Below are 40,947 nucleotides of genomic sequence, written 5' to 3' on the forward strand. Positions count from 1 at the left end.
CTTTTCAAGCCCCAGGCTAAAAATCCCTGAATGTAAAGCTTTCAGCCCTCATTCTTAACTTTTGTCAGTCAACCAGGGTAGAGTTACGAACACCGTAAGCGTTCCTATTTTAAAAATTGAAGGAAATAAAATAGACAACTGGCTTGATTTTGTAGAAGGCTTTCAAGCCGTTCGTTAGTTTGCCGATGTATTACAGGGTATATTAAAACTAGAAAAAATGAAAATTTATGAAGTTAAGGCTAAAAAAATTTTACTCTATAATAGAGGCTTGTTTTTGACAAGCTTAATCTTGGTAAATCTGGGGTTTACAGCAATATTAAAAGCCGAAGAACTTTTTTCTGTAAAAATAAACTTCACCGATATTTATGGTCAGTTTGCCGAGCTAATTGTTTCCGATACAGATGTAAATGCTCCGATCCAAGAAGGCAGCTTAATGCAAAAAAGAGATATTCATATTGCGAAAATATTTGAAGTCATGCTTTTGCAATGTGGTGAGAGAACAACTTCCCCTAGCTTTTCCGTGACTTGGCGATACAAAGCAGATCAAGGTAAGCTGGATTTAGGCGGTTATATTATTTCTTGTCAAACCGTGAATGATGCTAAAGAGATTTATGGTTTAGGCTTACCTGACGCAACATTAATTACCCGAATGAGAGAATCTGGACAATTGCCAGTTAATCAAATTGTCAATATACCCACTCTCAAATTTGATACTTCCACAAAAATTAATCGATGGTTAAGCTTTACCAATCAATTTGAACCTGTATTAAGACCCACAAATAATTAAAAATCAAACCCATCAATATTTTGGTTAAATATTAGGTTAAAATGAAAAAAATATTAGAACAATTTTTGACTGCGATTAGTGCTATTTTTGGCGCTTTTGTTTTATTGATTGGACTGGGGATGACGATTCAAAGCTTTTCAGCAGGCATTATATTCATGGGAATGGGTCTAATATTTATTCCTCAGTTTAATAAATTTATAGCCCATAAAATAAACTTAAAGCTAAGTTTTAAAATCAAGATAGGATTGTTTATTAGTGGATTAATTACCGCCAGTTTATTCCTGTCACATCAAACACCAGAGCCTTATAAGAATATTAGCTCTACAGGATCTTCTTCACCTAATCCCATCTCATCCAGTCCATCGGAACAGATAGAAGAAAAAGTTATCACGTCCCCAGTGCCTTCTTCTCCGCAAACAGCAGAAATTCTTCCGAGTTCATCTCCAGAACCACAGGCAGTTACTCCCAGTCAATCTTCTGTAAATGAATCGGAGCGGATTAAATTAATTACTGAAATGGCCAAAGATTATTCAGATTGTGGAAAGAAAGTTATGGATTCTGAAGATTTTATTGCCCTAAAAAATCAAATTAATCAAAAATTTTATAATCAAGGTGAATATTTAACCGAGTTTATTGAAGGGGGTGCAGGGATAAGTGATGTCATCGGAGCATCGGAGAGGTTTCTTGAAGGTCTTTCTGCCCAGGAGGTAGAAGCAGATATAGATCCTTACATTTCTAAAACTACAGCAAAATTTTATTTTTTGCCTTCTAATTATGTCAAATTTATAACTGATTTGGCTGAAACAGATTACCTACCTAACTATTTAAAGTTAGTTGAAAGATACTGCTTACCTGAAAATGAAAATTAAATCTCATCGGATTGCTGCTGTTGATTCCCAAGCTAGGTCAACCAAAAAATTCAGGGAGTAAATTCTAGTTCAGTTTTCCATGATTGCAGCTTGAGGTGACTTTTTTGCGGTCCTAGTTTTGGGGGACGTGAAGCAACATAAGCCAGACGATCGCGATTTTATTGGGCAATTTGCAACCCAGTTTGGTACTGGACTTCAACTTCTTTTTTGTGAGCCTCAATATAAGATAAATCTGCTTGAAGTTGTGCTTCAGTTAAAGGTAGCCAATGCCGAATTAGCTTGCTCGGCCATCCGGGAGCATCTCAATTTAGAACAGTTCACCCCCCTCCCCTTAACAAGGGGTGGGGTCAGGTCTTCGTGCCTTTCAGGAGATGCTCCCCTGTAGCTAATTATCCACGCGCCAAATCCGGGACAGATGAGAGCGATCGCGATTGGCGGCATTCCAGTCCAGGGACTGGCGGAAATTCACCACCATTGCGTTCAAATCTTCCATATCAATTAAAAACGCATCGTGCCCGTGGGGAGAGTTCAACCACCCTAGTTGAGCATTCGGAATCAACTGAGCTAACTTCTCCTGTTCTACCGGAGGATAAAGTACATCAGAGTCGATCGCCACCACCAGAGTTGGTTGTTGGATACTCGCCAACACCGAATTATAATCCCCGATTCCGCGAGAGACATCGTGACTATCCATTGCGTAAGTCAGGGTGATGTAACTATTGGCATCAAAGCGATTTACCAGTTTTTGGCCTTGATGGTGGAGATAGTTGACGATTTCCCAATTGCCATCGGCACTTTTGTTGCGCCCGAATTTTTGCTCTAAACTGGCCCAACTGCGATAAGAACACATTGCCATCATCCGCGCCGCGGACAATCCGGCAGCAGGGGGTTGTTCAATGGTGTAATAGCCACCGCGCCAGTAGGGGTCGGCATAAATGGCTTGGCGCTGGGCTTCGCTGAGTCCAATACACCAGGAGGAATGTCTTCCCGAGGCGGCAAAGGTGGCGATCGCCTCCACTTTTTCCGGATACATCACCCCCCATTCCAGGACCTGCATCCCGCCTAATGACCCCCCGATCGCCAGCTTCACTTTGGCGACTTCCAACTCATCCAGCAAGGCTGCCTGGACTCGCACCATATCCCGAATCGTAATCCGAGGGAAATCCGGACCATAGGGACATCCGGTTTCTGGATTGACCGAGGTGGGGCCAGTAGTGCCGTAACAACTGCCCAAGACATTGCTGCAAATAATAAAATCTTTTTCCGTATCCAGGGCTTTTCCGGGGCCAAATAAAGGGTCCCACCACTGATCCGCATCTGCCCATCCGGTTAAGGCATGGCAGATGACCACGGCATTATCTCGTTCTGGATTGAGCTTTCCCCAGGTTCGATAGGCGACTTGAACCCCGATCAAAACCTGTCCAGATTCTAGGATAACGGGTTGTGTAAGCTCACAAAACTGGGTTTCCGGGGAAATATATCGGGTGTCATTCATAATGTTTCATCTGTTGGCGATCGCATCGTAAGTCCTTAACAATCGGCTAAGAAACGCTCGTAGCGTCTGATAACCGTTAGCGGTGGGCATTCGCTGACGGCTTGTTGCTACGTTGTACCCCTCGCCGGTCACCGAGTCCCCTTAATTTTTATTGTTTCTATTGTAATCCAATCTCGTTCTAGCTTCTGTTTTTTAGGTCACGGATTGATTATCCGGTGAGGATTAGTCGGCCAACAGCACCAGGACCAAGGCCTAGTGCCCTGAATGAAGTTCCCAGGGTTAGAGGTGCTTTCACAGAGGCGATCGCCTCTGTGACGCAGCATCCTGGGATTAAACGAGTCACCTGTCACCCAGGGACTGGGTTAATTCCTAAGCTTTTTTAAAAGCTTGGTCGAAATCTGCCTTAATATCCTCAATATGTTCAATTCCCACAGAGACCCGAACCATATCCGGGGTGACCCCAGAGGATTGTTGTTCCGCTTCACTCAATTGTTGGTGAGTCGTTGAGGCGGGATGAATCACCAGAGTTTTGGCATCGCCGACATTGGCTAAATGGCTGGCTAACTGAACATTATTGATAAATTCTCTGCCCGCTTCCATGCCACCTTTAATCCCAAAATTAACCACACAGCCAAACCCATTGGTCAGGTATTTTTTAGCTAACTTGTGATAGGGATTATCCTTGAGTCCAGCATATTTAACCCATTCCACCTTGGGATGCTTCGAGAGCCATTTTGCTAACTCCATTGCATTATCAGCATGACGCTGAACTCGCAGGGAAAGGGTTTCTAACCCCTGCAAGAGTAAGAATGCATTAAATGGACTCATAGCCGGTCCAAAATCGCGCAATCCTTCTACCCGGGCGCGAATGATAAAGGCAATATTTCCAAATGGACTTTTTGGCCCAAAGGTTTCATAGAAATTCATGCCATGATAACCAGGAGACGGTTCAGTGAAAATGGGGAATTTGCCATTTCCCCAGTCAAATTTACCTGAATCGACAATCACCCCACCAATGGATGTCCCATGACCGCCAATCCATTTTGTGGCCGATTCCGTAATGATATCTGCACCATGTTCCAAGGGTTTACATAAGTAACCCCCACAACCAAAGGTATTATCTACAATTAAGGGAATTCCATGTTCATGGGCGATATCGGCAATCGCCGAAAAATCAGGAATATTGCATTTGGGATTCCCGATACTTTCTAAATAAATGGCTTTGGTTTTGTCATCGATCGCCTTTCGGAAATCTTCAGGATTATCTCCATCGACAAATTTAACGTTAATGCCTAACCGGGGCAGAGCTACTTTAAATTGATTGTAGGTTCCGCCATAGACAAAACTGGTGGAAACAATGTTATCTCCCGCTTCACAAATCGTGGCGATCGCCAAAAATTGGGCCGCTTGACCACTGGATGTTGCTAAGGCAGCCACCCCACCTTCCAAGGCAGCAATCCGCTTTTCAAAGGCATCCGTCGTCGGGTTCATAATTCGGGTATAAATATTCCCGAATTCTTTTAGCGCAAACAAATTAGCGCCGTGGTCAGCGTCATTAAAGACATAAGAAGTGGTTTGGTAAATAGGAACAGCACGGGCATTTGTCCCTGGGGCTGGTTCCTGTCCGGCATGAACTTGTAGGGTCTCAAAGCGGTAGTTCGGCGTTTCACTCATAAACTTGAAAAATTCCTCGGATTTCTGGTATTTTTGGCTGATTGGATATACAATTTATCTCGCGCTAGAGAGTCATCCTTGACAAGGATTTTACCCTTCCCTAACCAGCTCAAAACAATGTTACGCAATTATAGGGCTATTTTTTTCGGCTCGGGTGATAATTTTAAAAAACTTAATAAAATCTAAAGGTCCAAGACTCGATAAACAAGGGAGTCTGACCCGGTTTTAGAGGGAATTTTTTAATAACAGAAAGTGCCTCTCATCTGGCAGCAAACGGGAGCATCTCAATTTTGCCTAAAAACCGAGCTGACCTCTCCCCCCAGCAAACCCGGGGCGAAAATTAACAGGCACCAGACCTTGGGGGGACCGGCCCCATCAGTGGACCCTCGGCGGTGATGCCTGAAGGGGTAACTGGAGGGACTTCAATTCAGGAATTAACGGGGGCGAGTGTCGAGTTCTATGCCGTTGTCCTAGATTGAATAGGTCCCTGAAGCGGATAGGTGGGCGTGGGAGCGTTTACCGGACGATGGAGAGTTCATCTACCACTTGCACCCGTCCCCGGCAAAGAGAACGGAGGAGGCGATCGAGACTGAAGCGGTCCTCTTCGCTGAGGGATTCATCTAAAATCGCGGCCATCAGTCCATAGCGATCGGCTTTGGTGATGCAGTGGGTATCTTGGACCGTGGCAAGTAATTCAGGAATGGCACCGGGGAGCAAGTTGAGTGAATACATCAGGGTAGTTTTGAACTCGACATCTTTATAATCCCGTATTTTCTCGTAATTGTCCGTGATTCTACCGAAACCTCCTGCGTGATTCTAACCAGGTTTTGATGTGATCTAACCGGAGTAGTCGTGGTGATGGCGATCGCCCAGAAGAAATCCCGGGAATTCCAGGGACCTTAATCCCCCAAAAGGGACTTAACTGTTCACCATGATAAGCATTTATGCTGGCTTATCAATCATATTGATGATTTTTACTTAACATCCCTTTTCAAAACTTTATATAGCTTAATAAACTAAAAGAGTAGGCAGTAAGTATTTATTACCATCTATGTTAACCATAGACTTTCCCTGGCTAACCACTATAATTCTTTTCCCGCTCCTAGCGGCCCTAGTCATCCCGGCACTCCCCGATCAAGAGGGTAAAACCATCCGCCTCTATACCCTAGGCGTCGGCTTAATCGAACTCGCCCTCACCCTAGTCGCCTTTGGGCAGAACTACGACCTCAACAACCCCGAATTGCAACTCGTCGAAAGCTACCCCTGGATCCCCCAACTGGGTCTCAACTGGACCCTAGCCGTTGACGGCATTTCCATGCCCCTGATTGTCTTAACCGCCTTAGTCACCACCCTCGCCATTGCCGCAGGATGGAACGTCACCAAAAAGCCCCGGTTATTTTACGCCCTGATGTTGGTCTTGTACAGCGCCCAAATCGGCGTCTTTGCCGCTGGGGATATGCTGCTATTCTTCCTGATGTGGGAAATCGAACTCGTGCCGGTTTACCTACTGATTTCGATATGGGGTGGCGAAAAACGCCTCTACGCCGCGACTAAATTCATTTTATATACTGCATTAGCTTCTATCTTTATTTTGGTCGCTGCCTTAGCAATGGCATTCTATGGCGATACCATCACCTTTAATATGGCCGAACTGAGTGCCAAACATTATCCCATTGCCTTAGAATTGCTGCTTTATGCCGGGTTGTTCATCGCCTTTGGCGTCAAACTGCCCATCTTCCCCCTCCATACCTGGCTCCCGGACGCTCACGGAGAAGCCTCCGCCCCAGTTTCCATGATTTTGGCCGGGGTCTTGCTGAAAATGGGCGGCTATGCCTTAATCCGCATGAACCTGGAAATGCTTCCTAACGCCCATCTCTACTTTGCCCCCGTTCTAGCAATCTTGGGGGTCGTGAATATTGTCTATGGTGCATTGAGTGCCTTTGGGCAAGATCACCTCAAACGGCGTTTAGCCTATTCTTCGATTTCCCACATGGGATTTGTCCTGATTGGGATTGCGTCCTTAACGGAACTGGGAATCAGCGGTGCCTTGTTGCAAATGCTGTCCCACGGATTGATTGCCGCCGCTTTATTCTTCCTGGCTGGGGTCACCTACGAGCGGACTCATACCCTGGCAATGGAAAAAATGGGCGGTTTGGCGAAGTTGATGCCCAAAGTATTTGCTCTGTTTACTGCCGGTGCAATGGCATCCTTGGCCCTACCTGGGATGAGCGGATTTGTCAGTGAATTGACCGTGTTTTTAGGACTTTCCACCAGTTACGCCTACAGCACCCCGTTTAAAGTGGTGGTGATTGGGTTAGCGGCGGTGGGTTTAATTGTCACGCCGATTTATTTGCTGTCCATGCTGCGCCAGGTGTTCTATGGCAAAGTTGAGCCGATCGCGAATGTCGAGGCGTGGGAGTTCCTGGATGCGAAACCTCGGGAGATTGCGATCGCCGCTTGTCTGTTGTTGCCGATTATCGGAATTGGGTTATACCCGAAAGCGGCCACTCAAACCTACGATGTGAAAACCACCGAAGTTGCCGCCGAGGTTCGCAATGCCCTGCCTATCTTTGCTCAACAGCAAGATCGGTTGTTCTCCGGTGGGTTTTTCGCTCCCAGTATCCCCCGTGTCGATGCTCAAGTTTTATTTAGCATTACGGATATCGGTAAGGGGGCTTAAGGGGTTCTAGGGCATGGCAATTCATGCCTCTAGGTAACCGCAGGCGATCGCATCTGACGATTATTCTGGGGTTCACCCCTGTTCATAATTGACCAGAAATCCGGTACTCGTAGGGTTTTCCAGCCCTAAGAGTACCGGATTTTGTATGCTACCCCCGGGGAGGGGCAAGGCGATCGGTACCCTGCTATATATTGGATAAAAAACTCGGGTTGTCTGGCTTGTAGAACATCGGTATAGTCGGAAAGGCAAGGGACAAGGGACAAGGGACAAGAGGGACAAAATGCCCAGTTTTTGGCACATAGTGGGTGCAGAACCGGCAGAACAGCGCGGAGTCGGGTCCCCATAGCCGAGGAATTGGGAGGTATGGATTAGATACACCTGAGTAGAAACCGGGTTTTTGGCCTGAATGAGTGGCTTATTCTTAAAGATTGTGTAAAGAGAAGGGGGTAGTGATCCCAAAGCCGGGGTTAAATTTAGCCCGCCTACGAGGAGTGGGTTAGAGGAGATTGTACCCTTCTAGGCGGTTGGATTTCGCATCCAGCCTGGTTAATCGAGGAGTGTGGGAACGAATGTAGCGCTTTTCTCAAGATTGGGATGAATCACATCGGAGAATTTTCCTTCTGAAGTATAGATGACAGGGGGAGAGGTTTATGCTATTCGTGGGCTAAATTGTCCGTAAATCTTCATTTTTAACGCGGCAATTGGCTATTGGAAGTTTTTTTTAGAAAGAATCACCTCAAAACTTCATCCCAATGGCAGATGAGAGCTTTGCAACGGATCGATGAAAATTATAGGGAAGCGATAGAGAACTTCGAGCGTCGAAAGCGGCCCTGAAATGGACTGGCTAGTGTGAGGCCAAATCCGAAACAGAACGCTTAGAGATGCGGAGATTTTTTATCGGGTCGAACTTTAGTAGAATGGCTTGACTCCGAAAGGGAGTGGGATCGCCTGACCCACTAACCCCTGAAGTATCGGAAGACCTGCCTCATTTACCACAGTGCGATCGCACTGATTTTCTGGGTCTGAGTTGAGCAACAGACCCCCGTGAGTATCGCTGCTGATAGGAAGAGGATAAATTTATGAATGATGCTGTAAAAATCTTTTCTCATTATAATACCAAGTCAGGCTCTGTGTCTAGAAAAAGCCGGTGGCCTATTTACTTATTTTTAGGAATTACAACCAATCTATTGGTTTGGGGATTGGCGATCGCCTACATCACCCTCAAAGCCCCAAGCTATACTACCAAATGGTCAGTCACCCTGCCCGGTACAGGTTCTACAAGCCGAGTAGACTTACCCGGCATTGGGATCGCCTCTTCCCAAACCGACTCTCCCTACCGATACGATTCCCACCACGACCCTCGGGAAAATTACAAATATATCGCGGGAAGCGATGAGGTTAGAACCCGTGCAGCCGAACTGCTCAATCTCGACCTGAAAGCCTTCAATGAACCCAAAATCGAGATTATCGGCAACTCCACGCTCATGGAGTTTGAAATGGTCGGCGATACTCCCCAACTGGCTCAACAAAAGGCAACCGCCCTCCACCAAGCCTTCCTCCTTCAGTTAGAGGCACTTAGACAAGAAGAAATTACCGATCATGACCGCAACTTACAACTGTTGCTCAGTCAGTCTCAGCAAAACTTAGAAAAGGCCCAGGCTCGCTTATCCGAGTATCAAGTGACCTCTAGCATCATGTCTTCCGAGCAATTGGTTGACCTCTCAAAAACCATTGAAGCATTACGGAAGCAAAAAGCCGAAGTGGATGCCATGAATCGGCAAAGTAACGCCCGAATGGTCCAAATTGCTCAAAACTTAGACCTCACCCCGGCAGAAGCAAACGAAGCCTTTGCCTTACAATCGGATGGGTTATTTCAAGACTATCTGCTGAAATACCAAACCACCCGAAGTGAGATCATCGCCTTGACCTCGGTTTATACTCCGCGCCATCCCGTCGTTCTGGCAAAACAACAAGAACTGGATGAAGCCCGTGCCGGATTAGCCGAACGGAGTCAGCAAATTGTGGGGCGACCCATTGACCCGGAAATCTGGGAAGAAACCAACTTAAGAAATGGCGACAATGCTTCTAAGCGAGAAGTCTTATTTCAAGAGTTGATTACATTTCAGACAGAAAACGTTGGCTTAGAAGCACAATCGCAAGAGTTAGGGAGGCAGATTACCACCTTAGAAAATCGTTTAAAAACTTTATCAGTCCAGGGATCAGAACTGGAAAATTTACGGAGGGACGTTCAAATCGCCGAAGCGGTATTTTCCTCAACTTTAACCCAGATGGACATGAGTAAGTCTAACATTTTTGCCAGCTATCCGCGCATTCAAATGTTGACGCCACCGGCCTTGCCACAAGAACCCAGTTCTCCGAAAAAAGTCTTAGCCATACTGGGTGCAGGGATGAGTTCAGTCTTTTTTACCGCTGGATTTCTCCTGTTGTGGATGCGGGATGTCAAAAATCAACGGAGGAAGCAAAGTGCAATAATAGTCGAGCCTAAACCCCAACCGATTCCGGTTAACTCGGCGTACCCTCAGCAAAATTCATCAACCGCAGTGTCTAAGCGATGAAGCCAGAAAACCTACCTGAAAAGTTAGTTTGGTATTACATCATCAGCACTTATATCATTTATTTGATGGGTGCCCAGTATGTACTTGCCCCTCTGTTATCTTATGTTCTGCTGTTTTATGTGCTGAAAAAATGGTGGAACCAAACTGAGGAGACACCCCCGGAAGAACGGGTCCGGTTTACCCCTTCTAACTGGCTGTGGATTGTTGCGATGTTCATCATGCACATCGCGTTAGTCATGGGTCATATAGACTTTGGAATGGGATTACCGCAAATCATTCGCTCTACGGTGAATGGATGGCTCAGAAGCTGGGCGCTTTTAGCGCTATTTCCCCTGGCGGCTCACCTAGATATCCGCCCCAAGTTAATTTATCGAGCCATTGCGATTCTCTGTGTTCAAAGTTTAATTTTGATTCCCTTTGGGTATCTTTTTAGCATGGCGGGTCTTCCGAGTGAGCTATATACTTCTCCGTTAAAAGCCTTTGGAGGGAGTTCTTTATATAACGTTAACTTGCTCTATCAATATGATGCTGAAGGGGGTCAAACGCGAATGTTTTTGTTCGCTCCCTGGGCACCGGCTTTGGGAATGATTGGCATCATGTACTTTGGGCTCGTCCAGCAAGATGAAGACAAAAAATGGCGCTGGTGGGGGATGGTGGGGGCGGCAGCAATGGCCGTGACATCGGTTTCTCGGTTAGGAATTATCGCCTTGCCTTTCATTCCGGTGGCGGTGTGGGGGTTGACTAATTTTGTAAGACCTTGGGTCATCTTTGCTTCAGGTTTTGCCAGTTTAGGCTTAGGGCTATTTGCACCGGCCTTGATCGACTTTCTCAACGCCGTCAAAACTCAATTTACTCAAGCCCGGGCTAGTTCTTCCCACGTTCGAGATGTACTCAATGGTATGGCCGTTTATCGCTGGAGAACGGACGCTCCAATTTGGGGGCATGGCATTCTTCAACCGAAAGGACCAGGAGTGGTGGCCGAGATGCCTATTGGCTCTCATCATACTTGGTTTGGGGTGTTGTTTCTGCACGGAATCGTCGGATTTTTTGCCATCGTCATTCCCCTAATTTGGACCTTCATAGAAATGCTGATTAAAGCCCAGCATTCTCAAACAGCTAAGGTGACCTTACATTTTTTAATTGCTCTGTTTCTATTTGCCTTTGCGGAAAATATTCAGGGCTTAGCTTACCTCTATTGGCCCTGTTTAATCATCATGGGAATGGCTTTTAAAGAACAATTAATCGTTGGGAGCGACAGTGATGAAAAAGAAGCGTATCTTATTTCTGATTTCTGATAAAAAGATGGGAGGGGTCATGACAATGGTGGATAGTTTGACTCGTTCCTCTCTATCCAAACAGTTTGACTTTAAGACCGTGTGCTTGGATGCCAATGAAGCCATCAATGAACGGGTAACACCGGATGTTGTGGTGATTAATAAAGCCTGTACCTGGAGGAGAATTCCCAATTTACTTTGGTTAAGTATCCGTAAAAGAAAAACCCAGGTGGTGATTATCGAGCATCATTATACGGCGGGATTTGAAACCCATCAGGTTCCGGAGAAAACGCGCTTCCGGCTGATGCTAAAAATTTCCTACTCTTTAGCCGATCGCGTGGTCGCGGTTTCGGAGGATCAAGCGGATTGGATGTTTAAAAATAACTTAGTAGACGCCGATAAACTACATCAAATTAACCCAGCAGTCAAACTCAAGGAATTCCTGGAAGTTCCTGAGCGCGAACCCCGCCCAGAAATTCGTTTAGCCGCTTATGGTCGATTCTGCCAACAAAAAGGTTTTGACATTTTGCTAGAGGCCATGAAGTTAATTCCCCAACATACGGTAAATTTATATTTAGGAGGAGATGGACCGGATAAGGAAGACCTCAAAGAACGCGCCCTGGGGTTAAAAAATGTCAAATTTTGTGGGGCGATCGATGATGTTCCCCAATTTTTAGAAGGATGTGATGCGGTCGTCATTACATCGCGCTGGGAACCCTTTGGTTTAGTCTGCATGGAAGCCAAAGCCGCAGGTAAACCCGTGATTGCCTCCGACATTGATGGGTTACGAGAACAAGTGCGCGATTGTGGGATTTTGGTTCCTCCAGAAGATCCGGTTAAATTGGCTTCTGCGATCGCCTCCTTGGGCGAGAGTGACCTCTTGACTTGGGGTCAAAACGGGCGCAACTCGGTCAAAGATGCCCGCAACCAATTTTTAACTCAATGGGAAAACTTACTGGTGGAATTAACAGAAGATTAAAACCTCCTTCATTTTTTTAAAATCCCCACAACCCATCACCAAACAAATCTCAATCAATCATCTACAGAAAGGAAGACATTCAATGAAAAAGTCCATGCGCTGGGATCGTTTTTTTACGAGGGGAACACCAGTTATCGCATTGCCGGATTGGAATGCTCCTCGGCTTTTTGTCCCGGCTGAAAATTTGTCGCAGCGATGGAAAGGAAGCTCCTTGTGTCCTCCTCCTTCGGTTAATCCCGATGCCATTGCCTTGCCCCCACAGTTGAGGCGACTCTTGTATCGAATTCGGGTGGCTTTAGGGGCGTCGCCGATGATAATTGCCAACCGAAAAAAGTCTGGCTCAATTGATATTAAGGGGTTTGTCCGGGATATTTTTCCCGAGTTTAGTTGGGCCGCGTTTTCTGTGGGTGTTCCGGGGAAAGCACAGAAAATTACTGCCCAACTTTGGAACGATCGCAATCAAGTGATTGGCTATTTGAAATACTCGTCCAAACCCATCGCCTGCGATCGCATCGCCCGGGAATACGCAGTTCTCTCTCAACTCAATGTCCAACCCAGACCCTTAAAATTTGGCCCGTTGAGTAAGGGAACCGCCCTGTTAATCGAACCGATTCCGGGAAAACATATCTCTTGTGGAACGCTTCCCCCGGAACCAGAAATTCTCACCCTTCTGGATCAGTATGCGATCGCCAAACCTGTTCCCCTGAATGAGCATCCTTGGGTTCAATCCTTCCAACAGACTGCCGACCCAATAGCCCTGAAGTGGTTAGATGCCTTGGGCAATCGCCCCTGGCCGATTGTCGCCTTACATGGGGACTTTTCCCCCTGGAACCTGTTGCGATCGCCCGATGACAAGATTTTTGCCATTGACTGGGAATATGGAGTTGCCGAAGGGTTTCCGTACCTCGACCTCGCGTATTACATCCTACAAGTCGCCTATTGGTGCTTGGAGTGGTCTCCCACTCAAGCTTTTGAGTATGCGGTGGAGTTTCTCTCTAGCCCTTCGGGGCCAAACCTCACATTAGCAGAGGCAAAGGCGATCGTGCGATTGAGTGCCTATCAGGGCTATCAATTTATGCTCGAAGATGGACATTCTATCGAAGAAAAACCTCAATATTGGCGCTCTAAGGTGTGGGAACATGAACTTTGCAACATTTCAAACTAAAGTTAAAAAGAAGCTCAATAACAAATTTGTTCAGAATATTGGCTGGCTGACTGGGGCAGAATTTGCCATCCGGGTTGTACGCTTAATGACCACCGTGGTCTTAGCCCGGTTTTTAACCCAATACGATTATGGCTTGGCAGCCATTGTCTTAACCACTTACGAGTTTACCCGGGTCTTTACAGACATTGGAATTGGCGCTAAACTCATTCAAGCCGAACCCGAAGAACTGGAAGACTTATGTCGAAACGCCTATTGGTTGTGTTGGGTCCTTTATAGCGGCTTATTCCTCGCTCAGGCCATTGTCGCTTTTCCCATTGCCTGGTTTTATAGCGATACCAATTTGATTCTACCCATCGCCGTTTTGGGAGGGGTCTTTTTAATAACCCCTATAGGGGTGGTGCAAGCGATATTACTGCGCCGAGAAAATCGCTTAGAAATCCAAGCTCTCAATCACACCTTAGTTCAGGGATCAAGTAATCTTTTATCCCTTGTCTTCGCCATATTGGGTTTGGGCATCTGGGCGATCGTCATTCCTCAACTCCTCGTTACTCCCTTGTGGGCTTATATCTACTTACGCCACCATTCCTGGCGTCCCACTGGCGGATTTCGTAAAGAAAAATGGGCCGAGATTTTTGGATTTGGGAAAAATGTCTTAGGCATAGAACTGTTAAAGACACTCAGAACCAACCTCGATTATCTGCTCGTGGGTCGCTTCTTAGGAATTACGGAGTTAGGAATCTACTTCTTTGCCTTTAATGCTGGATTGGGGATTAGCTTGAGTATCATTAAATCCATTAACTCGGCCTTATTACCTCATTTGTGTTCCATGCGCCAAGACTGGGGTAGAATGAAGCAGCAGTTTTATAAGAGCTTAAAGGTGATTGGAGGATTAATCATTCCCTTGGCACTCTTACAATCGACTTTAGCACCCTTTTATGTTCCCATTGTTTTTGGAGAAAAATGGATTGAAGCCATTCCGGTCTTAATGATTATCTGTATCTCGGCTATCCCTCGCCCCTTCGGTGATGCGGCTTCTCAGTTAATGATCGCAATTGGCCGACCGGATATCGATTTTAAGTGGAATATCATCTTTACGCTAGTCTTTACCCTCAGTTTGTTTGTGGGTATCCAATGGCAAGTAATTGGATTAGCTTTCACCGTATTAATCGTTCATGCGATCGCCTTACCCGCCTATACAATTTGGGCGAGTCGGTACGCCTTTAACCGCCCTCATTAATCATCTTCCACTCGGTCTATTTTTTTGCAGGAGTTCCTACTTCTGTAAAAAATTTAGACTGATTCAAGGAGAGTGACTTTGAGAAAGTTTTGGGCTCAGGGACAAGGTTTCATACAATGGAATGTAATTGAAACTAACTTTTGTTTTACCATCAGACCATCAGAAAAAGGAATAACCCATGAAATTAGTATCTGTGATCATTTCAGTTTATAATCTCGAATCTCTAATTGCTCCTACCTTGCAGTCTGTCCTCAATCAGACCTACGAAAACTTAGAAATTATCGTAGTGGATGACGGCTCAACCGATCGCTCCGCTGAAGTATGCAAAACCTTTAAAGATCCCCGCATAAAATTAATTCAGCAGCAAAATAGAGGGGCAAGTGCCGCACGAAATGCCGGAATGCGTCATGCTCAAGGAGACTACATTGCCATTCTCGATGGTGATGATCTGTGGTTACCTGAAAAAATTGAAAAGCAAGTTGAGCATTTGGAGAAATCTCCTCAGATTGGCATCAGCTATACCCAGTCCGCTTTTATCGATGAAGCGGGAGAATCGATGGGACTCTATCAAATGCCGAAACTGACTGATATTACGATCCGAGACATCCTCTGCCGTAATCCGATTAGCAATGGATCTTCAGCAGTTATTCGCAAGGAAGCGATTGACCAGATTAAATTTCAAGATTATCGTGATGGAGAACTCCTTGATTTTTATTGGGATGAAGAAAAGGCATTGCAATCCTCGGAAGATGTTGATTTCTGGTTCCGGATTGCTCTCCAAGCGGGCTGGAAAATGGAGGGAATTGGCGAAATCCTAACTTTATATCGAATTAATTCTAAAGGACTCTCCGCCAAATTGTTAAGCAAACAAGAGTCTTGGGAACGACTTCTCGAAAAAACCCGCAATTATGCCCCCACAGAGATGGCTCAATGGGAAAAACCAGCCCGCGCTTATCACCTGCGATATCTCGCTCGCCGTGCCGTTACCTTACGCGATGGTCCAACCGCACTAAAATTGGCCTGGGATGCGAGCGTTACTCATCCGAAAATGTGGATAGAAGAACCGATCCGAACTGGAGTAACCTTCGCAGCAGCCGGTTTCCTTTCTTTACTACCTCAGTCTTTGTATCAGCAACTGGAAGAACTGGGAATCAAACTGTCAGCCCGCAGTCAAAAGCGTCAAGTGGCCCAACTTAAAATGTAATTCCTCTTGTTAAATCTGGGATTTTGCCTTGTTTTTCATTGTTTTGGAAAACAAGGCATTCCTAAAGAAATCATCAGGGTTTCTAATTTTTTAAACCTAATGGCTAATCCTGAATTGAGATTTTCGGGTTTGGGCAGTTGAGCGCAGGGAAGTGGATAGGTCTGATGACACCCTCACGCCAATTTGTGAGTCCCCAACTCTTTCAAATATTGCTTTTTTCAAAAGAGGAAATTAACGGATGAAATTTGTTTCTGTGATTGTTCCCGTTTACAATGTCGAACGATATATTGCCGAAACCATTCGCTCAGTTTTGGCTCAAACCTATTCCCATTTTGAAGTTTTAATCGTGGATGATGGCTCACCAGACCGAAGTATAGAAATTTGTGAGCAACAGTTTGATGACCCAAGAATTAAAATTATTCGCCAAACCAATCGGGGATTAGCCGGAGCTAGAAATACAGGAATTCGTCATGCCCAAGGCGAATATTTAGCTTTTTTAGATAGCGATGATTTGTGGGAAGCGGATAAACTTGCGAAACATATTGAACATCTCGATTCTGCCTTAGAGGTGGGGATTAGTTTCAGTCGTTCTGCTTTAATGGATGAAGCGGGCAATCCCACAGGAACCTATTTGATGCCCCAATTAACCGATATTGATGTGCCTTGTTTGTTGCGGGGCAGTCCTTTAGGGAATGGTTCAACTCCCGTCATTCGACGTGAGGTGTTTGATGCAATTGAATTTGAAGCGAACCGCTATGGAACCGTGGAAACTTTTTACTTTGATGAAGCGTTCCGGCAGTCGGAAGATATTGAATGTTGGTTAAGGATTGCCTTAACCACCGAATGGAAATTTGAAGGACTTCCCGAAGCGCTTACCTTATACCGGGTGAATACGGGAGGTCTTTCGGCTAACTATCTTAAGCAGCTTGAAAGTTGGGAACAGGTGTTAGAAAAAACCCGGTCCTACGCACCAGAAGCGATCGCTCAATGGTGGGATTTGGCGATCGCCTATGAATTGCGATATCTGGCCCGGAGTGCCATTCGAGTCAAAAATGGGAAAGCCGCTGTGGAGTTGATGAATCGAGCGCTATTGACCTACTGGCGCATCGTTCTGGAGGAACCTCGGCGCACGGTTTTAACCCTAATCGCTGCTTATGTCTTGCGATTGTTACCGCCCTCGGTTTATAGCTGGATTGAGAATCGCGGCAATCAGTTAAATGGTTCCACCCAACAACAGAAAATTCAACGCGATCGCCATCCAGAAACCTCCCCATCCAGCATCTGAATCGGGGTGTCCCTAAAATAGCCCTTGGCGATCGCCTGCGCTCGATCAGGCGTTAAAATGGAGAAATAGCCCTTACCTCATCCGGTTGGGGCTTTCTGGATTAAGCCCGCCATCAGCGGACTATTTACGGTTTTTACAAACCAGATTTGGCCTAAACCCACTCAAAACCTGATCGGATTGCCACAATGTTTAACCATTGGTTTCAAGGAAAGATGCGAACCTCTATTTTAGCGGGTACGGCGATCGCACTGGCGGTATCAGCCAGTGCGATCGCCATAGGCTCCCTCGCTCTGGAAAACCGCGATCGCCTCGCCCAGAACCGAGGCAATTTTGAAGTTAGAAATAGTAAAATTTACGCCCCGGATGGCTCAGAATTTCTGATTAAAGGGACCAATATCAACGGTCCTGATTTTGGATGGCCCGGAGATACCCCAGGCTTTGTCGATTTAGTCGCAGACTGTTGGAATTTCAACACGGTTCGAGTCAATATCCGGCTTTTAGGGGGCGAAATATCTTATGAGGAGAATGGCACAATTGAGGAGATTATTGACGTTTACACAGGTCGCGGTTTAGTCACAATGGTAGAAGCCCATGATCACACGGGGTCCTACTATGAAGGGGAAGATTTAGAAGTTCTCAAAGATTACTATCGAGCCCTAGCTACCCGATATAAAAATAACCCTTATGTCTGGTTCAATGTGATGAATGAACCGGGGGGTCACGAGAGTAGCGCCAATATCGATAAATGGTTAAAAATTCATCAAGAAGTCATTAAAGTGATTCGCGATGAAGTCGGCGCGGACAACATTATCGTGATTGATGGGCATTACTGGGGCCAAGATGTGGGGGAGTGGAACTCTAAATCGGTTTCTTCGGAAAAAAGTTCCATTTTAGGACATTCTCAAAAACTCATAAACTTTAATGGGAAACGCTACGATAATATAGTATTTAGCGTGCATTTTTATGACCAATGGAAATTTTCTGAAACAAAAATGGCGGATTATTTAGACCGGGCGATCGCGAAAAATATCCCCTTAATTATTGGAGAATATGGGGTGGAAAAAAATGCCGAATTTAAGTCTCCCGTTGAGTTCATGTTCAACACCGCCGTTCCTCGAAATATCGGGCGCATCGTCTGGGCTTGGTGGGGGGGAGATAATTTTGAATTAACCACCACGGATAATGGCGGAGGGCATCATATCGATAGCTGTGAAAATCCCACGAACTTAACTTGGTTGGGTGAGCAAGTGTGGAAAGATAATCATGGAGAATATCCCCGAAATTGATCCAGAGTAACCCACCGATGAACAGCCACCCCAGGGGTTTAAACTGGAGGACGGCTTTCCCCAAAAGTCTCGCACTTTTAGCCGTTGCGCTCTTACAACCGATCGCCTTAACAGGTTGTTTTTCTCCCGAGCAAATTCAACCCCCAGCGATACAAACCGAGTTTCCCTCCGGGTGGAATAACGTGGCAGTGGGCGGTGGGGGATATGTCACGGGCCTCTATCTCCATCCCCAAGTGCCTAACTTAGGATATATCCGCACGGATATGGGAGGGTTCTATCGCTGGGACCCGACCGATACCCGGTGGATACCCCTCACCGATCGCTTTACCCGGTCCGAAAGTGTTTACTATGGCGGGGAAGGGTTGGCACTTGACCCCAACAATCCGGACCGGGTATATATTGCGGCAGGCAAATATTTATGGGCCGAACCGGGTACAATTTTTAAGTCTAGCGATCGCGGTCAAACTTGGGTGCAGTCGGACCTGCGCCTGCCAATGGGCGGCAACGAAGAACTACGCGGGGCTGGAAATCGCCTGGTAGTCAGTCCCCATGACTCAAATTTGCTGTTATTTGGGTCCCGACAAAATGGCTTGTGGCGCTCCCTAGATGCCGGAATGACCTGGAACCCCGTCCCCGGTTTTCCCACCCCTTCCGACTCAAAAATTGGCATTCTGGCGATCGCTTTTGACCCCAATGATGCCCGCCAAATTTATGCCAGTGTTTACGGCGATCGGCTCTATGAATCCACCGATGGGGGAACCACCTGGAATCCCCTTGACAACAGTCCCTCTCATGCCTTTAAATTAGCCATCGCCTCCGATAGCACACTCTATGTGACCCATGCCCAAGGTGTTAGCAAATATCTCCAGGAAAGCTGGCAAGATATTACTCCCCCGAAAAACCCTTTTCGGCGCTTGATTGGTCGCGAAACTCCCCCCTTTAATGGGTTAAGTCTTCATCCCCAAAATCCCCAAGAACTGATAGTCAGTCATGGCGAAACTACCCACACTCAACTTTACCATTCCCAAGATGGCGGGATGACTTGGGCTGAGAAAAAATCCCAGATTAATAATACCGTTCCCTGGTGGCCTGATGATTATTTTAGTAATCATTTATCGGCCTTAGAATTTGACCCATTGCTTCCGGGACGAGTCTGGTTATCGGATTGGTATGGAGTATGGAAAACGGACAATTTTAACGAGAATCGGCCCGTTTGGACCAACTATACCCAAGGTCATGAACAGGTAGTTACCTTTGATCTCGTCTCTTCCCCCACGGGTGCATTACTTCTGAGTGCTGTAGCCGATGTGGAAGGATTTTATCACTCGCGCTTAGATCAGATTCCGCCTCAACAGTTTGGGTCCGATCGCGGCTCATTTCAAGAGACTTATAGCCTAGATTATGCGGCCCAATCCCCTCAACATTTAGTTCGAGTTGGAGGCGATCGCTGGAACTCACGGTATGGCGGGGCCACCTCCGCAGATGGCGGGTTAACCTGGCAAAGATTCTCCCAATTTCCCGAAAAAATGATGCCCCTGCGGGTTGCCGTTTCAGCCACCAATCCCCAGCAATTTGTCGTCACTCTCAGTGACGCTCAAGGCATCCAAACCCAAGATAATGGGCGGTCCTGGCAACCTATTCAAGGCTTACCAGATAGCTTTAAAGGTCCTTGGAAATGGTCTCAACCCTTAGCGGCTGATGCGGTGAATGGTAACCGATTTTATTATTACCACGCAGGCACCGTTTACCAGAGTCAAGATGGGGGATTATCCTTTGCACCCATTTATCAAAACTTACCCGAATCAGACTGGCATTTTCTCAAAACCATGCCCGGAGTTGAGGGAGAGGTTTGGGTCAGTTTGGACCAGGAAGGATTACATCGATCGACCGATGGGGGACAGAGTTTTTCCAAAGTGGCTGGGGTAGAACGGGCTTATTTATTTGCCTTTGGAAAAGCTGCCCCCGGAAAAGAAGTTCCGGCCCTCTATTTATATGGGAAAATTGTGAATCAACCGGAGAGTATTTTTTGGTCTCCTGATTTAGGAGAAAATTGGATTGATATCGGCGACCCGCAGATTCCTATTGGCAATGAACCGAATGTGATGGAAGCGAGTAAACAGCAGTTTGGCTTAGTATTTATAGGGACCAATGGTCGGGGAATTTATTACCGAACAGTCGCCGATGAGTAACACTCAAGCCAAAATGCCATTTTTGCTTTAATCAGTGCCTTTACTGTTGAGTTACAATGGCAATCGGTTGGGCGCTGAGAGTTTTTCGGCGACGTTTCAGGAGCAATGCACCGACAAAACCGAGGGCGACTGCAGCTGAGGGTTCGGGAACAGATTCCGATTCCATCACTGGAGTTTGAATCATGTCAAAACCCGGGGGTCCCATGTATGCGGACCCATACTTCGCACTCATCTCACAAGCCTGAAATTTACAAGCGCTCAAAGGCAAGCCCGCTGGTGCTTTTATGTATCCAGTAAAAATATCTGTGAAACGGGGCTCCGTATTCTCTAGGATCCACAGGTATAATCTGTCCTCCGTGATTCCAAAAAGAGAAAGCTCCCCGTTCAATGGCTCTAAGCTGCCCCCCCCGGACGAAAATTTAAAATCCGTTACAACCTCCGGGACCACCGTCGCCCGGTTTATGCTGTCGAAATAACCGGGCGCTGCAATGTATTCTCCATCAATGAAAAACGTATTAGGTGGAGAAGAAACGATGGTATCGAAAATCCCATCAGCGAGGGTATATTCAATTTCAAAGTTTTTAAAAGCCAGGGCAGAGCCAAAAAGGCTACCTTTAAAGGTCAACCCATTTGCTGCAGTCGCATTCAGCACTCCCACTGAACTAAAAAGGAAGGCGAAAAGGGTCAAGAGTCGGGGCTTGTTCAAGAGTAGTTTAGGCATAATATGCTCCTATTATTTAATGAATCAATTGGATCTTTGAGGATCGGATTTTTCGAGGCTTGGGTTCAGGAGGAACTAGGAATGAAATGGGCGATCGCAAGATTCGGATAGAAAAGCAATCCCCAGACTCAATTTTAGGGTTTTCACCCGTGTTTTCACTCGTGATGAGTAGTAGCAACCCCTGGGATGTTGACAATTTTTCGCCGACGTTTCAGGAATAATGCACTCACCAAACCCAGGGCGACTGCGGCTGAGGGTTCGGGAACTGATTCCGATTCCATGACTGGAGTTTGAGTCATCCGAAAACTGTAGTAGCCTGCGTCCCAAAAGTTTGCCGAGGCATCACAATCCTGAGTTTTACAGGCACTCAAAGACAGTCCTTCGGGTGCTTGTATGGTTGAGATAAAAATATCTCGGTATTGTCCTTGACTCGGGTCTAGGATTTGTAGAGACAATCCGTCTTCGGTGATTCCAAAAATAGACTGTTCAAAAGACTGTTCAAACTCCACTGGATTTAAGGCTCCTCCCCGGATCCATTTAAACTCTGTTACGACTTGGGGAACAACGGTTATAGCTAGGCTGGGGTTGTCATTGAAATCTGAATATCCATCGGTGAAAAAAGTATTCAGGGGGGAAGAAACGATGGTCTCGAAAATTCCGTCAGCGAGGGTATATTGAATTTGACTGTTTTCTAAATAGGGAATGGGAGATTCGTAAATTGTGCCTTTAAACGTTAGTCCATTTGCGGGAGCCGCACTCAGCGCTCCCATCGAACTAAAAAGGGCAACAAAAAGGGTCAATAGTCGTGGATAGTTTAACAGTAGCTTGGGCATAATATGCTCCTATTATTTAATGAATCAATTGGGTCTTTGATGAGCGAAATTTTTGAGGCTTGGATTCAGGAGAAACTAAGAGGGAGATGGGCGATCGCCAGATTCGGATAGAAAATCAATCTAAAAACCCAATTTTAGGGTTTTTATCCTTGCTTTCTTTCACTCGGGATTAGCAGTGGCAACCGCTGGTATGGGGACAGATTTTCGGCGACGTTTCAGGAGCAATGCACCAACAAAACCGAGGGCGATCGCCGCTGAGGGTTCGGGAACGGGTTGGGGAGTTTCAGGCACGGGTATGTGAGTCATCCGAGAGTCGTATAACCCGCCTTTACCTCCAAAGTCGGCAGATGCATCACAAGCCTGGGTTTTACAAGCGCTCAAAGGCAATCCCTCCGGTGCTTGTATAGTTGACATAAAAATATTCTGGTAAATCGGAGGTTGGTTCACATCTAAGAGTTGGAGGAATAATCCCTCCTCGGTAATTCCAAAAATAGAAAATTGACGCACTGGCAGTGACATATCCCGCTCTATCCCTACCTCAAAATCTGTTTTAAAATCCGTTACCACCTCGGGGACAACAGTCGCAAGGCTCATCGGTACGCTTGGCGCAGGACCCAAATACTCTCCATCCATGAAAAAGGTATTGGGTTCGGAAGCCAGAACAGTATCTAAAATCCCATCGGCCAGGGTATATTCAAGTTGAAATCCCTCTAAAATGGGAAACCAAGTTTTGTAAATTTGGCCTTTAAAGGTTGCTGCATTTGCTGGAGTTGCAATTAGGCCGCTTGTTAAAGTAATAACGGCACCGGAAAGAGCAACTAATCCGGGACGGCTGAAGAAAAATTGGATCATAATCAGGTCCTCTTGTTGAATTCATCGGCGGTGTCTTTGATGAGAAAATGTGGCATTTAATTGAGAATTTTTAGAAACTCAGTGCGTCAAATTTAGAGGCGATCGCCCGTTAATCACAGGAGAGTAAAATTAATTTACTCTCCCTGTCGCCTTTACGCTTTATTCGCCGTCGTAATGGGTTGTGCATTGCCAGTTTTGCGCTGACGTTTCAAAAGCAATGCACCGACAAAACCGAGGGCGACTGCGGCTGAGGGTTCTGGAACAGGTTCAGGTTCATTGACTGGAGTTTGAGTGATCTGCAATCCGGCAAACCCTCCTTTTCCTCCTATCATGGCGTCCCCTTCACAAGTTTGAGTTTTACAGGCGCTTAAAGCCATTCCCTCTGGCGCTTGTATTGTTGACATAAAAATATTTTGGTAAATGGGGGCTGTGTCGGGATCTAAAATTTGAAGGAATAATCCAGCATCGGTAATGCCAAAAATTGACCGTCCAAATTCCACAGGTTCTAAGATTCCCCCCAGGTTCCATTGAAAGTCTGTTACCACTTCAGGAACAAGGGTCAGCGTTTCGGTTGGTTCAGGGCCAAATTGCGGATATTCATCGGTGAAAAAGGTATTAATTGGGGAAGAAACGATGGTATCGAAAATCCCATCCGCGAGGGTATATTGAATTTCACGGTTTTCTAAAAAGGGAAAGGGAGATTCATAAATCGTGGCCTTAAATGTTAAAGCATTGGCTGGACTCGCACTCAGCAGTCCCATTGAACTAATAACGGCAGTGCTGGCCAACAATCCTGGAGCGTTCAAGAATAGGTTGGGCATAATATGGTCCTCTTATGTAATGAGTAAATAAGGTCCTTTCTGACTGAACCTAAAAATCAGTTCCCCTGAAAACTGTTAAATTCTATACGCTTATTCTATCCCTAATATTTGATTTTAAAATGATAAAAATTTAAAGGTTTGATGAAGATAATCTGGGCAATTTCATACAACAAAGCCGAGGGTTGAAGTTAATCAATCCTCGGCTTTATATAACAATTATTTGCTTTTAGAAATTGAGGGGCAATTTAAACTCTTAATCTAACTTAAGAGGCGATCGCTCTCATGGATGGGTTGCCATACTTTTGCTTGTCCTCCAAGGACCGCACCTTATGTTCTGCCTTAACCGTTTCCAGAAACCAGTCGATGGTTTCTTGCTTGACCCACCCTTTGAGAACAGCTATTTCTCCAAACTTCATCCCGGTTTGACGTTGATAATTTAAAATCCGGGTGATTTGGTCATCATTTAACAAGGCGGCTTTTTTCAGATACTGTCCTAAGGGCTGCTGAGGATGAGCGGTTTCTAAATGGGGTAACTGTTCGGCAAAAAAGTCAACGGTTTCCCGTTTAACCCACCCTCGGCGTGCGAGTAAGTCTCCGAACCGCAAATGCCGCTCATAGGCTTGCTCTTGCAAAATCTCTGCCACTTGTTCTGAGGAAATTAAGCCCGCTCTTTTGAGTAACTGACCGATGGGACTTTTGTATTGGTAGAGATTCAACTTCTGCTGAAACACTAACCAGAAAAAGGGCAGGTCTTCTACTAAATATCTCTTCCACAGGCGCTTCGGTTCAGACATCAGGCGAAATGCCCACTCTACCCCATATTTACTCATCCATTCTGGCGATCTCGGACGGTTCCCCGCTTCAAAATCTAGGGTTGCACCAATGGCCATAAAGACTTTGATATTCGGCAACTGATTTTTATATTTGTAAATCCATTTTTCCTGTTTGGGTGCGCCGACTCCGACGGCTAAAACAGTGGCCCCGGATGCGTTAATTATTTCAATAATTTTTTGGCATTCGGCTTCGTTTTTCTCAAACCCGTATGAAGGAGAGTAACAGCCGATTACCATCTCGCGGCCTAACTTAGCGTTAATATTTTTCTGCGCTTTGTGGGCGACTCCCTCTGCGGCCCCGAGTAGAAAAATTTTAGTGTCTGGGTCGTCTTGGAAATAGTTATAAAAAGCGGGAAAGAAGTCAGAGCCGGAAATTTTTTCTCGAATAGGACTGCCCAGCCACTTGGAGACTATTTTAACAATTTGGCTATCACAAACTCGATAATCTGCTTCTTGATAAATATGATGAAACTCTGGATCTTTTTGCAGTTTTATTAAATGATCGACATTGGGAGTTACTACCACCCCACCTTTCTCTTTAAGGAGCAGGAGTAACTCTTCTTGAGTTAAGTTATCGATGCTTACATTTAAGATGTTAATTGTGTTCATTGTATCAACCCTTGGAATAAGAGATATGGACTATCTTTTTTTGACCAGATTTTTGACAAGATTTCTAAAAATTTATTTCCATCTTTTCCGGTCGGTTAACCCAGCCCTTAGCCCAACTGAAGGCGATGGGGACTGGATTTAGAGGAACTCAATCATTCTGACCTACCCCTGAGAGGCAATCTCCGGTTTTTCCTGCCCTGAGTCGGTGGCCTAACTCCGAATATCGATGGCGATCGCCTAGAGATGGAATCGGAGAGATTGAAAAACAGGTCTTTGCTTCTGTCAGCAAGAGCAGCATTTTTCAGTTCAGGTTTAGGGTGCAAATTACAGGAGGTAATACAGAATACCTACCTGTTGTTCTTGTATTTAACCTATCTTTTCATGCCGGAAGCCTCCATGACATCCCTCTGCATGAATACACGGAAAGAGATTCTATTCTCATTAAAGGCACATTATTGAGAATTACCATTCTCTTGGAATAGATATTTTACTCTTCGGGAAAAAAAAAGTAATTCTCATCTATAAAAAGGTAGATTTTTAAACTCGTCCTATACAAATATCAAATCAATTCTGGGGTGAAGATAGAGCTTGAGCTATAAATCTCTACTTCCTGGAGTAAGCCTTTTACTCTCACCCCCTCGCTCTTACTCCATCGTATGTGGAATTTACGGAGATAGACCTGTAGCACAAAAAATAGGTGTTATTTTTACAGATCGGCTCAATTGTAGGTAAATCTGTGAATCATCGGGTTCCGGGGAAAGTCAACTAGACCCGTTGCATCATTCCCGGTTGCTCCCCGCTTTGAGGTAAGGGGGGCTGGAGAGATTGATGCAAGCGGTCTAATCTAGGATATTCTATAGAATAGGGACGCTCCCGTTCGTTGTGCCTTGCGATGAAAGCCATAGGGGCGACGAATTCACCGTTCATTCAAATAGGCAAAATAAGTCAACGATGATAGATCCACGGAAAGACGAAATAGTAGCCATTCTTTCGCAAATTGAGGACCTGCAACGGGAACGGACCACCCTCGCCATTGATGAGCTTGCGTTAGAGGATGAATCACCAGAAGCGATCGCAATGGCTTATAGACGTGCCGCGAGAGAAACGGCGGCAGTTGCGGTAGAAGTGAAAGGAATTGACGATGCGATCGCCGCACTCCACAGAAAACTTTCTGAGAAACAGAACGAGTTGAAGCGCCAAACGGGAAGCAACTCGATCGCCGCCCAAGTCGAAGAATCCAGAGAGTGCGCCCGAGTTCATGCCCAGCGGATTAACGAACTCGCCAACGAACTGAGCGAAGAAGTCAAAGCCCTCAAGGCGATCGCTGATGAAATTTCTACCAGTTATTGGCAGGTTTATTACAAGCCTTTCATTACCGGATTTACCAGTATTTCAGTCCCCCACGTTCGTTCCGATGGGGATGTCTGGATGATTATCAATCGCGTGGTGTGAGCAGCGCAATAGGGGTTACTTTCTGACAATCACCCAGACGGCATGGATAATCCCGGGAAGATACCCCAAGAACGTTCGATCCATTTCCTATCTTAGCTTTTTCCCAAAGGATGCATCAAAAAGACCACCAGAAGAAGTCTTACCCCCGATGTCTATCCCTGGGACTTTGTAAAAGCTTTCATCCCCTTGGCAGCGCATCAGTCGGGCGCGGGGGGACTGACTCAGTAGGGCCAACCCAGACCAACCCATCTCCGGTTTGAGGGTCTGGAGGGGCAACTTTGATCGCACCCAGAGCAAAACGATGGTAGGGTAGATCCGGTACGGTGACTCGACCCTCGCAAACACAACCTATGAATAGAGATCAAAAAAGAGCGCATCCCACCTGGGCGGGGAATTATCTCAATCTGGAAAAAAAAAGGGAGTGCGAACCAATGGCTCGCAGTATTTTTGCAATTGAGGCTTTTGCTCCTACTCCATCCTTGCCAAAACGAGGGGATGTCAGGAAAATTGCACCGTTCAGGGTTGGAAATCGCAACACCCGAGGATGGGAGGGGCCGCCCCAGGGGGGTTTAGGTTGCCCTCCCTGGCGTCAACGCACCACGACATCTGCCGTTTTATTTTTAAAGTGTAGCTGAGGTAATTTATGCTGGCACCCCGTGACCTGCAATATCTGTTGGATATTTTAATCTCGGCCAAACTCGCTTTGAACTACGTTTCTAGAAGTAGCTGGTCCAGTTTTGTAGAAGATGTTCAACTGCAAGATTCAGTGATTCGGCGATTAGAAGTGATTGGAGAGGCGGAACGTCGTCTGTCCGAACGAACCCGAGTTTCTCTGTCCCGAATTCCTTTTATTATGATGCGGAATAGAATTATCCATGAATATGATAAGATAGTATTAGAAGTCGTTTGGGATACGGTTCAGCAGGATTTACCTGTCCTAGTAGAATCTTTAGAAAAGGTTTTACCCGGGCAAGAACAAGAGGAACAACCCTACTACTAAACCTCGAAAAGTAGCCTCTGTTTTCGGGATTTAAACCCACTTTAATCCCGTTGGGTTCGGTTTTCTGGGGGCGATTTAATCGGGGGTCAGGCGAGTTGATGAGCAACGTCTCATCCCCTCCAAGCCGACAAGTTTGGCGATCGCCATTTTTGCGTCCTGAGCCTGGGTCTAAGGGGCGATCGCCCTCCCTCTAGTCCTCCCACAGCCCTGGCTCGAACCCAGGGGAAGGCGCTGCTGTGTTCCGGGGATCATCCCACCTTGTTTCCGTAAAACTACGGAAATTTTCAGCCCCAAGGCAATCCTCAAATCAGGCGATCGCTCGACCCGTTCTCCTTCCTGCTCCACCTGAGCCCACGGAACTCGTCCCCCCTCCCCAGATTCCGAAACTCCCTCCCAGAAATGATATAATTTTCTATAAATTCTCATCACCGGATAGAAAATAACTTCCTCCCTTCACTCGGTAGCAACTACAACAAATGATCAGGGGTTCTCAGACCGAAAAGGGTCGCTCGAAGTTGATTGCCTGCTAAAGAATGGAAAACTTATATGGATTCTAATCGGAAACTCAACTCGTACATTTGGCGGGTAGCAATGCTACCGTTTGGCGGATTATTGATACTTCTAGTCTTGCTCTATTCTAACCGAGAACAAGCGGAACAATCCTGGACCCGTCTCAAGCCCATTGCCAGCCAAAATTTAGGCAGAAACGAAGCCGTCTTAAGCCCCACCGAGCAACAACTTGGAACTCAAGAAATCAGAAACCTCGAAACCGGCTTAAACAACCTACAATTAACCCTAATTCTGGGGGGATTAATCGAACTGGGATTAATGGCTTATGCAGTATGGGCGACTGCCTCGGGAGTGAACCATCGGGTTGAGGAAGTCGCCCAGGAAATCACCCAATCCTCAATGGATATCGCCACCACCATGACCCAACAAGAACGCATTGCCAATGATCAGGCAGCGTCGGTCAATCAAACCAGCACCACGATGGACGAATTGGGCGCATCCTCCCGACAATCAGCGGAACAAGCTGAGGCTGCTGCCGCTGATGCGCGCAATGCCTTAGTCTTAACAGAAGGCGGGAGTAAAGCGGTTGAACGCACCTTAGCCGATATGTCCGCTTTAAAAGCCAAAGTGGGAGAAATCGCCGAACAAATCCTCCGCTTGAGCGAACAAACCTCTCAAATTCGTAATATCTCCGGACTCGTCAGTGATTTAGCCACTCAAACGAATATGCTGGCTCTAAATGCGGCAGTCGAAGCAGTTCGGGCGGGGGAACATGGCAAAGGATTTGCTGTAGTTGCCAGTGAAATTAGAAAACTCGCCGACCAAAGTCAGAAATCCACCGAAAAGATTAATGGGCTAGTTGCTGACATTCAATCGGCGATTAATTCCACGGTGATTGTCACTGATGAAGGGAGTAAAACGGTCCAAGCGAGTTTAAAAATTGCTAAAGAAACCGCCGAAGCCTTCGAGGGAGTCACTGAAGCGATTAATAACATTACCTTAAGCACCCAACAAATCTCTTTGAGCGCCAAACAACAAGCGATCGCCATTCAGCAAGTCGTCGAAGCTATGAACTCCCTGAATAAAGTTGCCAATCAGACCGCCCAAGGCATTAGCCAAGTCAAAACTGGCACCGATCGCCTCAACAGCGTCGCTCAAAATTTGAAGCAAATTGTTTAGAACCCCTGGCCTCAAAACCGGGCCAAACCCTTAAAAACTGCTGTAAGAGTTTGCCCCAGTCCCACGGCATCATTCCGGAGATTTCCCCTTAAATTGGGGCAGATTGGAAAAATTAAAATCAGCCGCCACTGATTTTTGCCGGGTAACCTAAACCCGTCAAAATTTCCACGACTTTTTGCTTGCAATCACCTTGCATTTCAATCGTATTTTCCTTCACCGTCCCCCCAGTTCCGCACTGGCTTTTGAGCTGCTTTGCTAAGTCCGATAACGTTTCCGGTTTCAGTTGAAAGCCGGTAATTTCTGTAACCGTTTTCCCCTTACGCCCCTTGCGCGAGGCTTGCACTCGAATCTTTTGCTGAGAAGGAGGCAGTTCCGTAACCGGACGTTCCGTGGCGGCATTCGGTTGACTACCTGTTCCGAATTCTTGATAAGCGATGCGATTGTCCCGACCGGATTTCTTTTTAGAAGCGTCCATAAACCTTATCAAATCATAAGAAACAGCAATCCATTGTAGTTTAGCCTAGGGCAAACCCGAGGGAGTTAAAAGCGGCAAAGGGAGACAGCCGGAGGACTCCGGAATGAGCGCTGGCCTCGTATAATGGAAATCTGATTCCATTATTGTTTCATTTATTGCGATCGCCGTGACTACGACACCCAGACCCCTAACCCCCACATCAAAAGAGCAACAACCCGATACCTTTGGACGCTTCGGACGCTTTGGCGGCAAATATGTCCCCGAAACCCTCATGCCTGCCCTAGCCGAACTAGAAACCGCCTATCAGCAATATCGCAACGACGCGGAATTTCAAGCTGAACTCGACTTGCTGCTGCATGATTATGTTGGACGTCCCAGCCCCTTGTATTTCGCGGAACGCCTGACCCAACATTATGCTAGACCCGACGGTAGCGGCGCACAAATTTACCTGAAACGGGAAGACCTTAACCACACGGGTGCTCATAAAATTAACAATGCGATCGCCCAGGCCCTCCTCGCCAAACGCATGGGCAAACAGCGCATTATCGCCGAAACTGGCGCGGGTCAACATGGCGTTGCCACTGCCACAGTCTGCGCCCGCTTTGGCCTAGAATGCGTGATTTATATGGGCGTTCACGATATGGAACGTCAAGCCCTAAATGTGTTTAGAATGCGTCTGATGGGGGCTGAAGTCCGCCCCGTTGCCGCTGGGACAGGTACCCTCAAAGATGCCACCTCCGAAGCGATTCGCGACTGGGTAACCAATGTGGAAACCACCCATTACATCCTCGGTTCCGTGGCAGGACCCCACCCCTATCCCATGATGGTCCGCGACTTCCATGCAGTGATTGGACAGGAAACCCGCGCCCAATGCCTGGAAAAATGGGGCGGTTTGCCAGATATTCTCCTCGCCTGCGTCGGCGGTGGTTCCAATGCGATGGGGTTATTCCATGAATTTGTCAACGAACCCCAAATCCGCCTAATTGGAGTAGAAGCAGCCGGGGAAGGGGTGAATACCGATAAACACGCGGCGACCCTGACTCACGGCCAAATCGGGGTCTTACATGGGGCCATGAGCTATTTACTCCAAGATGATGAAGGTCAAGTGATTGAGGCCCATTCGATTAGTGCTGGATTGGATTATCCCGGAGTCGGTCCTGAACATAGTTATTTGAAAGACTTAGGACGGGCGGAATATTACAGCATTACGGACAAAGAAGCGTTAGAAGCATTTCAGCGGTTATCGCAATTAGAAGGGATTATTCCAGCGTTGGAAACTTCTCATGCGATCGCCTATTTAGAAACCCTTTGTACTCAAGTTGAAGGCAGCCCTCGGATTGTGATTAATTGTTCGGGCCGGGGTGACAAAGACGTACAAACGGTGGCGAAACATCTTCTCCCCAACTCCTAACTGGATTAACCCCCATGAAACTCGGATTTCTCCTGGCAAAGCTGGCACTCTTAACGATGGTGACAACCGTAAGTGGTTGCCAGTTTTCTGCCTATTTAGAAGCGGGATTAGAAGAGGTGGGAATTGGGGTAAGTCCCCAACCGACAACTCCCATTCCAGCATCTTCTGATTCTGAATTTAGCGAGATGGAACAACGGGTTCATGAACTGGTGAATCAATATCGGCAGGCCCGAAACCTGCCGCCCCTAACCGTTGATGAACGCATTAGTATCCAAGCTAGAAAACATAGTGAAGCGATGGCCCAAGGAGAGATGACTTTTAGTCATGATGGGTTTGATAACCGCATCAAGGCGATCGGTCAATCCCTCTCCTATCGCAGGGCGGCGGAAAATCTTGCTTATAACATGGGCTATCGGGATCCGGTTAATCAAGCGGTAGAGGGTTGGATTGGCAGTCCCGGCCATGAGCAGAATATGGTGGGGGCTTACGATTTGACCGGCATTGGGATTGCTAAAAATGCCAAAGGCGAGTATTATTACAGCCAAATTTTTATCAAGGGTCGATAGGGTCATCTTCAGCCTTGAGCGGTTAATCTGTCAGAGTGATCCAGGGCGATTACACCTCTTTCCCCTTCTGCATTCCACTCCTCCCCAATACCCAATATGAACCCACAATTCAGACATCCGATTCTCCCCGAGACCACCCATGACGAGTTGGCACGCCAAAACTTCGTCACTAGCTTGAAAAAGCACGTTTTTAGTCTGAGTGCCAAAAATCAAGGGGTTTACGAAACTCGTGCGAAACCCCGGTTTGAGCGAGAGCATCAGCGGACCCCAGAAACCCGTTATGAAATTCAGCAAGCGATGAAGGACGAACCCTACTACCGATGGGTCAGCGCCTTGAGACGCATGGGCCAAGAACTGATGTGGGATTCCGTCCTCAGTAGCGTAGAACGTCAACTCCCGGAGTTAAGGGAACGGGCGAAAGGGGTAAATCAGCCTTTGGGGTCTTTAACGTTAAACCCCGACCTGTTGATTCCCACCTATCAACAAGCGGTAGACATTCATTGTATGCCGGGAAGTTATCACAGTGACTTGAGCGCCGATGATGTAGCCGCCGGTGCCCTCTACGATCGCGGGGTTTATTTATATGTCCGAGGAATGCTGGGTCCCCTCAATGATGATATGGGGCGATCGGCAGTCCAGAACTTTCTCAAACGGGAATACCCCGACTTTCACCCGGGCCATATTTTGGATATGGGATGTACGGTGGGTCACAGCACTTTACCTTATGTGGAGGGCTATCCGGAGGCCGTAGTTCACGGCATTGATATTGGAGCATCCCTGTTACGATATGCCCATGCCCGGGCGGAAGCGTTAGGGAAGCGGGTCCATTTTTCCCAGCAGAATGCGGAAAAAACCAATTTTGCCGACGAGTCCTTTGATCTGGTGGTCAGTCACATTTTGCTCCATGAAATCCCGGTTCCGGCGCTTCGGAATGTGCTGCGGGAGTCCTATCGGTTGTTGAAACCGGGGGGAATGATGGTACATATTGAAGCCCCTCTCTATTGCCACATGGATAGTTATCGGGCTTTCGCCTTCGATTGGGAAACGGTGAATAATAATGAACCCTTTTGGGGTGCATTTCGGGACCTGGATTTGAAGGCGGAGGCCATTAAGGCGGGGTTTGAGCCAGACCAAGTGTTGGAAACCTTTGCACCGAATGGGGCTTGGTTGCAAGCCCAAGGGAATGGGACCCCCAAGAGTCAAGAATTTGGCGGTCGCGGGACCTGGTTCATGTTGGTAGCCTGGAAATAAGCATCTAAGGATTGGGATGAAAAAGAAAGCCAAGGGAAAACGGCCCGTTTATTTACAGAACCCAGAAGAAGACCAGTTATTGGCGATCGCCTTGGCATTAGCAGGGGAGGTTTCTGTCCTGCGGGAACGACTTGACACGATGGAAAAAATCGCTCAGACTAAAGGACTGTTCACGACAGCAGAGATTGAGGCTTATCAGCCGAGTCAGCAGGTTGAACAAGAACGAGAGCAATGGCGGGCAGACTATATCGCCCGGGTGTTGCGGGTGTTGCAGGAGGATGAGGGGTAGGTTATGACATTGCAAGCATTTCAAGTGTGCGACTGCGATTTAACACCGGAACAGTTAGCGGGGTATTTGTCCGCCTCGGCGATCGCAGTCGATACGGAAACAATGGGACTCTTACCCCAGCGCGATCGCCTCTGTTTGGTGCAGATTTGCGATAGTGAAGGGCACGTCACCGTCATTCGCATCCCCCGAGGCCAAAAAGAAGCCCCCTATCTGAAAGAACTTCTCGAAGCGTCCAATATCCTCAAAGTCTTTCACTTTGCCCGCTTTGATATGGCAACCTTGCTCTATCATCTCGGCATCGCCGTCCAACCCGTCTTTTGTACCAAACTCGCCAGCAAACTCGCCCGCACCTACAGCCCTCGCCACGGACTCAAAGAAGTAGTCCAAGAACTCTGTAAAGTTGAACTGGACAAAAGCGCCCAAAGTTCCGATTGGGGCAATCCCGACAACCTGGAAGAAGCGCAGTTGAGTTATGCCGCCAATGATGTGCGCTATTTGCTCCCGGTGCAACAGAAGTTACAAGCCATGCTAGAACGAGAGGAACGTTGGGAACTCGCCCAGCAGTGCTTCCAATGTTTGCCCGTGTTTATTTCTTTAGATTTATTGCAATATAAAGATATTTTTGAGCATTAAGGGACTTTCAAAATTTTCAAAAATTCCAGCCACCCTGCTGATGAAAATTTAGAACGTTTTAGGGGATTAAAAATAATCGGGTGAAAGCCTTTTATCCTGCTTAAACCCGGTTTCTTCTCCTGTTCTTTAGGATTCTGTGGAAGTCACCGAAGGTTGTAATCCACCCACTAACTGTTCAATTCCGCGTTTAATCCAGCGTGTCACGGTCATGGGACTCACCCCAATTTGCTCCGCCACTTCTTTGCGGGGAATTTCATTAAAGAACACCGACTCAATCACCGTGCGAGTCTTGTCTTCCAACTGACTGAGGGCTTGTTGGAGTTGTTGCCGTTCTTCTTCTAAATTTTGCAGGGATTGATAGTGATGATCCACCAAGGTATCACCCAAGGTTACGGGAGTATCCACCTGGACAGAGACCAAGGCATCTAAACTCAGGGGCATCCGATTTTGGGTCGCTAACTTCGTTTGCCGCCATTCTTCCACCGAAACCAGCAACTGTTCGGCAATCTCTGCATCAGTGGGGACACGCCCGAGGGATTGGGTTAAGGTTTCGCGAACTCGTTCGCCTCGGGTTTGCAATTCCCGCCACCGCCGGGGAATTTTCACCGAAGATCCTTTGTCTCGCAAAAAATGTAGCATTTCGCCGCGAATGTAGGGGACGGCAAAAGAGCTAAAGGCACAACCTTGGCTGGGTTGAAATCGTTCGATCGCCCGAATTAAGCCTAAATAACCAATTTGTTCGAGGTCTTCGTAAGGTTCAGCACATTGATGGCTGACTCGGTGAGCTATTTTTCTAACCAAGCCAGCATTTAAACGCACTAGCTGATTGCGAACAAGCACCGAGGGATTTTGGTGATAGGAGACTAAGAGTTCCATCCCTCGGTAGTGCATAGAAGAGGATTGAGTCGCCATTTTATTTAGAGCCTCGAATAAAGGTATTCCCTGGTTTTCAGGGGCGGTGGATTGGAGAATAAGAAAAACTGTCTTAAGAGTTAGTCAATAAATTTAACCTACTTTTAGTATGCCTTAAGGTAGAGGCGACCACTAGAGTTGTTTTACGGAACTCCTCTGGGTTCAAATCAGGGAGTTCCGCAAAAATACGGAAATTTTTTCTGGTGAATGTAAAGTCTGTCCCGAGCTTGTGAAGAAATGTTAATTCGCCCCCTCGGGAGTCAGAGCACAAATGCGACACCGAGGCGATCGGCCCTGAAAATCCCAGGTCAAGCGACGACGAGGGTTTCTCATCGGGGGTGGGGTACAGGGCATCGTCACCCCAAGGAAAACAGTCTGCTTGGGCCAAGTTTCGCTACAATAACAATTAGTTATCTGCTTGATTGAGAAAGGAAATCCGCGACAGCCAACATGGAAGTTTTAGAAATCAAACGGGAAGTTGAACAGTTGTACGATCGCCTGGGTAAAACCCAGGACTATCTTTGACATTCCCGCTCTCACTGCCAAAATCCACGACTTAGAGCAATTAGCCGCTCAACCCGAGTTTTGGGAAGACCAGAACAAGGCATCTTCTACCCTGCAAGAACTCAACGACCTCAAGTCTCATTTAGACCAATATCATCAGTGGAAAAATAGCCTAGAAGATACCAAGGCTATCTTAGAACTGCTGGAAATGGAACCGGATGAGGCACTTTGTCAAGAAGCGGAATCCACCCTCACCCAACTGGACGAAGAACTCGATCGCTGGGAATTAGAACAATTGCTCTGTGGACCCTACGACAAAAGCGGTGCGGTTTTGAGCATCAATGCCGGTGCCGGTGGCACCGATGCCCAAGATTGGACCGAAATGTTGGTGCGAATGTACACCCGCTGGGGCGAAAGGCACGGGTATAAAGTCCAATGTAGCGAAATCTCGGAAGGAGACGAAGCGGGGATTAAATCAGCCACCCTAGAAATTGAGGGACGTTATGCCTATGGCTATTTGAAGGGAGAAAAAGGAACGCACCGACTGGTGAGAATTTCCCCCTTTAATGCCAACGGGAAGCGGCAAACCAGCTTTGCTGGAGTCGAAGTCATGCCGATGTTGGATGAATCGGTCAAGTTAGATATTCCCGAGAAAGATTTAGAAATCACCACCTCCCGTTCCGGGGGGAAAGGCGGTCAAAACGTGAATAAAGTGGAAACTGCCGTGCGGGTGGTGCATTTGCCCACGGGACTGGCGGTGCGCTGTACCCAGGAGCGATCGCAACTTCAAAACAAAGAAAAAGCCCTCGCTTTACTCAAAGCCAGATTGCTCGTAATCGCTCAAGAGCAACGCGCCCAAGAAATTGCCGAAATCCGAGGGGATATGGTAGAAGCCGCCTGGGGGAACCAGATTCGTAACTATGTCTTTCACCCTTATCAAATGGTCAAAGACCTCCGCACTGGCGTTGAAACCACCAATATTACCGACATTATGAATGGCGAATTCGATGCCTTCATTGAAGCCTATCTTCGTCAGGAAACCCAACTGGGGGATAGCAATTCTCTGTAAAAATCAGGATTGATTGATTTTCCCTGAGTCAAACCTATTAAAAATTCAGAACAAGGGTTTCAATCTTCTGAGTTTTTAATAGGCTTTTTTTGTGTTCGGAATCGGTTTATCCCCCAGGACTAATAAAAAAATCCCCAGGGAACCGGATAGGATTGGGTCTTTTCCTGTTTTCCCCATTGGAGTGCCTTCAGGGTAGGGGTAGATTCTGTCTGCTTTTTTTAAAGATTGGGGGAATTCAACCCCCAAAAAGTGGTAGAATTGAAAAAAATGTTATCAATTTGGTTCCGAACTCATAATTTTATTAACTGAGATGAGTCACCCCTCTACCCCGTCTGAATTGTCCGATCGGCCCGAGCCTGAAACGGCCCCCTTGACTGAATCTGAGCCAGGGGAAGCCCCAAAAAGCCCCCAAGATAGCTATGTGAAACTGGCGATGCGAAATATGGTTCGCAAGCGGGGGACCTCTTTGAAGCACTTCTTCCTAACAACGGTGGGATTGTTGGGGCTACTGGTGGGACTAGCATATCTAACCCGTTAAGCAGAGGATAAAAATAAAGTGCAGTGTCAAACTATTGAACTTGAGCTGATGGTGCAAAATGCCTATTGGGAGTCTGATGTTGCTAGGACAGTGCAGTGTGAGGCGATCGCCGAGGAAACCTGGGACCAGTGGTTCCAGACTTGGTTGCAACAGCTTGAAACCGAACTCCCACCGGCGATCGGCTATGAACTGAGCATCCGCTTGAGTGACGATGGGGAAATCCAACAACTCAATGCTCAATATCGCCATCAAGATAAACCCACGGATGTGTTATCTTTTGCCGCTTTAGAGGTAGAGTATCCACCGATAGACTCTATCTGCGGAGAGATTCCTCTGTATTTAGGGGACATTATTATTTCCGTGGATACAGCCGCTCGACAAGCCGAACAGCAGGAGCATTCCGTCACCGTAGAACTCGCTTGGTTGGCGGCTCATGGACTCCTTCATCTGTTGGGTTGGGATCATCCGGATGAAGAGAGTTTAACCCGGATGCTAGGTCAACAAGAAACCTTACTCACCGCTGTGGGTCTTGCCTTGTAACGATACAGACAACACAACTTCTCCAAAAGTGAGGTTGTAGTATGGGTTCAGTATCTGAGCAAACTAGCGCACGGAAGCAATACCTGCTATGAAATTAGACCGTTCGGAAATAACCGGCCAACCGACTCAATCCGTTGCTCCACCATTAAATTTGTCTACTGTCCTGCCTATGTCTCCCGAGGGATCGACCCCACCACCAAAGCGAGTATCGCATCAGCCTACCCGATTCAATCGTGATTTGTCCTGGCAGGTTGCTACGAACTTATTCATTAGTTTTAAATATGCGGCAACGGGAATCAGCTACACCTTCCAAACCCAACGCAACTTTCGGATTCATGTCGTCATCGGTTCAGTGGCGATCGCCTTGGGGATTTTTTTACAAGTCGGCTTTGTAGAAATTTCCATCATTACGTTAACAATTGGGGCCGTTTTAACGATGGAACTCCTGAATACTGCCCTAGAATCTGTAGTCGATTTAACCGTTCAGCAAAGTTATCACGACTTGGCTAAAATTGCTAAAGATTGTGCTGCTGGTGCCGTATTAATCTCGGCGATCGTAGCGATCGCCGTGGCCGGATGCCTGCTGTTACCCCCCTTATTCACCTGGGTGCAAACTATTCTTTGACTCGGTGTCTTTACCCTCCCCAGTGGAGACAGTCCCCGGTCGGTGTTTACACCCTGTACGGTCCCCGCCTCAACTCGTCGGGTTAGGAATTAATTGGCAAGGCTACAGTCTCAATCGCGATCGGGAAGGGTGGAACTCATCCACCCCTCACCCGAACCCTCGGATCCTCAACCCGGATCCCCCTCAACTCTCTGAATCGGTTGCCCTCAACTTTTATTAAAAAACTGATAATTTTACCAGAGAATGTCAATTTATTAATTTAACTGGATTAGCCTAAACTCGCCACTCTAAGTTTTAAACTCTAAACTCTAAAATTCCCAATTATTATAATGATTGTTCGCCTAAAAAGGAGTCTCTACCTTGATTATCGTTATCGATAACTACGATAGCTTTACTTACAACCTTGTCCAGTATCTGGGAGAACTGGGCAAAGAAACGGCGATCGCCTCAGATATCCGCGTCTACCGGAATGACCAAATCACCATCGACCAAATTCGTAAATTAGGGCCCGATGCGATCGTCATCTCCCCAGGACCCGGACGCCCGGAAGATGCAGGCATTTCCCTGAAGTTAATTACAGAATTAGCTCCCACCCTACCCATTCTCGGCGTTTGCCTCGGCCATCAATGTATCGGACAAGTCTTTGGGGGTCAAATCGTCGGGGCACCGGAACTGATGCATGGTAAAACCTCCGAAGTTCATCACAACGGAGTTGGCGTCTTTCAAAACCTAGAAAATCCCTTTACCGCCACTCGGTATCACAGTCTCGTCATTGACCGAGACACCTGTCCGGAGGAACTCGAAATTACCGCTTGGGTGGAAGATGGCACAATCATGGGAGTCCGACATCGGAAGTATCCCACCCTAGAAGGCGTGCAATTTCACCCCGAAAGCATCCTCACCACTCCAGGAAAACAACTGCTGAAAAACTTTCTGGATCAGTTGAAATCCCTCGTGTAATCCAACCTTTCATCCTCGACCGTTAACCTTTAAATTCCGCTGTTTGTAGCGATTTCGATCATGATTAATCGGCGACAGTTTTTCCATTATGGGAAAGTAGCGGCTTTGGCAGGGATTGCCAGCACACTTCCTTCAGCATGGCAACAGTGGGCAGCGCAAACGCCCCCCAGTTCTGGAAACCGGGCTCAAAATACCAATTCCCTCTCCGTAAAATGGTTAGGCCATACTTGCTTTTTATTTGAAGGGGAAGGCCAGCGGGTCCTAGTCAATCCCTTCCGGAGTCTTGGATGTACCGCAGGATATCCCCCCCCGTTAGTCTCCGCAGATTTAGTCTTAATTAGTTCCCGGTTATTGGACGAAGGAAATACCGAAGGACTGCCGGGAGAACCCCGATTATTGTTTGAACCTGGGTCCTATCAGTTTCGCAACAAGCAAATCCAGGGAATTCGCACCGATCACGATCGCTATGGCGGACGACGCTTCGGCATCAATGTCGCCTGGAGTTGGACCCAAGCAGGGGTGAAAATCCTCCACCTCGGCGGCGCAGCGGCACCGATTAATTCAGAACAGCAAATCCTCATGGGACGCCCAGATTTGCTGTTATTGCCGGTAGGGGGAGGTCCAAAAGCTTATACCCCTTCGGAAGCCAAGGAAGCGATGCTCAAGTTGAACCCGAAAGTGGTGATTCCCATGCACTATCGCACCACCGCAGCGGATGCTCAAGTTTGCGATTTGGTTGAGGTGGATGAGTTTTTATCGGTTCTGGATAATCGGGTTGTGGAACAGGTCAATGCCAATTCCCTTGAATTGACCACGGGCAGTTTACCCGAAACGGGTCCCGTGATTAAAATCATGAGTTATCAAACCGTAACGGGTTGAAGACTAGCTAACAGAATTACTCATGACCTCTATAGAGAAGGGGGGCAGTCTATGTACTGCCCCCTTCTTATAGATTAACTGACTTTTCTACCCATGAGGAGGGCTTTGGTGGCGGACTCTCCAGCGCGGTTGAGTTGCTGACGTAACTTGAGACAGAGTCCCGCAAAAATGGCGAGATGTCCTAGGAATGCCATAAAGATGGGGGTCGTAGTGGCGTATTCTACGCCGGATAAGGAGAGGATGGAGAGCAGATAAATCTCGGGGATGGTTTCGGGTTGTCCTCCTAAGAGGGCTAGGGTGAGCAAGGGGAGGCCGATCGCAGCCCCAACAACGCCTGTGACCCACAATGCTCGCTTTTTGGATTTGAGCAACAGCATGATTTGAGCCAGGACTGCATAAATTGCGGCCAAGATGACGTAGAAGCCGATCACGGCGATCGCCTGCAATTTGGGGAGCATTTCCAAGGGCCATAAGAGGACCCAGGGGATAAAAACGAGGGCGGTAATGGTGGCACAGATGGCGATCGCCACAGGTGCGGGACTTTTTTCACCCCAGATTAAATCTTGTAACACGGATTGACCCTTGGCTTGGTGAGCATAACGCGCCCAATCCAAGAGGGTTTGTCGCGGTGGGGAGAGGGCGGCAATCAGACCCAAAAATAAGAATAAATTCAGGGTCGCGATCAAATACAGGCGGTCAAACCATAGATAGGGTTTGCTGAAAAAGTTATAAAAAGCAGGGGGGGTAAATGAACAAAAGGCCCCCCTTCCTGCACCAATAAACAT

Annotated in this window: 39 protein-coding genes and 1 pseudogene; 27 read left to right on the forward strand and 13 right to left on the reverse strand. The window is 47.0% G+C overall.

The genetic code is table 11. The features are described from left to right. The first annotated feature begins 217 nt into the window (after positions 1–217). Positions 218–787: a hypothetical protein gene (locus NG795_RS26185; protein ID WP_367291546.1), complete on the forward strand. Its 570-nt coding sequence runs from the start codon at positions 218–220 to the stop codon at positions 785–787. Positions 788–828: 41 nt separating this feature from the next. Continuing rightward, a complete protein-coding gene (locus NG795_RS26190; RefSeq protein WP_367291547.1) occupies positions 829–1,656 on the forward strand; it encodes a hypothetical protein in 828 nt (275 codons plus the stop codon). A 385-nt stretch (positions 1,657–2,041) separates the two neighbouring features. Here NG795_RS26190 and metX read toward each other — a convergent pair whose 3' ends face one another. The 3 genes from metX to NG795_RS26205 form a co-directional block, all read right to left on the reverse strand. Then, the gene (gene metX, locus NG795_RS26195; protein ID WP_367291548.1) at positions 2,042–3,151 is read right to left on the reverse strand and encodes a homoserine O-acetyltransferase MetX; all 1,110 of its coding nucleotides are present in this window, start codon (positions 3,149–3,151) and stop codon (positions 2,042–2,044) included. Between the two features lie 369 nt (positions 3,152–3,520). Beyond that, positions 3,521–4,825 carry an O-acetylhomoserine aminocarboxypropyltransferase/cysteine synthase family protein gene (locus tag NG795_RS26200; protein WP_367291549.1) on the reverse strand — a complete coding sequence of 435 codons (1,305 nt, stop codon included), beginning with the start codon at positions 4,823–4,825 and terminating at the stop codon, positions 3,521–3,523. A 516-nt stretch (positions 4,826–5,341) separates the two neighbouring features. After that, positions 5,342–5,557 carry a hypothetical protein gene (locus tag NG795_RS26205; protein WP_367291550.1) on the reverse strand — a complete coding sequence of 72 codons (216 nt, stop codon included), beginning with the start codon at positions 5,555–5,557 and terminating at the stop codon, positions 5,342–5,344. Positions 5,558–5,876: 319 nt separating this feature from the next. On the opposite strand from NG795_RS26205, the gene NG795_RS26210 reads away from it, so the two are divergent. From NG795_RS26210 to NG795_RS26255, 10 genes are all read left to right on the forward strand, one after another. Further along, on the forward strand, positions 5,877–7,505 hold the full coding sequence (locus NG795_RS26210) for an NAD(P)H-quinone oxidoreductase subunit 4 (RefSeq protein WP_367291551.1): 1,629 nt from the start codon (positions 5,877–5,879) through the stop codon (positions 7,503–7,505). A 1,130-nt stretch (positions 7,506–8,635) separates the two neighbouring features. After that, complete coding sequence (locus tag NG795_RS26215; protein ID WP_367291552.1) at positions 8,636–10,081, forward strand: GumC family protein; 1,446 nt, start codon at positions 8,636–8,638, stop codon at positions 10,079–10,081. Then, positions 10,078–11,376 carry an O-antigen ligase family protein gene (locus NG795_RS26220; RefSeq protein ID WP_367291553.1) on the forward strand — a complete coding sequence of 433 codons (1,299 nt, stop codon included), beginning with the start codon at positions 10,078–10,080 and terminating at the stop codon, positions 11,374–11,376. Before NG795_RS26215 ends, NG795_RS26220 begins: the two co-directional genes overlap by 4 nt. Then, positions 11,342–12,334, forward strand: a complete 993-nt coding sequence (locus tag NG795_RS26225) for a glycosyltransferase family 4 protein (RefSeq protein WP_367291554.1) — start codon at positions 11,342–11,344, stop codon at positions 12,332–12,334. Before NG795_RS26220 ends, NG795_RS26225 begins: the two co-directional genes overlap by 35 nt. A gap of 211 nt (positions 12,335–12,545) precedes the next feature. After that, entirely contained in the window at positions 12,546–13,499 is a 954-nt protein-coding gene (locus NG795_RS26230; protein WP_367291555.1) for a phosphotransferase family protein, read from the forward strand. Beyond that, on the forward strand, positions 13,474–14,736 hold the full coding sequence (locus NG795_RS26235; RefSeq protein WP_367291556.1) for a lipopolysaccharide biosynthesis protein: 1,263 nt from the start codon (positions 13,474–13,476) through the stop codon (positions 14,734–14,736). The genes NG795_RS26230 and NG795_RS26235 overlap by 26 nt, the downstream gene beginning before the upstream one ends. Before the next feature lie 178 nt (positions 14,737–14,914). Further along, positions 14,915–15,940, forward strand: coding sequence for a glycosyltransferase family 2 protein (locus tag NG795_RS26240; protein ID WP_367291557.1), 1,026 nt, complete (start codon positions 14,915–14,917; stop codon positions 15,938–15,940). Between the two features lie 238 nt (positions 15,941–16,178). Continuing rightward, positions 16,179–17,225, forward strand: coding sequence for a glycosyltransferase family 2 protein (locus tag NG795_RS26245; RefSeq protein ID WP_367291558.1), 1,047 nt, complete (start codon positions 16,179–16,181; stop codon positions 17,223–17,225). Positions 17,226–17,437: 212 nt separating this feature from the next. Further along, positions 17,438–18,511 (forward strand): glycoside hydrolase family 5 protein, encoded by a 1,074-nt coding sequence (locus NG795_RS26250; protein WP_367291559.1) that lies wholly within the window; start codon positions 17,438–17,440, stop codon positions 18,509–18,511. Positions 18,512–18,528: 17 nt separating this feature from the next. Next, entirely contained in the window at positions 18,529–20,700 is a 2,172-nt protein-coding gene (locus tag NG795_RS26255; protein ID WP_367291560.1) for a hypothetical protein, read from the forward strand. Positions 20,701–20,740: 40 nt separating this feature from the next. Here NG795_RS26255 and NG795_RS26260 read toward each other — a convergent pair whose 3' ends face one another. From NG795_RS26260 to NG795_RS26280, 5 genes are all read right to left on the reverse strand, one after another. Further along, positions 20,741–21,421, reverse strand: coding sequence for a PEP-CTERM sorting domain-containing protein (locus NG795_RS26260; RefSeq protein ID WP_367291561.1), 681 nt, complete (start codon positions 21,419–21,421; stop codon positions 20,741–20,743). A 155-nt stretch (positions 21,422–21,576) separates the two neighbouring features. Further along, entirely contained in the window at positions 21,577–22,254 is a 678-nt protein-coding gene (locus NG795_RS26265) for a PEP-CTERM sorting domain-containing protein (protein WP_367291562.1), read from the reverse strand. A gap of 159 nt (positions 22,255–22,413) precedes the next feature. After that, positions 22,414–23,106, reverse strand: a complete 693-nt coding sequence (locus NG795_RS26270; RefSeq protein WP_367291563.1) for a PEP-CTERM sorting domain-containing protein — start codon at positions 23,104–23,106, stop codon at positions 22,414–22,416. A 152-nt stretch (positions 23,107–23,258) separates the two neighbouring features. Further along, complete coding sequence (locus NG795_RS26275) at positions 23,259–23,927, reverse strand: PEP-CTERM sorting domain-containing protein (protein ID WP_367291564.1); 669 nt, start codon at positions 23,925–23,927, stop codon at positions 23,259–23,261. A 263-nt stretch (positions 23,928–24,190) separates the two neighbouring features. After that, positions 24,191–25,369: a WecB/TagA/CpsF family glycosyltransferase gene (locus NG795_RS26280; RefSeq protein WP_367291565.1), complete on the reverse strand. Its 1,179-nt coding sequence runs from the start codon at positions 25,367–25,369 to the stop codon at positions 24,191–24,193. A gap of 951 nt (positions 25,370–26,320) precedes the next feature. On the opposite strand from NG795_RS26280, the gene NG795_RS26285 reads away from it, so the two are divergent. Continuing rightward, positions 26,321–26,821: a hypothetical protein gene (locus tag NG795_RS26285; protein ID WP_367291566.1), complete on the forward strand. Its 501-nt coding sequence runs from the start codon at positions 26,321–26,323 to the stop codon at positions 26,819–26,821. Positions 26,822–26,836: 15 nt separating this feature from the next. On the opposite strand, the gene NG795_RS26290 is transcribed toward NG795_RS26285, so the two are convergent. Next, positions 26,837–26,905, reverse strand: coding sequence for a YqaE/Pmp3 family membrane protein (locus NG795_RS26290; protein WP_367291584.1), 69 nt, complete (start codon positions 26,903–26,905; stop codon positions 26,837–26,839). A 559-nt stretch (positions 26,906–27,464) separates the two neighbouring features. Here NG795_RS26290 and NG795_RS26295 point away from each other — a divergent pair. Then, positions 27,465–27,821 carry a HepT-like ribonuclease domain-containing protein gene (locus tag NG795_RS26295; RefSeq protein ID WP_367291567.1) on the forward strand — a complete coding sequence of 119 codons (357 nt, stop codon included), beginning with the start codon at positions 27,465–27,467 and terminating at the stop codon, positions 27,819–27,821. A 168-nt stretch (positions 27,822–27,989) separates the two neighbouring features. Here NG795_RS26295 and NG795_RS26300 read toward each other — a convergent pair whose 3' ends face one another. Then, complete coding sequence (locus NG795_RS26300; protein WP_367291568.1) at positions 27,990–28,250, reverse strand: hypothetical protein; 261 nt, start codon at positions 28,248–28,250, stop codon at positions 27,990–27,992. Between the two features lie 117 nt (positions 28,251–28,367). Between NG795_RS26300 and NG795_RS26305 the strand changes: the two genes are divergently transcribed. Next, positions 28,368–29,510 (forward strand): methyl-accepting chemotaxis protein, encoded by a 1,143-nt coding sequence (locus NG795_RS26305; RefSeq protein WP_367291569.1) that lies wholly within the window; start codon positions 28,368–28,370, stop codon positions 29,508–29,510. Between the two features lie 118 nt (positions 29,511–29,628). Here NG795_RS26305 and NG795_RS26310 read toward each other — a convergent pair whose 3' ends face one another. After that, complete coding sequence (locus NG795_RS26310) at positions 29,629–29,985, reverse strand: translation initiation factor (RefSeq protein WP_367291570.1); 357 nt, start codon at positions 29,983–29,985, stop codon at positions 29,629–29,631. 166 nt (positions 29,986–30,151) lie between these two features. Between NG795_RS26310 and trpB the strand changes: the two genes are divergently transcribed. From trpB to NG795_RS26335, 5 genes are all read left to right on the forward strand, one after another. Beyond that, positions 30,152–31,396 (forward strand): tryptophan synthase subunit beta, encoded by a 1,245-nt coding sequence (gene trpB / locus NG795_RS26315; protein ID WP_367291571.1) that lies wholly within the window; start codon positions 30,152–30,154, stop codon positions 31,394–31,396. A 14-nt stretch (positions 31,397–31,410) separates the two neighbouring features. Then, complete coding sequence (locus NG795_RS26320) at positions 31,411–31,962, forward strand: CAP domain-containing protein (RefSeq protein WP_367291572.1); 552 nt, start codon at positions 31,411–31,413, stop codon at positions 31,960–31,962. Positions 31,963–32,058: 96 nt separating this feature from the next. Then, the gene (locus NG795_RS26325; RefSeq protein ID WP_367291573.1) at positions 32,059–33,213 is read left to right on the forward strand and encodes a class I SAM-dependent methyltransferase; all 1,155 of its coding nucleotides are present in this window, start codon (positions 32,059–32,061) and stop codon (positions 33,211–33,213) included. 16 nt (positions 33,214–33,229) lie between these two features. Beyond that, complete coding sequence (locus tag NG795_RS26330; RefSeq protein WP_367291574.1) at positions 33,230–33,502, forward strand: hypothetical protein; 273 nt, start codon at positions 33,230–33,232, stop codon at positions 33,500–33,502. A gap of 3 nt (positions 33,503–33,505) precedes the next feature. Then, positions 33,506–34,135 (forward strand): ribonuclease H-like domain-containing protein, encoded by a 630-nt coding sequence (locus tag NG795_RS26335; RefSeq protein ID WP_367291575.1) that lies wholly within the window; start codon positions 33,506–33,508, stop codon positions 34,133–34,135. A gap of 126 nt (positions 34,136–34,261) precedes the next feature. Here the strand turns inward: NG795_RS26335 and NG795_RS26340 are convergent, their stop codons facing one another. Next, complete coding sequence (locus tag NG795_RS26340; protein WP_367291576.1) at positions 34,262–35,047, reverse strand: RNA polymerase sigma factor SigF; 786 nt, start codon at positions 35,045–35,047, stop codon at positions 34,262–34,264. A gap of 450 nt (positions 35,048–35,497) precedes the next feature. On the opposite strand from NG795_RS26340, the gene prfB reads away from it, so the two are divergent. The 7 genes from prfB (at position 35,498) to NG795_RS26375 (ending at position 40,162) form a co-directional block, all read left to right on the forward strand. Continuing rightward, positions 35,498–36,620, forward strand: a protein-coding gene (prfB, locus tag NG795_RS26345; protein ID WP_367291577.1) for a peptide chain release factor 2 whose coding sequence is annotated in 2 segments (ribosomal slippage) — positions 35,498–35,569 and positions 35,571–36,620 — 1,122 coding nt in all. Because the reading frame shifts where the segments join, the coding sequence is not laid out codon by codon here. Positions 36,621–36,930: 310 nt separating this feature from the next. Then, positions 36,931–37,158, forward strand: a complete 228-nt coding sequence (locus NG795_RS26350; RefSeq protein WP_367291578.1) for a DUF3285 domain-containing protein — start codon at positions 36,931–36,933, stop codon at positions 37,156–37,158. 18 nt (positions 37,159–37,176) lie between these two features. Next, entirely contained in the window at positions 37,177–37,698 is a 522-nt protein-coding gene (ybeY, locus tag NG795_RS26355) for an rRNA maturation RNase YbeY (RefSeq protein WP_367291579.1), read from the forward strand. 88 nt (positions 37,699–37,786) lie between these two features. Further along, positions 37,787–38,323, forward strand: a complete 537-nt coding sequence (locus NG795_RS26360) for a diacylglycerol kinase family protein (protein WP_367291580.1) — start codon at positions 37,787–37,789, stop codon at positions 38,321–38,323. A gap of 4 nt (positions 38,324–38,327) precedes the next feature. Further along, entirely contained in the window at positions 38,328–38,543 is a 216-nt protein-coding gene (locus NG795_RS26365; protein WP_367291581.1) for a hypothetical protein, read from the forward strand. Positions 38,544–38,683: 140 nt separating this feature from the next. After that, on the forward strand, positions 38,684–39,283 hold the full coding sequence (locus tag NG795_RS26370) for an anthranilate synthase component II (protein WP_367291582.1): 600 nt from the start codon (positions 38,684–38,686) through the stop codon (positions 39,281–39,283). 63 nt (positions 39,284–39,346) lie between these two features. Further along, the gene (locus tag NG795_RS26375) at positions 39,347–40,162 is read left to right on the forward strand and encodes an MBL fold metallo-hydrolase (protein WP_436836092.1); all 816 of its coding nucleotides are present in this window, start codon (positions 39,347–39,349) and stop codon (positions 40,160–40,162) included. Positions 40,163–40,236: 74 nt separating this feature from the next. Here the strand turns inward: NG795_RS26375 and NG795_RS26380 are convergent. Then, positions 40,237–40,947: pseudogene (locus NG795_RS26380) on the reverse strand (hypothetical protein); the annotation flags it as partial.

Source organism: Laspinema palackyanum D2c (assembly GCF_025370875.1).
Lineage (GTDB): Bacteria > Cyanobacteriota > Cyanobacteriia > Cyanobacteriales > Laspinemataceae > Laspinema > Laspinema palackyanum.

What these genes read in the sequence shown, in the direction of transcription:
- NG795_RS26270 (WP_367291563.1), bottom strand. Translation starts at nt 23,106, where the DNA reads ATGATCCAATTTTTCTTCAGCCGTCCCGGATTAGTTGCTCTTTCCGGT.
- NG795_RS26220 (WP_367291553.1), top strand. Translation starts at nt 10,078, where the DNA reads ATGAAGCCAGAAAACCTACCTGAAAAGTTAGTTTGGTATTACATCATC.
- NG795_RS26320 (WP_367291572.1), top strand. Translation starts at nt 31,411, where the DNA reads ATGAAACTCGGATTTCTCCTGGCAAAGCTGGCACTCTTAACGATGGTG.
- NG795_RS26255 (WP_367291560.1), top strand. Translation starts at nt 18,529, where the DNA reads ATGAACAGCCACCCCAGGGGTTTAAACTGGAGGACGGCTTTCCCCAAA.
- NG795_RS26205 (WP_367291550.1), bottom strand. Translation starts at nt 5,557, where the DNA reads ATGTATTCACTCAACTTGCTCCCCGGTGCCATTCCTGAATTACTTGCC.
- NG795_RS26280 (WP_367291565.1), bottom strand. Translation starts at nt 25,369, where the DNA reads ATGAACACAATTAACATCTTAAATGTAAGCATCGATAACTTAACTCAA.
- NG795_RS26335 (WP_367291575.1), top strand. Translation starts at nt 33,506, where the DNA reads ATGACATTGCAAGCATTTCAAGTGTGCGACTGCGATTTAACACCGGAA.
- NG795_RS26240 (WP_367291557.1), top strand. Translation starts at nt 14,915, where the DNA reads ATGAAATTAGTATCTGTGATCATTTCAGTTTATAATCTCGAATCTCTA.
- NG795_RS26330 (WP_367291574.1), top strand. Translation starts at nt 33,230, where the DNA reads ATGAAAAAGAAAGCCAAGGGAAAACGGCCCGTTTATTTACAGAACCCA.
- NG795_RS26275 (WP_367291564.1), bottom strand. Translation starts at nt 23,927, where the DNA reads ATGCCCAACCTATTCTTGAACGCTCCAGGATTGTTGGCCAGCACTGCC.
- NG795_RS26250 (WP_367291559.1), top strand. Translation starts at nt 17,438, where the DNA reads ATGCGAACCTCTATTTTAGCGGGTACGGCGATCGCACTGGCGGTATCA.
- NG795_RS26265 (WP_367291562.1), bottom strand. Translation starts at nt 22,254, where the DNA reads ATGCCCAAGCTACTGTTAAACTATCCACGACTATTGACCCTTTTTGTT.
- NG795_RS26340 (WP_367291576.1), bottom strand. Translation starts at nt 35,047, where the DNA reads ATGGCGACTCAATCCTCTTCTATGCACTACCGAGGGATGGAACTCTTA.
- NG795_RS26305 (WP_367291569.1), top strand. Translation starts at nt 28,368, where the DNA reads ATGGATTCTAATCGGAAACTCAACTCGTACATTTGGCGGGTAGCAATG.
- NG795_RS26210 (WP_367291551.1), top strand. Translation starts at nt 5,877, where the DNA reads ATGTTAACCATAGACTTTCCCTGGCTAACCACTATAATTCTTTTCCCG.
- NG795_RS26260 (WP_367291561.1), bottom strand. Translation starts at nt 21,421, where the DNA reads ATGCCTAAACTACTCTTGAACAAGCCCCGACTCTTGACCCTTTTCGCC.
- NG795_RS26295 (WP_367291567.1), top strand. Translation starts at nt 27,465, where the DNA reads ATGCTGGCACCCCGTGACCTGCAATATCTGTTGGATATTTTAATCTCG.
- NG795_RS26325 (WP_367291573.1), top strand. Translation starts at nt 32,059, where the DNA reads ATGAACCCACAATTCAGACATCCGATTCTCCCCGAGACCACCCATGAC.
- NG795_RS26310 (WP_367291570.1), bottom strand. Translation starts at nt 29,985, where the DNA reads ATGGACGCTTCTAAAAAGAAATCCGGTCGGGACAATCGCATCGCTTAT.
- metX (WP_367291548.1), bottom strand. Translation starts at nt 3,151, where the DNA reads ATGAATGACACCCGATATATTTCCCCGGAAACCCAGTTTTGTGAGCTT.
- NG795_RS26235 (WP_367291556.1), top strand. Translation starts at nt 13,474, where the DNA reads ATGAACTTTGCAACATTTCAAACTAAAGTTAAAAAGAAGCTCAATAAC.
- NG795_RS26200 (WP_367291549.1), bottom strand. Translation starts at nt 4,825, where the DNA reads ATGAGTGAAACGCCGAACTACCGCTTTGAGACCCTACAAGTTCATGCC.
- NG795_RS26350 (WP_367291578.1), top strand. Translation starts at nt 36,931, where the DNA reads ATGAGTCACCCCTCTACCCCGTCTGAATTGTCCGATCGGCCCGAGCCT.
- NG795_RS26225 (WP_367291554.1), top strand. Translation starts at nt 11,342, where the DNA reads ATGAAAAAGAAGCGTATCTTATTTCTGATTTCTGATAAAAAGATGGGA.
- NG795_RS26360 (WP_367291580.1), top strand. Translation starts at nt 37,787, where the DNA reads ATGAAATTAGACCGTTCGGAAATAACCGGCCAACCGACTCAATCCGTT.
- NG795_RS26245 (WP_367291558.1), top strand. Translation starts at nt 16,179, where the DNA reads ATGAAATTTGTTTCTGTGATTGTTCCCGTTTACAATGTCGAACGATAT.
- NG795_RS26285 (WP_367291566.1), top strand. Translation starts at nt 26,321, where the DNA reads ATGATAGATCCACGGAAAGACGAAATAGTAGCCATTCTTTCGCAAATT.
- NG795_RS26185 (WP_367291546.1), top strand. Translation starts at nt 218, where the DNA reads ATGAAAATTTATGAAGTTAAGGCTAAAAAAATTTTACTCTATAATAGA.
- NG795_RS26190 (WP_367291547.1), top strand. Translation starts at nt 829, where the DNA reads ATGAAAAAAATATTAGAACAATTTTTGACTGCGATTAGTGCTATTTTT.